Origin of the sequence: uncultured Nocardioides sp., assembly GCF_947488025.1 — a bacterium.
GTDB lineage: Bacteria > Actinomycetota > Actinomycetes > Propionibacteriales > Nocardioidaceae > Nocardioides.
In genome coordinates this window covers 1-55,289 of the sequence record NZ_CANKYS010000014.1, presented here as the reverse complement: position 1 = coordinate 55,289, position 55,289 = coordinate 1, and the positions used below count along the sequence as shown (strand labels likewise).

The following is a 55,289-nucleotide window of genomic DNA, read 5'->3' as shown; positions in this document are numbered from 1 at the left end:
AGGCGATGCGCCTGCTCACCTGGAAGGCGGCCTCGCGCGCCGCGCGCGGCCAGGACTTCGCCCGCGAGGTCGGCCTGGCCCGTCAGCTGTGCGCCGAGAAGGGCATGCGCATCGGGCTCGACGGCGTGCAGCTGCTCGGCGGCCACGGCTTCGTCAAGGAGCACCCGGTCGAGCGGTGGTACCGCGACCTGCGGGCCGTCGGCGTGATGGAAGGCGCGGTGATGATCTGATGGCGATCAACCTCGAGACCCCCAGGAAGCTCGTCGGGTTGATCGATCAGGCCCACCAGCTGGCGATGAACATGTTGCGCCCGATCTCGCGGACCTACGACCGGGCCGAGCACGCGTACCCCAAGGAGCTCGACATGCTCGCCGCGCTCATCGACGGCGTGTCCGAGACCGGGGCGACCGGCGGCGCCGGTGCGGGGGGCGTACGCCGTGACACCTCTGCCGACGGCGACAGCGGGACGGTCCGCAACGGCGCCAACCTCGCGTCCGTGCTCTCCGTCGCCGAGATGTGCTGGGGCGACACCGCGCTGCTGCTGTCGATGCCGCGCCAGGGACTCGGCAACTCCGCCATCGCGTCGGTCGCCGACGAGGAGCAGCTCGAGCGCTACCGGGGCACGTGGGCGGCGATGGCGATCACGGAACCGGGCACCGGGTCGGACTCGGCCAACATCACCACCACGGCGGTGAAGGACGGCGACGAGTACGTCATCAACGGCGAGAAGATCTACGTCACGTCCGGCCAGCGCGCCGACTCGGTGGTGGTGTGGGCGACCCTCGACAAGGACCTCGGCCGCGCGGCGATCAAGTCCTTCCTCGTCCGCAAGGACAACCCCGGCCTCACGGTCGAGCGGCTCGAGCACAAGCTCGGGATCCGCTCGTCCGACACCGCGGTCATCACCTTCACCGACTGCCGGGTGCCGGCCGAGGACCTGCTCGGCTCGCCGGAGATCGACACGAAGTCGGGCTTCGCGGGCGCGATGGCGACCTTCGACAACACCCGCCCGCTGGTCGCCGCGATGGCGGTCGGGTGCGCCCGCGCCTCGCTCGACCTGACCCGCGACCTGCTCGAGCAGGCGGGCGTGGTGATCGACTACGACCGTCCCGCCCAGGTGCAGTCCGCGGCGGCGGCGACGTTCCTGCGCCTCGAGGCCGACTGGGAGGGCGCGCGGCTGCTGATGATGCAGGCCGCGTGGATGGCCGACAACCGCAAGCCCAACTCGCTCGAGGCCTCGATGGCGAAGGCGAAGGCCGGACGCGTCGGCTCCGACGTCACGCTGACGTGCGTCCAGCTGTGCGGCACCCTCGGCTACAGCGAGGCCGAGCTGCTGGAGAAGTGGGCCCGCGACTCCAAGATCCTCGACATCTTCGAGGGCACCCAGCAGATCCAGCAGCTCATCGTGGCCCGCCGGGTGCTGGGGCTGAGCAGTTCCGAGCTGCGCTGACCGGCGCTTCCTTGCGCATGAACGCGCCGACCGGGCGCTTCCTGCCACAGGAAGCGCCCGGTCGGCGTGCGGATCAGGAGACGGACTTGAACGGGTCGTGGTCGGAGAGGATCTTGTCGACGCGGGCCTGGTCGATGCGGGAGACCACGTAGCTGTCCTCCTGGGCGTCACGGACGCACTTGGCGAGGGTGAAGCTCGACGTGGTGAGGAACATGGTCCCGAGGCCGAGGAAGGCGCGGATCCACGGGTCGACCGGCAGGTAGAAGATCGCGAAGATCATGGTCAGCAGCGCGACGGCGAAGGAGACGCCGGCCTGCAGGAAGAAGGCGTTGGTGTTCTTGGTGGGAGTCGAGGAGGCCATGGGTCAACCGTCGTCGTCCACGAGCGTCGCCGGAGCCGCAGGCCTACCCGATCCGGGCTGAGTACCCGCGCTCAACCGTTCCGAGTACGTTCTGCCCATGCCGGACCAGCCAGCCCACATGACGCCCGAGGAGTTCCGCCGCCACGGGCACGCCGCCATCGACTGGATCGCCGACTACTGGGCCTCGCTCGACGACCTGCCGGTCCGCGCGCAGGTCGCGCCCGGCGACGTACGACGCCTCCTGCCGGCGTCGGCGCCGGAGGACGGCGAGCCGTTCGACGCCCTGCTCGCCGACCTCGACCGGGTCGTCGTGCCCGGCCTCACCCACTGGCAGCACCCGCGGTTCTTCGCCTACTTCCCGGCCAACTCCTCACCCGCCGCGATCCTCGGCGACCTCCTCTCCAGCGGCATCGGCGCGCAGGGGATGATCTGGGCGACCAGCCCGGCCGTGACCGAGGTCGAGCAGGTGGTGCTGGACTGGTTCGCCGAGGCGCTCGGGCTGCCGGAGGCGTTCCGGAGCGACGGTCCGGGCGGCGGCGTCATCCAGGACACCGCGTCCACCGCGACCTTCACCGCGCTGCTGTCCGCGCTGCACCGCGCCAGCGCGGGCGACGTACGACGTCACGGCGTCGGCGACGCCGGCTGGCGCGTCTACGGCTCCACGCAGGCGCACTCGTCACTGGTGAAGGCGGCGATGATGGCGGGCCTCGGCGAGGACGCCGTCCGCACGATCGCCGTTGACCCGGTGACCCAGGCGATGGACGTCGAGGAGCTGCGCGCCGCGGTCGTCGACGACGTGGAGGCGGGGCTGCGTCCGGTGATGGTGCACGTCGCCGCCGGCACGACCTCGACGGGTGCGATGGACGACATCGCCGAGGTCGCGGAGGTGGTGCGCGAGTGGGGCGTGTGGCTGCACGTGGACGCCGCGTGGGCGGGCGTCGCTGCGGTGTGCCCCGAGCACCGCGACGTCCTGGCCGGCGTCGAGGCCGCGGACTCGTTCGTCACCAACCCCCACAAGTGGCTGCTGACGACCTTCGACTGCAGCACCTTCTGGGTGCGTGACCGGGCCGCCCTGACCGGGGCCCTGTCGATCCTCCCGGAGTACCTGCGCAACGCCGCCACGGAGTCGGGCGAGGTCGTCGACTACCGCGACTGGCACCCGCAGCTCGGACGCCGGTTCCGGGCGATCAAGCTGTGGGCGGTGCTGCGCACCTACGGGCTCGAGGGCCTGCGCGCGCACGTCCGCAGCGGCGTCGCGCTCGCCCGGCACGTCGCCGACCTGGTCGCGGCCGACGACCGCTTCGAGATGGTCACCCAGCCCTCGCTCTCGCTCGTGGTCTTCCGGCTCGCTGCCGGCGACGAGCAGACCTTGGCCGCGATGGAGGCCGTCAACGCCTCGGGGGAGGCCTACCTCTCGCACACCACGGTCGAGGGCCGGGCGGCCATCCGGCTGGCGGTGGGCAGCTGGCGCACGACGGAGGCGGACGTGGACCGCACGTGGCGGGCGCTGCAGCACGCGGCCGGCGCGCAGGGGTGACCCGGACCTGATCCGGACTGGCAGGGTGGCGTCATGAAGCTCTTCGCCGACACGCCGCTCCGCCGCACGCTGCAGGTGCTCGCCGACCTCCTGTTCGTCGCGTGGCTGGTGCTCTGGGTCTGGATCGGGATGGCCGTCCACGACGGCACGGCGCAGCTGGCCGAGCCCGCCCGCCAGACCGACTCGGCGGCCACGTCGATGGCCGAGCAGCTGCGCGACGCCGGGGGTCAGCTGGGGGAGGCGCCGCTGGTGGGTGACGAGCTGGCGGTGCCGTTCGACCGGGCGGCCGCCGCGTCCGACGGTCTCGCCGCCGCGGGCCGCGACACGGTCGAGGCGGTCGAGCAGCTGGCGCTGCTGCTCGGCCTGTCGGTGGCGCTGATCCCGATCCTCATCGTCTCGGCGATCCACCTGCCGCTCAGGTGGCGCTTCATCCGCGAGGCGACGGCCGGCGCGAGGTTCATCGACGCCTCGGAGGACCTCGACCTCTTCGCCCTCCGCGCGCTCGCCCACCAGCCGATGCACGTGCTGGCGAAGGTGAGTGACGACCCGGCCGGGGCGTGGCGCCAACGGGACCCCGACGTCGTACGACGTCTCGCGGCGCTCGAGCTGGCGGACGCCGGGCTGCGGCCGAAGCACCTGCCGGCCGCGTAGAGTCCAGACACGTGCAGTTCCTCGACGGCGCAGCGCCGCCCCACGACCTGACCTATGACGACGTCTTCATGGTCCCGCGCGCCTCCTCGGTCGCGAGCCGCTACGACGTCGACCTCGCCACCGACGACGGCACCGGCACGACCCTGCCGCTCGTCGTCGCGAACATGACCGCCATCGCCGGCAGGCGGATGGCCGAGACGGTCGCGCGGCGCGGGGGCATCACGGTGATCCCGCAGGACATCCCGATCCCCGTGGTCACCGACGTCGTCCGGTGGGTCAAGCAGCGACACCGGGTCTTCGACACCCCGATCGAGCTGCGACCCGACCAGACCGTCGCCGAGGCGCTCTCACTGATCCCGAAGCGGGCGCACAGGGCGGCCGTGGTGGTGCAGGACGGGCGACCGGTCGGGGTCGTCTCGGAGGCCGACTGCGCGGACGTCGACCGATTCGCCCAGGTGTCGAGGGTGATGAACCAGGACGTCGTGACGGTCCAGGCCGACGCCGACCCGCGCGAGGTCTACGACGCGATCGAGCGGGCCAAGGCGCCGCTCGCGGTCGCCGTGTCCGCCACGGGCGAGCTGGTCGGCGTGCTGACCCGGCTCGGCGCCCTCCGCGCCACGCTCTACACGCCGGCCGCCGATCCGTCCGGGGGGCTGCGGATCGCCGCCGCGGTCGGCGTCAACGGTGAGGTCGCCGACCGCGCCGCCATGCTGCTCGAGGCGGGCGTCGACTGCCTCGTCGTCGACACTGCCCACGGCCACCAGGACCGGATGGTGCAGGCGCTGCGGGCGGTCCGCGCCCTGTCGCCGACGGTTCCGGTCGCCGCCGGCAACGTCGTCTCGGCCGAGGGCACCCGCACCCTGATCGAGGCCGGCGCCGACATCGTCAAGGTCGGCGTCGGGCCCGGCGCCATGTGCACCACGAGGATGATGACCGGCGTCGGTCGGCCGCAGTTCTCCGCAGTCCTGGAGTGCGCCACCGCCGCCCGCGAGCTCGGCAAGCACGTGTGGGCCGACGGGGGAGTGCGCCACCCGCGCGACGTCGCCCTCGCGCTGGCCGCGGGCGCCTCGTCGGTGATGATCGGCTCCTGGTTCGCCGGCACGCACGAGTCGCCGGGCGACCTGATGCTCGACGCCGACGGCCGGCCGTTCAAGGTGTCCTTCGGGATGGCCTCGGCCCGGGCCGTGGCCAACCGCACCTCCGGCGAGTCGTCGTACGACCGCGCGCGCAAGGGCCTCTACGAGGAGGGCATCTCCTCCTCGCGGATGTACCTCGACCCCGACCGCCCCGGCGTCGAGGACCTCATCGACCAGATCTGCTCCGGCGTCCGGTCCGCCTGCACCTATGCCGGTGCGAGCGACCTCACGCAGCTCCACGAGCGCGCGCTCGTGGGCGTCCAGTCCGCCGCCGGCTTCCACGAGGGCCGCCCGCTCGAGAAGTCGTGGTGACGTGCGCGAGCTGGAGCACGTCTTCGTGATGACCTACGGCCGGTCGGGCTCGACGCTGCTGATGGGCATCCTCAACTCGATCCCGGGCTGGCTGCTGCGCGGGGAGAACCGCCACGCCATGCGGCACCTCTACGACTTCCACCGCAGCGGCCTGACCGAGCGGGCACGCGTCGACCCGGCCCGTGCGAGCCAGCCGACGCACCCGTGGTTCGGGATCGAGGCGTTCCCCGAGGCGGCGTCGCTGCAGCACATCCGTGCGCTGGCCGAGGCGACCCTGCTGCGGCCCGAGCACGACACGCGGGTCACCGGCTACAAGGAGATCCGCTGGTACGACGACGACCTGCCCGACTACGTCGACTTCCTGCGCCAGGTGTTCCCCGGCGCACGCTTCGTGGTCAACACCCGCAACCTCGAGGACGTCGCGGCCAGCAACTACTGGACGCACAAGGACGACCCGCTGGCGCAGGTGCGGGCGATCGAGGACAAGATCCTCGGCACGGTGGCCGGCCTGGGCGACGCCGCCTACCGCGTCCACTACGACGACTACGTGGCCGATCCCGAGGTGCTGCGCGGGCTCTTCGACTGGTTGGGCGAGGTCTACGACCAGGACCGCGTCGAGTCCGTGCTCGCCACCCCCCACTCGCGCCGGGGCAAGCACCGGGACTGACTGCGTCCGCCCTCGACTGGGCGTCGATGGTCGAGTCCTCCGCCTTCGCACACCGGCCTTCCTGGTCACCGGCAAGGGGCCCCGGTCCGGACGCGGCCCCGTACGCAGCGGGTTGTGCGAGGCTGAGCCCATGCTCATCAACCCCGGCAGCGACCGACCGCAGGGTCCGTGGGACCCGGACGAGAAGAAGAAGTGGATCGACACGCAGTACTTCTGGGTGCTCATGCCGCTCCTGCTGCTGATGGTCGGGACCATGGTGCTGGTGTCCGTCCTCGGCTCCTGACCGCGAGCTGGCGCCCGTGCGCCCTCACGGCTCCCGGCGGCGACTGACCGGTCCGCGACGCAGGGCGCGGAGGAGACCACCCGCGACACTGCGCGGCCGGAGGACCGGCGTACCCGACGAGGCGGTGTCCTGCATGCCGGCGAGGGTCTCGGCCAGGACCGACGTCGCGTCCGCCGACGGCGCCCACCCCAGCTCCGTCCGGGCCCGCATGGTGTCGAGGAGGGGCACGGCGAAGCCCATGTCGATCCAGCCCGGGTCGAGCGGCTGCACCCGCGCGTGCCAGCTGGCCGACACGGCAGCGCGCACCGCGCGGGACGGGACGTGGACGAGTCGAGCGCCGAGGACGTCGGCCACGTCCTGTGCGGTGACCGGCGGCTCGGCGGCCAGGTTGAACGCGCCCGCTGTGCGGGCCCCCAGCACCCGGGCCAACGCATCCGCGACGTCGTCGGCGTGGACCATCGGGATGACGAGGCCCTCGTCGATCGGCAGCACCGGCACGTGGCGCAGCAGCCCGGCAGGGACCAGGGCGGGCAGCCCGTAGCGCAGCAGGGCACTGCCGGCGCTGCGCTGGCCGATGATCCCGGGCCGCACCCGGGTGACGACCACGTCCGGCGCGTCGACCTCCAGGGCGTCGAGCAGCCGTTCGGCGGCGGCCTTGTGCCGGCTGTACATCGACGTCGGGACCCCGCCGGTGGGCCACGTCTCGTCGACCGGGGCGTCGTCCCGCTTGGGCGAGTAGGCGCCGACCGACGACATGTGCACCAGGTGCGGGACCCCGGTGGCCACCACTGCGTCGATGACGCGACCCGTGCCACCGACCCCGAGCTCGCGCAGGTGCTCCTCCCGGTGCGAGGGCTGGAACCCCCACGCGAGGTGCACGACTGCGTCGGCGCCCCGGCACGCGGCGCGCAGCGCGGGCGTGTCCGACTCGTCGGTCAGGTCGACGGCCACCCACTCCATCGCGGGCAGCACGTCGTCGTCCGGCGGTCGCCGGACGACGCCGACGAGCTCGTGCTCGCCGTCCTGGGCCAGCCGCCGGACGAGGGCCGAGCCGACGTTGCCGCTGGCTCCGGTGATGACGATGCGCATGCGCGACCTGTACCCCGTCCCGCGCCGCGCAGACCTCCGGCCCCGGGAACAGCCTCAGCGCGACGTGTTGGCCGTACGTCCCTTGGTCACGCCGACGAACGTCTGGGTGACCTCGTCGTCCCGGTCGATGCGCCAGACCAGCGCGATCGCGCTGGGCTCGAGGTCGGTCACGACACGCGTGACGACGTCCTTGCGCTGGTGGAGCCGGGCCACCGACATGGGTACGACGACGATGCCGGTGCCGGCGGCGACCGTCTCGATCGCCTCCCGCTCGGTCATCGGCGGCCAGTCGAGCTGGTCCGCCGCAGGTGTCCACCCGCTCGGGTGCGGGCGGACCAGCTGCTCGTCCACGAGGTCGGCCGTGGTGACCTCCTCGTCGGCTGCGGCGAGCACGTGGTCGCGGGAGGCCACGGCCACCTGCAGCTCGTCGTAGAGCCGGACGCAGTGCAGTCCGTCGCGGTCGACCGGGAGCCGGACGAGAGCCATGTCGAGGCTGCCGTCCCGCACCCCCTCCAGCTGGTCGGCCTCCGTCACCGGCACGAGCTCCAGCGGCTCGCGCCGGCGCTCGCGCCAGTGCCGGGCCCACTTGTCAGGAGTCGCGCCGGTGACGAAGCCGATGCGGAGCGGGTCGGTGGTCATGGGACGGAGCCTAGGCCTCGCTCTTCTCGACCGAGAGGACGAAGTCGTCGCCGTGCTCGGTGACACCGGTGATGACCGCGGCCTCGACGGCCTCGATGGCGTACTTGCGACGCACGACCAGCGGGTCCTGGGCGAGGTCCTTCACCAGGGCCACGGCCAGGCCGATCATGATGAGCACGAAGGGCAGCGCCGCGATCACCGTGATGGTCTGGAGCCCGCTGAGGGCGTCCTGGCCACCGACGAGCAGCATGACCGCCGCGACGGCACCGGTCGCGACGCCCCAGAAGATGACGGTCGGACGGCTCGGGTGGATCGTGCCGCGCTCGGAGAGCGAGCCCATCACGATCGAGGCGGCGTCCGCGCCGGAGACGAAGAAGATGCCGACCAGGACCATGACCACGATGCTCGAGACCGTGGCGAGGGGGTAGGCCTCGAGGGTGCTGAAGAGCTGGTTCTCCAGCCCACCCGCGCCCGCGATGTCGGTGCCCTTCTCCTGCAGGTCGATGGCCGCACCGCCGAAGATGCAGAACCACACGACGCTGATCATGCTGGGGACGAGGAGCACACCGGTCACGAACTGGCGGATGGTGCGACCACGGGAGATGCGGGCGATGAACATGCCGACGAACGGCGTCCACGACAGCCACCACGCCCAGTAGAAGACGGTCCACGTCGAGAGCCAGGTGCTGACCTCGTCGCCCTCGGCAGCGGTGCGCGCGGCCATCATCGGCAGGTCGGCGAAGTAGCTGCCGATCGAGGTGGGGACGAGGTTGAGGATGAAGACGGTGGGGCCGACGATGAACACGAACAGGGCGAGGGCCACGGCGAGGACCATGTTGATGTTGGACAGCCACTGGATGCCCTTGGCCACGCCGGAGACGGCGGAGAGCACGAAGGCTGCCGTGAGGACGGCGATGATGCCGACGAGGACGGCGTTGCCGGTGTCGCCGAGCCCGGCGACGATCTGCAGGCCGGACTCGATCTGGAGGGCGCCGAGACCGAGCGAGGTGGCGGAGCCGAAGAGGGTCGCGAAGATGGCGAACATGTCGATGGCCTTGCCGCCCAGTCCGTGGGCGTGGCGACCGAGGAGCGGCTCGAAGGCCGAGCTGATCAGCTGGAGGCGTCCCTTGCGGTAGACGCCGTACGCGACGGCGAGCCCGACGACCGCGTAGATCGCCCACGGGTGCAGGGTCCAGTGGAACATCGTGGTCGCCATCGCGTGCTGCGCGGCCGCGGCGTCCCCGGCCTCACCGGTGCCCGGCGGGGGCGTGACGAAGTGGCTGATCGGCTCGCTGACGCCGTAGAACATGAGCCCGATGCCCATGCCGGCGCTGAACATCATCGCCACCCACGAGATGGTCCGGAACTCCGGGTCCTCGTCGTCGCGGCCGAGCGGGATGTTGCCGAACTTGCCCAGCGCCAACCAGATCACGAAGACCACGAAGGCGCTCGAGGTGAGCACGAAGAGCCATCCCGCGTTCCTCATCGTCCAGCCGAGGCCGGTGCCCGAGGCGTCGGCGAGGCTGTCGGTGCTGAGGAAGCCCCAGACGAGGAAGGCGAGGCTGACGACAGCAGTGACGCCGAAGACGAGCTTGTCCACGCCCGTCTCGCGAGGCACGGTGGGCTCGATGGCCGCGTCCAGGGCGGGGTGCGGGTCGTCGACGAGGTCAGGTGTGGGCAGGTCTCGGGGATGCTCGATTCCGGTGGCCATCCGAGGACCAGACCAAAGAACGACGCGATGGCGCAAACCGGGAGTATGGGCCCCCGCTCACACTGAGACGAGGCCCACAGCGGAGCCGCGGTCGAGCGCCCTACGCACGTGAGGCCAGGGCCCGGCCCCACGCTCGCGCCCGCTCCAGCTCGCCGTCGACGAGCGGACCGGGGGCGTCCGCGACGTAGAAGGACTCGGTCGCCACCATCGTGCCGAGGCGGTGGCGCGACACGAACCGCCCGGCTGCGCGGGCCGCCGACCCGGGCAGCCGGCGCACCTGCTGGGCACGCGTGTCGAAGGTCGCGACGGCGCACGAGGTGTCGCCGGCGGGCAGGGTGGCCAGCCACTCGCGGATGCCGGGGCCCTCGTGCCCGGCCTCCGCGCCGCGGTCGTGCGCGTCGCGCCGGGTCGCGGGCCGGCTCATGGAGAAGGCGTGGGTCGGGCCGCCGAGCACGACGAGGTCGACGCCGTCGGGCAGCGGGGACGGCGCAGCCGCGACGTCGACGACCTGCACCGGTCCGCCGTCGCCGTCGGTGAGGCCGTCGGCGATCGCCTGCGCCACCTGACGGGTGTTGCCCCAGTGGGCCTCGTGGACCACCAGTGCGGTCATGGTGTGCTCCTCTCGGGTGCGGGGACGGGCCGTGGACCAGGTGGGAAGGACCGCAGCCACCGTGCCGTGAGCCACGCGCTCGCCGCGAGCAGCAGCAGGCTGGGCACCGCATCGGGTCCCAGGTGCACGTCGGCGTCGGTGACGAGGGCCAGGACGGGCCCGGCCCACAGCGCGGTGAAGAGCGTGAGGATCTTGAGGAGGGCGACCGTCGCCAGCGCACCCGCCACCGCCCGACGCCGCAGGAGGAGGACTCCCACGGCGGCGATCGCAGGCAGGACCGCCGCGAGGTCGAGGATGAAGACGGGGTACGGCGTGCCGCCGACGCCCTCGGGCTCGGGTCGGGGCCCGCCCAGTGCGTACGGCAGGAGCACCGAGAGCCACAGCCCGGCGAACAGCACCGCGGTGACGACCAGCACCCACCCGGTGGCGCGGGTCAGCCGGGGCGAGGCGGTCGAGGTCGGCGGCCGCTCGACGAGGCGGTGCAGTCCGCCGAGCAGGCCGGCGCCGGACAGAAAGACGATCACGACGTAGACGAGGAAGACGCGGTTCATCGGGACGCCGGTGACGTAGATCAGGTAGCTGTAGAGGAGGTAGGCGAGCAGCCCCAGCCGTGCGAGGTGGGATGCGTTGGACGACACCGTGGGGCGCACGAGGAGGACCAGGAGCGCGGCGACCACCATGCTGCAGGCGTCCTGGGCCCGCGCCGACACGACGGTCGCCTCGGGCAGCGACCGGTACGGCGTCTCGGCGAGGAGGCCGTAGAGCGATGCGCCGACCACCGCGGCGGCGAGCGCCCACGTCGACCAGCGCGTCACGGTGCTGGTCGGGCCTGGCGCAGCGTCTGCGGGCGGGGGAGGAGCCTCCCGGGCGGTGGGGGCGGAGGTCGCGGTCGTCTCGCCGGCCAGCGCGGGCCAGTCCGCGCGCGCGACCGGCACGAGCAGCAGCAGCGCGGGGACGCACCACAGCCAGAAGCCGAACCCGAACGACATCAGGAGGACGTGGAACGCGATCACGCCGGCCCAGCCGACCCGGGCCGCCGGCCCACCACGCAGCAGCAGGAGACCGAGCACGACCTCGCCCGCAGCCAGCGCCAGGATCCAGGCGACCGGGTGGGCCATCACCACGGACCGCCACGTGTCGGTGACGAAGGGCCAGAAGGACTCGTCGGCGAAGGTGCGGTAGGCCTCCGGGTCCGCCGCGACGATGCCGGCGTTGATGCCGCCCATCACGAGGTAGAAACCGCCCACGAAGCGGCGTACGACGGAGGCGCGCGTGCGGCCGCTCGGCACGACGGCGGGGCTCGTGCGGGGCTGCAGGATCGTGGTCTCCGGCACACCTCAAGGCTCCGCCTCGGTGTGGACGACGGTCAGGGGCGAAGGTCGGGGCGGGCGGGGACCTAGGTCCCCGGCTTGCCGGCGTCGGCGTAGGAACGGACGACCGCGATGGTGAGCGGGAAGTCGACCGGGTGCTCACGGAACAGCAGCCGGCCGGCGGTGGCCGCTGCCTCGGTCATCTCGGCGGCGACCGCGTCGGCGAGCTCGACCGGGGCGTGCACGACCACCTCGTCGTGGAGGAAGAGGACGAGGTGCGGCCGGGACTCGAGGCTGCCGTCGCCGAGCCGCCAGAGCCGGTTGCGGAGCTCGGCGACCCAGCAGAGCGCCCACTCGGCCCCGGTGCCCTGCACCACGAAGTTGCGGGTGAACCGGCCGAAGGAGCGACGATGACGGTCGAGGGTGGCGAGGTCCGCCGGAGGCGCCTCGGGCGACTCGTCCCACGACCCGCCGAGGGCCGGGCTGCCCCGCCCGAGCAGCGTCCGGACCGCCTGGCCGCGCTCGCCTGCGCGAGCCGCCTCCTCGAGCAGCCCGAAGGCCTGCGGGTAGCGCCGGGTCAGCTCGGCGACCATCCGTCCGCTCTCGCCGCTCGTCGCGCCGTACATCGCGCCGAGCAGACCGAGCTTGGCGTGCTGGCGCGTCGCGACGGCCCCGGCCTCGACCATCCCCTGGTAGAGGTCGGTGCCCCGCGCGGCGCCCGCCAGCGCGCGGTCGCCGCTCATCCCCGCGAGCACCCGCGGCTCGAGCTGGGCGACGTCGGCGACGACGAGCGCCCAGCCCTCGTCGGCCACGGCCGCCGACCGCACCTGCACCGGGAAGGACAGCGCGCCCCCACCGTTGGACGACCACCGACCCGTTGCCGAACCGGCGGGCTGGTAGACCGGGCGGAAGCGCCCGTCGCGCACCCACTCGTCGATCCAGGCCCAGCCGTTGGTCGAGAAGAGGTGTGCCAGCGACCGGTAGCGCAGGAGCGGCTCGACGGCCGGGTGGTCGACCGTGCGCAGCGTCGAGGCGCGTGTGTCGACGACCTCGATGCCGGCCCGGCGCAACGCGGCGAGCAGCTCAGGATGGGAGTCGGGGTTGAGGCCGGGAGCACCCAGCAGGGCGCGTACGTCGTCGGCGCACTCCGCGAGCAGCCGCGGTCGTGCCCCGCGGGGCGGGCGCGGACCCAGCCGGTCGGTCAGCAGCGCCTCGTGGACCTCGACGCTCCACGGCACCCCCGCGTGCGTCATCTCGGCGGCTGCGAGGGCGCCGGCCGACTCCGCGGCGACGAGGAGCCGGAGACGCGCGGCGTCGGGAGAGGCGTCGATCGCCGCCAGCTGGCGCGCGTCCTCGAGGTCGGCCCGCAGGTGGTCGACCGCGTCGTGCCCGCTGAACAGGACGGGCTCGGAGACGGTCGCCGGCCCGAGCTGGTCCCAGAGGTCGGCGTCCTCGCCGGCCAGGAGCGTGATGTCGACGGCGGGCGCGCGCGACAGCAGTCGACGGGACAGACGCAGGTCGTGGCACCGCGCCACCCGCACGCCGGCCGCCAGCAGCGAAGGCGCCCAGCGGGCGGTGTCGTCCCAGACCCATCGGGGACCGTCCGCCTCGCGCGCGGCCACGTAGGCCGGCAGGTCGGCGAGCGCGACCTCGTGGCTCGTGCGGCCATCGGCCACCAGGGCGCGCTCGCCCGGCAGGCGGGACAGGTGCACGCGCGTCATGGGGGACAGCCTCCCCGACGCGGGTCAGTCCAGCTCGAGCACCTCCGACACGGGCCGGCGCGGGGTACGGGCCGGCAGGGGTCGCCCGGTCGAGCGCCACCCGACCCGGACGAGCAGGAGCGGGTGGGCCAGGCTGCCGAGCACCTCGGCCTGGAAGGCGGTCCGGGTCTCGGGCACCTCGATCACCTGGCTCAGCGGCACGAGTGCGAGGCCCGCCGTCGTGGCGGCGAGCCACATGGCGCCGAGGCCCTCACCCGCACGCAGCCAGGCAGGCGCGTCGTCGTAGGTGTCGAAGAAGACGAGGAGTCCGTCGGACGTCTCCAGGTCAGGGGCTGCGCGGTCCTCCCACGCCCCCTGGAAGCGGTGGGGGTGAGCGCCGGCGAGGTCGTCCGCGCCGGGCAGGGCGCCCGCAGGCACGCCGTCGTCGGAGCCGCGGCGCTGCCAGCTCGCCTGCTCCGCCCGCGCTGCCGGGTTCACCCACTGCAGCTGGTGGGCCCTCCGCACCAGCCGTTCGGCGATGAAGCGCTCCGACTCGTCGGTCAGGGCGACGGCCCTCGCTCCCCAGTGGTTCGCGAGGCGGGCGAGGTGCGCCTGCCGCTCCTCGGGCACCGGCCAGGCGGTGAAGCGTCGCCGGTCGGTGCAGCGCCGGTCGAGGGCCGTGAGCGTCTCCTCCGCCGTCGCGGGCAGGTGGCCGGGGGTGAGGTCGAGGAAGGCCAGGAGGTCGGGCTGCGCCGGGTCGGGGTGACGGGCGACCCGGGTCTCCCAGCCCAGCGCACCGGCCGCGACCTGGGCGTGGTGCAGGGCCACCCCGCAGCTCAGCGTGAGGTTGCGGCCGTCGGGGTCGGTCTCGCGCAGCTGGCGCGAGGTGTCGGCGTACAGCTCGAGGGTGTGCGCGCCGCCGCGCCACCGCCACGGCTGGGTGTTGTGCACGCTGGGCGCTCGCGACGCGACCTCCACGATCCGGTGCAGCGTCTCCACGGGGACGAGGCGGGTGCTGGTCATGGCCGGCTCCTTGCAGGTGTGGTTCCTGCTCCGAGGGTGCTCGCCCGCGACGTCGTACGTCAGTGCCGTTGGTCCCGCACGGCTGGGCCGTCGGGCTCTGCCGGTGCGGACCGCCGGCTCCTAGCGTCGGGTCATGAGGACCGAGCACGACCCCACCTCCACCGCCGCCCTCACGTTCCTGGGCGCAGTGGACACCGTCACGGGCAGCAGGTTCCTGCTGGAGACCGGCGGCGTGCGGGTGCTCGTCGACGCCGGTCTCTACCAGGGGCTGGCCACCCACCGTCGACGCAACTGGGAGACATTCCCGGTCGATCCCGCGGGCATCGACCACGTCGTGCTGACGCACGCCCACCTCGACCACACCGGCTACCTCCCGCGCCTGGTCAAGGACGGCTTCCGTGGCCGCGTGACGTGCACCCTGGAGACCGCCGAGCTGGCGGCCATCGTGCTGCGCGACAGCGCGCACCTGCAGCAGGAGGACGCGCGCTACGCCAACGACGCGGGCTTCTCCAAGCACCACCCCGCGCTCCCGCTCTACGACGACCACGACGTGGAGGCGGCGCTGCAGCTGATCGAGCCGGTCGACCTCGAGCACCCGCTCGCGCTGGGCCCCGGCGTCAGCGTCACCCTCCGCTCGGCCGGGCACATCCTCGGCTCCGCCACGGCGGCGGTGCGGGCGGGGGAGCACCGGGTGGCCTTCAGCGGCGACCTCGGCCGTCCGCACCACCCCCTCCTGCGTCCCCCGGCCGACCCCCCCGAGGCGGACACCCTCGTGGTCGAGTCGACGTACGGCGACCGGCAGCACCCGCCGCCGGACCCGATGCGGCTGGCCGAGGCCGTCCGGCGCACGGTCGCCCGTGGCGGGAGCGTGCTGGTGCCGGCCTTCGCCGTCGACCGCACGGAGCTGGTCCTCCTCGAGCTGCGCCGGTTGATGGAGCGGGGCGACATCCCCGACGTGCCCATCTTCGTCGACAGCCCGATGGCCCTCGCCACGCTGGACTGCTACCGGCGGGCCGCCTCGCGGGGTGGGCCGCAGGTCCGACCCGAGGCACGCGATCTGCTCGCCGACCTCGACGGTCCGGACGTGCGGTCCGTCCACGACGTGGAGGGGTCGATGCGGCTCAACAGGCCGCGCACCCCCAGCATCATCATCTCCGCCTCGGGGATGGCGACCGGTGGTCGCGTCGTGCACCACCTGGCCCACCAGCTGCCCGACCGCCGCAACTGTGTCGTGCTCACGGGGTACCAGGCCGAGGGCACGCGCGGGCGCCAGCTCGCCGAGGGCGCTCGCCAGGTGAAGATCCACGGACACTACGTGCCGGTGCGTGCGGAGGTCGTCACGGTCACCGACTTCTCCGTCCACGCCGACGCGCACGAGACGATCGACTGGCTCAGCCGGGCCCCGGTGCCGCCGCGCACCGTCTACGTCGTGCACGGTGAGCCCCGCTCGGCGGTCGCGCTCGCCCGGCGGGTGTCGGAGGAGCTGGGCTGGACCGCCGTGGTGCCGTCCTACCGCGAGCGGGTGCTGGTGGACTGAGATGAGCACCCTGCGCCCCACCCCCGCGGCGGCCGGCCCGAACAAGGCCGTCGGCCCCGCCACGCGTGCGGCGCCGGTCTGGGTCGTCGCGGCCGACCTGCTCGCGAAGACCCTGCTGTTCCTCGCGGTCACCCGCGTGGCGGTCGATCCCGGTTGGGGCAATCTCGAGGGCAAGGCGCCGGGCACACGTGCCCTGACCTACCCCATGCTGGCCCTGCTGGTGCCGGCCCTGCACCTCGCATCCAGACGCGGCCGTCCCTATCCCTGGGGCGCGGACCTGTTGGTCACCGTGCCCGCCTTCTCCGACGTGCTGGGCAACCGCTTCGACCTCTACGACCGGGTGGTGTGGTTCGACGACGCCATGCACCTCGTCTCCACGGCCGCGCTCAGCGCAGCGGTGCTCGTGCTGACCGGCACGGACCGGGCGCCGTTGCGCCAGCGGCTGCAGCTCTCCGTGGCGGCCGGGGTGACCCTGTCGCTCGCCTGGGAGCTGTGGGAGTTCTACGCGTTCGTGACGCGCTCGGGCGAGGCATCGACGGCGTACGCCGACACGCTCGGCGACCTGGTGCTCGGCTGGCTGGGCGCGGTGCTGGCCGCCGTGCTCGTCGGAGCGGCCGGTGGGGGTGGGCGGGTTCGCCAGGAGGGGACTCGTGCGCCCGGTCGGAGGGACCTCTGACCCTGCCCCGCGACGCCGCCGGGGAGCACGGTGGAGGTGGAGGCACGGGGGAGGGAAACAGGAGGCACACGATGGACACCAGCACCACAGGGGCCGTCGTCGTCGGCGTCACGGGACGTGGACGAGAGACGTCGGCGCTGCGCTTCGCCGCCGAGCACGCGCGCCGGGAGGGAGCCCGCATCGTGCTGGTGCACGTGGGCCGGGTGTCGCTGCCGACCGTGCCCGGTCTCGTGATCACACCCGCCGAGGCCATCGCGGTGTCGGCCCGGATCGTCGCCGAGGTGGCCGAGGAGCTCGAGGAGCTCGTCGGCGGCCCTGTCGCCCACGACACCGTGGCGGTCGCCGGAGTCCCGGCGCAGGTGCTGGTCGAGCTCAGCCGCGACGCCCGGCTGGTCGTCGTGCAGCACCGGTCGTCGTCCTCCTTGGAGCGCCTCTTCGTCGGCTCCACCAGCAACGGGGCCGCTGCCCGGTGCCACTGCCCGCTGGCGTCGGTGCCCGCGGGCTGGGAGCCAGCTCCGGGCGGCCCGGCCGAGGTGGTGGTCGGGGTCCACGAGGCCGGCGTGCCGCGGCAGGTGCTCGAGGCGGCCTTCACCTGGGCCGACCGCACCGGCGCCCCGCTCCGCGTCGTCCACGCGTGGCGGCTCGACGCGGCCTACGACGAGATCATCACCCGCCGGGTGGACGCGGGGTGGCGGGAGAAGCAGAAGCGGTTGCTGGCCGCCGCCGTCGCCGACCGCCGCGACGCCTGGCCCACCGTCCCGGTGGAGGTCGAGGTACGGCACCAGTGGCCGGCCGACGTGCTGGTCGACGACTCGCGCAACGCCTCCCTCGTCGTCATCGGACGACGCGGTGCCCGCGGCTGGATCCCCGAGCACCTCGGCTCTCTCGCACGGGCGGTCCTGCGGTCGTCGCTGTGCCCGGTCATGGTGGTGCCGGTCGACACGGACGCTGCGGACGTCGACGACTGGGAGCTCAGCGCCGACGAGGTGGCGCCGCAGACGTGAGGGACGCGTCCTGCGTCACGACCCCGGGGCGACGTCGACGGTGCTCCCGAAGGCGGTGAGGAGCTGCAGCCGCTCGTGGCTCGGGCTCCCGGGTGTCGCCGTGTGCACCAGCAGCGCGTGTGACTGGAACGGGTCGTGGAGGACCTGGCAGCTCAGCTCGAGCAGCCCGACGGCAGGGTGCACGTAGCGCTTCAGCTCCGCCGGTCGGATGCCGACCTCGTGCTCGGCCCACCAGTGCGTGAACTCCTCGCTCCGGGCGGTCAGCAGCTCGGCCAGGTGCGCCGCCCGCGAGCCCGGCCCGCGCACGGCGAGCACGCCGCGCAGCCCGGCGGCGTACATCCGCGAGTAGTGCTCGTGGTCCTCGGGCGGGTGCAGGCGTCGGGCGGCGGGGTCGGTGAACCAGCGGTAGCCGATGCTGCGGGCCGGACCCCTGAACCGGGTGTTGTCGCCCACCAGAGCGGCGCTCAGTGGCGTCTGGCGCAGGGTCTCGCCGAGCTCGGTGACGATCTCGGCGCACGTGTCGGTCAGGCGGTCGAAGATGCGCAGCATCCCCGGCCCGACGTGGTCGCCTGCCGCCTCCCGCACCGGCGGATGGTGGCCGGCGAGACGGAAGAGGTGGTCCCGCTCGTCGAGGGACAGGTGGAGGCCCTGGGCGATCGAGGCGACCATCTGCTCCGACGGCTGCGGACCTCGCTCGCGCTCCAGCCGGGAGTAGAAGTCGGTCGACATGTGGCTGAGGGCCGCGACCTCCTCGCGCCGCAACCCCGGCGTACGGCGCCGCGCACCCCGGGGCAGCCCCACGTCCTCGGGCTGCAGCGCCTCCCGACGACGGCGCAGGAAGTCCGCCAGTCCGACGCGATCGATCATGCGGCCATCCTGACGGGTCGCCCCAGCCGTAGCCACGGATCGTCAGGCCGTGGATGGGACCGGCCGCGGCGGGCAGCCTCGAGGTACACCGACCCCGAGCCGAGGAGCACCCGTGCCCCGCAAGACCTACGACCTTCCCCTTCCCGACCTCGACGGCACGCGTGCCGTCGTCACCGGCGCGAGCGACGGGATGGGCCTCGGCATGGCCGCCGCCCTCGCCGGTGCCGGCGCCGAGGTCCTGATGCCGGTCCGCAACCGGACCAAGGGCGACGCGGCAGCCGAGCGCATCCGCTCCCAGGTCCCCGGGGCGAGAGTGGTGCTGCACGACCTCGACCTCTCCTCGCTGGCCTCCGTCGCGGAGCTGGGCGGGCGGCTGGTCGCCGAGGGCGAGCCGATCCACCTCCTCATCAACAACGCCGGCGTGATGACCCCGCCCGAGCGACAGGTGACCACCGACGGCTTCGAGCTGCAGCTGGGAACCAACCACCTCGGCCACTTCGCCCTCACCGGTCACCTGCTGCCGCTGCTGCGGGCCGGTCGCGGGCGGGTCACGTCGCAGGTCAGCATCGCCGCCCGGCGCGGCGGGATGAACTGGGACGACCTCGGCTGGGAGAGGTCGTACGACGGCATGGCCGCCTACCGCCAGTCGAAGATCGCCTGCGGCCTGTTCGGGCTCGAGCTCTCCCGCCGCAGCGCGGCGGCGGGCTGGGGCGTGACGAGCAACCTCTCCCACCCGGGCGTCGCACCGACCAGCCTGCTCGCCGCCCGGCCCGAGGTAGGACGCAGCGCGGACACCACCAGCGTGAAGGTGATCCGCTGGCTGTCCGCGCGCGGACTGGTCGCCGGGACGGTCGAGAGCGCGCGGCTGCCCGCCCTCCTCGCGGCCACGGCCGGTGAGGACGGCGGCTTCTACGGGCCGCAGTGGCCCGGCAACGCCGGCGGCCCTCCGGGGCCGCAGCAGCTGTGGCCACCGATGCGGCGCGACGCCGACGCGGCCCGCCTCTGGGAGGTCTCGGAGGAGCTCACCGGCGTCAGGTTCGCGTGAGGCCCTCAGGGTGAGCACTGGATGATGGCGCCGTGCTGCACCGCCACCCGTTCCTCAGCCTGCTGACCCTGCTCTACCTCGGCTTCGTCGGGCTGGTGACGCTGACCCCGGGCAACGAGCAGCCCGACTACGCGGGCCTGGCCGGACGCGTCCTGGCCCGGCTGGAGCGCTACCCCGACCTGGAGCCGCTGACCAGCCGGCTGAGCGTCGAGCGCATCGAGTTCCTCGCCAACATCGGGCTCTTCGTCCCGCTCGGGGTGTTCCTGCTGCTCCTCGTCGGCACCCGGCTGTGGTTCGTCGCGTTGGCGGCCGGGATCGTGCTGACCTCGATGATCGAGCGCGTCCAGAGCGAGATCCCCGGGCGGGTGCCCGACCCCCGCGACGTCGCCGCCAACTCGATCGGGATGTTCCTGGGCATTGCCGTGGCGATGGTGCTCACGCTCCCGGCCACCCTGCGCCGGCGGCGCGAACGGGCGCAACGCGCCTGATCGGATCCACCCCGACAACGACTGAGCCCCAGGTCGATGACCTGGGGCTCGCTCGTGTCCTTCTGTGTCCGAGGGGGGACTTGAACCCCCACGCCCTAATACGGGCACTAGCACCTCAAGCTAGCGCGTCTGCCAATTCCGCCACCCGGACGAGTGCTGGAGAAATGTAGCAAAGCCCCACCGTGGCAACGAATCGGGGCCGGTGCTCGCTCGTGGGGCAGGATGGGTGGCATGGACCAGGCGCCCCAGGACAGCTCGCAGGACCGTTCCGACGACCGCTCCTACGACCCCGCCGCGGAGGTCGTGCAGCTGTGCCAGGACCTCATCGGGATCGACACCTCCAACTACGGCACCCACGACGGGCCGGGGGAGCGCAAGGCGGCCGAGCACGTCGCCGCGCTGCTCGACGAGGTCGGGATCGGCGCCGAGATCATCGAGGGCCGGCCCGGACGGGCCAACGTGGTGGCGCGCTGGGGTGGTGGCGACGGCCGGCCTCCGCTGCTGCTCCACGGCCACCTCGACGTCGTACCCGCCGAGGCATCGGACTGGCAGGTCGACCCCTTCGCAGGGGAGATCAAGGACGGCCAGGTCTGGGGCCGCGGCGCGGTCGACATGAAGGACTTCGACGCGATGCTGCTCAGCGTCGTGCGCGCCCGCGCGGCCGCCGGCGCGGCCCCCGACCGTGAGGTGGTGCTCTGCTTCACCGCCGACGAGGAGGCGGGTGGCCACCACGGCGCCGGGATCCTCGTCGACCAGCACGCCGACTGGTTCGCCGACTGCACCGAGGCCGTCGGCGAGGTCGGCGGCTTCTCCGCGACCGTGCGTGGTCGCCGCGTCTACCTCATCGAGGCGGCCGAGAAGGGCATGGCCTGGATGCGCCTCACCGCGCGGGGCCGGGCCGGGCACGGCTCGATGATCAACGACGACAACGCCGTCACCCGGCTCGCCGGTGCGGTCGCCCGCATCGGCGCCCACCGCTGGCCCGTGCGGCTCACCCCGACGATGGAGGTACTGCTCGCCACGGTGGGAGAGCTCGCCGGCACGGAGGCCACGCCCGACAACGCCGAGGCGCTGGTCGAGGAGTTCGGTGACGCCGCCCGCATGCTCGGCGCGGTCATCCGCAACACCGCCAACCCGACGATGCTCCGCGCCGGCTACAAGACCAACGTCATCCCCACCGACGCGCAGGCCACCGTCGACGGGCGCTTCCTGCCCGGCTACGAGGACGAGTTCTTCGCGACCCTGCGCGAGCTCGCGGGAGACGGCATCGAGATCGACTTCGAGTCCCACCAGCAGCCCTGGGAGACGCCGTACGACGGCGACCTGGTCGACGCGATGACGCGCAGCCTGATCGCCGAGGACCCCGACGCGCTCGTGGCGCCCTACACGATGAGCGGCGGCACCGACGCCAAGCACTTCCGCAAGCTCGGGATGCGCTCGTACGGCTTCGCGCCGCTGCGGCTGCCCGCCGACCTCGACTTCACCGCGCTGTTCCACGGCGTCGACGAGCGGGTGCCGGTCGACGCGCTCGAGTTCGGTGCACGGGTCTTCGACCGGTTCCTCGACCAGGTCTGACCCACCAGGTCCGGTCCTCGACGGACGGACGGACGGACGGACGGACGGACCGCGGCGCGGGAATGGACCGCGCTGTGGCAGAGTTGCCACCACGTAGAGCTTGCGTGCTCTGGGGGCGGTGGAACTCCGCACCGGCGGTCACAGTCCGCGACCCGACCACAGCCAGTGGCCGGTTGACCAGGTGGAACTCCTGGACCGACGGTCACAGTCCGGATGAGAAGTGCACGCTGACGGTTCGCACGCCACCCCTCGCGTCCTGCGGGGGAGTGCCCCGTCGCCCGCCCCCCTGAGTCCCACCCGGACCGGAGGCGGAGATGACGACCAGCAAGGCAGAGCGCCGCGCCATGCAGCGCGCGCTGCAGCTCGCCGCGACGCCGGGCGTCCCCCTCGGGCCCAACCCGCGCGTCGGCTGCGTGCTGCTGGCCCCCGACGGCACCACGGTCGCGGAGGGCTTCCACCGCGGGGCGGGGTCGCCGCACGCCGAGGTCGACGCACTCACCGCCGCCGGTGACGCAGCCCGAGGCACCACCGCTGTCGTCACGCTCGAGCCCTGCAACCACACCGGGCGAACCGGTCCGTGCAGCGAGGCACTCCTCGCCGCGGGCGTACGACGAGTCGTCCACGCGCAGGCCGACCCCAACCCGGTCGCCCGGGGCGGCGCCGACCGCCTGCGGGAGGCCGGCGTCGAGGTCGTGGGCGGGCTGCTCGCCGACGAGGCCGCCGCGGTCAACCGGGTCTGGAGCTTCGCCATGGAGCACCGCCGACCCTTCGTCACCTGGAAGTTCGCGGCCACCCTCGACGGGCGCAGCGCCGCGGCCGACGGCACCAGCCGCTGGGTCTCCAGCCGGGCCGCCCGCCTCGACACCCACCGTCTCCGCGGCCTGTGCGACACGATGCTCGTCGGCACCCACACCGTCGAGGTCGACGACCCCGAGCTCACCGTGCGCGACGAGCTGGACCAGCCCCTCCCGGTCCAGCCGCTCCGCGCGGTGATGGGACTGCGCGAGCTGGGCAGTGACCGCCGCGTGCTCAACGAGCGTGCCGAGACCGTGCGCCTGCGCACCCGCGAGCCGGGGGAGGCGTTGGAGCAGCTGTTCGCGATGGACCGCCAGCACGTGTTCCTGGAGGGCGGTCCCACGCTCGCCCGGGCCTTCCTCGACGCCGGACTCGTCGACGAGGTCGTGGCCTACGTCGCCCCGATGCTGCTCGGCGCCGGCACCAGCGCAGTAGCCGACCTGGGCATCACCACCATCGCCGACGCCCGGCACCTGCACGTCGACGACGTGCACGTGCTGCAGGGCCACGACGGCGAGGACACCAACGTCCGCCTCACCATGACCCCCCGCACGACCACCCCTCTCCCCAGCAGGAGGAACTGAATGTTCACCGGGATCGTCGAGGAGCTCGGCACGATCGCCGAGGTCCTCGACCAGGGTGACGCCATCCGGCTCACCGTCCAGGCCGAGACCGTGCTCGAGGGCACCGGGCTCGGCGACTCCATCTCCGTCAACGGGTGCTGCCTCACGGTGTCCGAGCTCGGTGAGGACCGGTGGACCGCCGACCTCATGCAGGAGACGCTCGACAAGACGTCGCTGCGCGGCGTCGAGCCCGGCGACCGGGTGAACCTCGAGCGCGCCGTCACCGTCGACAAGCGGCTCGGCGGGCACATCGTCCAGGGCCACGTGGACGGTGTGGGCGAGGTCCTCTCCCGCACCCCCAGCGAGCACTGGGACGTCGTCGAGATCTCGCTGCCCGGCGACCTCGACCGCTACCTCGTCGACAAGGGCTCGATCACCGTCGACGGCGTCAGCCTCACGGTCGTCGAGGTCCGCGAGGACAGCTTCACCGTCAGCCTCATCCCCGAGACCCTGGCCCGTACGACGCTCGGCAGCCGCCGCGTCGGCGACCTGGTCAACCTCGAGGCCGACGTCATCGCCAAGCACGTCGAGAAGCTGCTCGGCGCCTACGCCCCGAACCCCACACCCACCAGCACCCACACCCCCGACAGCGACGAGGAAGAATGATGGACCTGCTCCAGTGGCTCATCCACGGCACGATCCCGGTACCGGGCGGAGAGCTCGGTGCCCGCGAGGTGGTCGGCAACCTGTTCGGCCTCGCCAGCGCGATCCTCGGGATGAAGCGGCTCGTGTGGGCCTGGCCGATCGGCCTGGTCGGCAACGTCCTGCTCTTCACCGTCTTCGCGACCGGTGAGCTCTCCGGCCAGATCGACGAGCCCCTCTGGGGGCAGGCGGGCCGGCAGGTCTTCTTCGCCGCGGTGTCCGTCTACGGCTGGTGGCGCTGGACGCACGTGCAACGCTCGGGCGGCGCGTCCGACGGAGGCGCCATCGCGCCGCGCTGGGCGACGGGTGCCGAGCGCGTCCAGCTGCTCGTCCTGGGCGTCGTCGGCTACGCAGCGGCGTACGTCCTGCTGACCCAGGTGCTCGGCTCGTGGGGCCCGACCACCGAGGCGTGGATCCTCACCGGATCGATGCTCGCGACGTACGGCATGGCCCGTGGCTGGGTGGAGTTCTGGCTCATCTGGATCCTCGTCGACATCGTCGGCGTGACCACGCTGGTGCAGGCCGGCTACTACCCGACGGCTGGGATGTACCTGTTCTACGCCGTCTTCGTGGTGATCGGCTTCGTGGTCTGGCTGCGCGCCAGCCGCACCGTCGTCGACACCACCGATGCCGGACGGACCACCGAGGCGGTGTCCGCGTGAGTGCCGAGCACCGGGTGCGGCTCGACTCCGTCGAGCGGGCCGTCGCCGACATCGCCGCCGGCAAGGCGGTCGTGGTCGTCGACGACGAGGACCGCGAGAACGAGGGCGACATCATCTTCGCCGCCGCGAAGGCGACCCCCGAGCTGATGGCCTTCACCATCCGGCACTCCAGCGGCGTCATCTGCGTGCCGATGCCGGGCGACATGCTCGAGCGGCTCGAGATCCCGCTGATGACCCCGCACAACAAGGACAAGCTGCGCACGGCCTACACCATCTCCGTCGACGCCCGCGACGGCGTGAGCACCGGCATCAGCGCCGCCGACCGGGCCCGCACGGCGCGGACGCTGGCCGACTCCGCGACCGAGCCGTGGGAGCTCACCCGCCCCGGTCACGTGTTCCCGCTGCGCTACCGCGAGGGCGGCGTGCTCGTACGTCGCGGACACACCGAGGCGGCCGTCGACCTCGCCCGGCTGGCGGGGCTGACGCCCGCCGGAGTGCTGGTCGAGGTGGTCAACGACGACGGCACGATGAAGCGGGCACCCGAGCTTCGGGCGTTCGCCGACGAGCACGGCCTCGCGATGATCTCGATCGAGGACCTCGTCCGCTACCGCCGGCGCCACGAACGCCACGTCGAGCGCGTCGCCGAGACGCGGCTGCCCACCCGGCACGGCGACTTCACCGCCTACGGCTACCGCATCACCATCGACGACAGCGAGCACGTCGCGCTGGCCTACGGCGACATCGGCGCAGCCGTCGAGTCGGGCGAGCCGGTACTCACCCGCGTGCACAGCGAGTGCCTGACCGGCGACGTCTTCGGCAGCGAGCGCTGCGACTGCGGCCCCCAGCTCGACGAGGCGCTGAGGGCGATCGTCGCCGAGGGCAGGGGAGTGGTCGTCTACCTCCGCGGCCACGAGGGCCGCGGCATCGGCCTCGTCGCCAAGCTGCAGGCCTACCAGCTCCAGGACGGCGGCCGCGACACCGTGGACGCCAACCTCGACCTCGGCCTGCCCGCCGACGCCCGTCACTACGGCACGGCGACCCAGGTGCTGCGCGACCTCGGCATCTCCTCGGTGCGCCTGATGACCAACAACCCGGACAAGACGGCCAGCCTCGAGGACTTCGGCATCCACGTGGCCGAGCGGGTCCCGCTCAGCATTCGTCCGACCGAGCACAACCAGGCCTACCTCCGCACCAAGGCGGAGCGGATGGGCCACCACCTGCCCTCGGTCGACCTGCCCGACGTGGCGATCGACCACCAGGCCGAGCACCCCGACCAGCACCCCGAGCACGAAGGAGAGACCGCATGAGCGGCGCCGGAGCACCCACCTCGCAGCCCTACGACGCCAGCGACCTGCGGATCGCCGTCGTCGCCGCGAGCTGGCACACCCAGGTGATGGACGGCCTGGTCGGCGGTGCCGAGCGCGCGCTGGCGGCGTACGGCATCACCGAGCCCGAGGTGATCCGGGTGCCCGGCACCTTCGAGCTCCCGGTGGTCGCGGCAGCGCTCGCCCGCGAGGGGTACGACGCCGTGGTGGCGCTCGGCGTCGTCATCCGGGGCGGTACGCCGCACTTCGACTACGTCTGCTCCGCCGCCACCGACGGCCTCACCCAGGTCAGCGTCGACCACGCCGTGCCGGTCGGCTTCGGCGTCCTCACCTGCGACACCGAGGAGCAGGCGCTCGACCGTGCCGGCCTCGACGGCTCGGCCGAGGACAAGGGGTGGGAGGCGACCGCAGCCGCGCTCGACACCGCCCGCGTGGTGCGGGCGGTGCGGGCGGGCTAGCTCGTGCGGTCGCTCGCCGACTGCAGCCGGTCGATGTGCTCGGAGGCCTCTGCCTTGGTCAGGTCGGCGGGCAGCTGCTCACCGGCCTCGCGGGCCAGGGTGTCGAGGTAGCTGCGCTGGGCGCCGGTCATCGGCTCGTCGCCGGTGACCCACTCCTCGGGGTCCTTGCGCGTGCTGTCGCCCTGGGGTCCGCCGAGGACCTCCTGCTGCGGGTCGCCGGGTGCGGTGTCGGTGGTCCGGTCGATGGTCGGGTCCGTGGTCGGGTCGGAGTTCGAAGAGATGTTCGATTCGCTCATGCTGCGACTGTAGCCCGCGGCGCCGACAGCGCCACCACTCCGACGGGTGGTCCGCGCCCGGGCCCCGTGGACGGCGCCACGGGTGCCAGCGCCTAGGCTTGCTCCTCGTGAAGACGTTCGAGGACCTGTGGGCGGAGCTCTCCGCCAAGGCTGAGGAGCGCCCCGAGGGCTCCGGCACCGTGCAGCAGCTCGACGCCGGCATCCATGCCATCGGCAAGAAGCTGCTCGAGGAGGCCGCCGAGTCCTGGATGGCCGCCGAGCACGAGGGCAAGGACGCGACGGCGCTGGAGATCAGCCAGCTGCTCTACCACGCGCAGGTGCTCATGCTCGCCTCCGGCCTGACCCTCGACGACGTCTACGCCCACCTGTGACCCCAGCGACTGTGACCCAGTGAGCCAGCCATGACCCTCCGTATCGCCGTCCCCAACAAGGGGTCGCTGTCCCAGGCCGCCACCGACATCCTCCGCGAGTCGGGCTACCGCCAGCGCAGCGACTCCAAGGAGCTCGCGCTCGTCGACTCCGAGAACGACGTCGAGTTCTTCTACCTCCGCCCCCGCGACATCGCGCTCTACGTCGGCGAGGGCACCCTCGACGTCGGCATCACCGGCCGCGACCTGCTCCTCGACTCCGGAGCCAAGGCCGAGGAGGTGATGAACCTCGGTTTCGGCCGCTCGCGGTTCCACTTCGCCGGCCCCGCCGGGCGCTACTCCTCGCTGGAGGACCTCCACGGCCTGCGCGTCGCGACGTCGTACGTCGGCGTCGTCGAGGACTACCTCTTCCGCCACGGCGTCGACGCGACGGTCACCCGCCTCGACGGGGCGGTCGAGACCAGCATCCAGCTCGGCGTCGCCGACGTCATCGCCGACGTCGTGGAGACCGGGTCGACGCTGCGGGCCGCCGGCCTGGAGACCTTCGGCGAGGTGATCCTCGACTCCCAGGCGGTGCTCATCACCCGCGGCGGCGAGGTGTCCGAGGACTTCGAGGTCTTCCGGCGCCGGATCGAGGGCGTGCTCGTGGCGCGCAGCTTCGTGATGATGGACTACGACATCGAGGAGCGGCACCTCGACCGCGCGACCGAGCTGGCCCCGGGTCGTGAGGGTCCGACCATCTCCCCGCTCGGGAAGCCCGGATGGGTGGCCGTACGTGTCATGGTGCCGCGCGCCGGGTCACAGCGCCTGATGGACGACCTCTGGTCGATCGGCGCCCGCGCCATCCTCCTCACCGACATCCATGCCTGCCGCCTCTGAGCGCGCCGCGCCGGCGCTGCCCCACACCTGGCGACCGGTGGGCGTGCGGTTCGCGGTGATCGGGTTCGGGCTCATGCTGCTCGTCGTCTGCGCGGCTGCCTGGTTCGGCTTCGACGACGAGACGCGGGCCAAGTTCAACATCCTGCAGCGGCTCACCCTGCTCGTGATGGGAGCCGGGTCCGCCGTCATCGGCTGGGCCCTCGGCCGGGCGCGCGTGACCGCCGAGCAGGCCGCCCTCGTGGTCGTCAACGGGTTCCGCACCCGTCGTCTGGAGTGGGAGCAGGTGCTCGGCGTGCACCTGCCTGCCGGTGCGCCGTGGGCCACGCTCGACCTCGCCGACGGCACCACCATCCCCGCGATGGCGTTCCAGGGCTCCGACGGCAAGGTCGCCCGCGACGGCGTACGCCAGCTGCGCGCCCTCATCGACCGCGGCGGATCCGGCAACCGCTAGCCACCCTGCCGTCGGTCGCCCGTCGCCGGCTCGTCACCCACGGCGGCTTGGCTCGGCACATGACCCTCGGACACCGCGCCTCGGCGCTCGCGGCACTCCTCGCCGCCACCACGCTCGTCCCGGCCCTCGCCCCCGCAGCCGCCCACGGCGGGAAGCCCGGCCGCCCGGCCGGCCCCGACGTCCCGGTGCTGGCCGCCTGGTCCGTCCTGCCCGCCACGACGTACGTGCCCAGCAGCGAGCCCAGCGGCCACTGGACCACCGGCAACGCGGCGGTCCCCGCGCCCTACCCGGGCCAGCCGGTCCAGGGCTTCTCCGGGACGCACGCGCTCGCCGACGGCTCCTTCCTCGTCCTGTCCGACAACGGGTTCGGCGCCAAGGCGAACAGCGCGGACTTCCTGCTCGCGATGCATCGCATCACCCCGGAGACCGATGACGTCGACGGCTCCGGCGAGACGTCGTACGACAGCACGGTGCTGACGTTCAGCGACCCCGACCGCCTGATCCCGTGGACGACGTGGCGCGACGGCGGGTGCGCGTCGGCGGCGTCGCTGCCGCCCGGCTACACCTGTCCGACTCCCGACCGGAAGCTGACCGGCTGGGACTTCGACCCCGAGTCGCTCCAGGTCGCCCCCGACGGCACGCTCTGGGTGGGTGAGGAGTTCGGTCCGTACGTGCTGCACTTCGACGCCGGCGGCCGCCTGCTCGAGCCGCCGATCCCCACGCCGGGAGTACGGAGCCCGTCGAACCCGACCCTGGGCGACGCGACCCCCAACCTGCCGAGCTCGAAGGGCTTCGAGGGCATGACGATCAGCCCGAACGGCAAGGTGCTGCGCCCGATGCTCGAGGGAGCGACCGACGAGGACCGGGCCGCGGGCATGGCGGACGCCCTCCGGATCTACACCGTCCGCAGGGGGGCCTTCAAGGACGGCTTCCTCCGCTACCGCATGGACAGCCCGGCGCACGCGCTCGGTGACGTCATCCAGGTCAACCAGCACCAGGCCATCGTGATCGAGCGCGACAACGGCCAGGGCGACACTGCGGTGTTCAAGCGACTCTTCCTCGTCGACCTGCGCGACCGCGACGACGACGGATGGGTGGAGAAGGAGCTGCTCGTCGACCTGATGGACCTCGCCAACCCGGCCGGCCTGTCACCGCACGGCGACCCGTTCACCTTCCCGTTCTTCACCATCGAGGACGTCGAGGTCCTCGACGCCCGCACCCTGGCGGTGATGAACGACAACAACTTCCCGGCGGCGGGGGGCCGCTCGGCCTCGACCCCCGACCAGAACGAGTACATCGAGATCACCCTCCCCGAGCCGCTACGCGTCGATCGCAAGCTGCTGCCTCGGGGCTGACCGCCGCGGAGGTCCGTCAGAGCGCGTGGATGCCCCACTGCGCGGACAGCTCGTCGCCGGCGGTGCCGGCCGGGGCGAGAGTCGTGAGGTCCGTGCCGGAGTTGAACGCATCGGCCGGCGCCGTCATCGGCTCGACCGCGAGGGCGGGACGTCGTCCGTCGGCAGGCGGCGTGAACACCTGCAGCCACGGGTGGTGCTCGTCGACCCAGAGTGCGACGCCCCGTCCGCCCGACGGGTCGACGAGCGTCACCCGGGCCCGTCCCTCGACGTGCTGCAGGTCGCCGAAGCCGTGGTCCAGCGCCCGGTCGCCGATGCGGCGCCCGGAGGTGAAGTCGAGGTCGTCGGGGACGGGCTCGACGCCGGTCGGGAGCTGGCGCTCGTCGAGCACCAGGCGGGCCCGGGCCGGCAGCGTCAGCTCGAGGTCCTCGATCGAGTCGCCGACGCACAGGTAGGGATGCGCCCCGCTGGCGTAGGGCGCGGGATCCGCCGCGAGGTTGGTGGCGGTCTGGGTGACGACGAGGCCGTCCGCCGACAGGTCGTAGAGCACGTGGAGGTCCAGCGCCCACGGGTAGCCGGTCTGCGCCATCAGGCGGTGGACCAGCGACACCGAGGTCGCGGTGTGCTCCTCCACGGTCCACGGCGCCCAGCGCGCGAGTCCGTGCGAGGCGTTCCCGGTGCGCGGGTCGGTGAGGCCGAGCTGGAGGTCCTGCCCGCCGAAGGAGTAGCGACCGTCGCGGATCCGGTTGGGCCACGGCATCAGCAGCTGGCCCCTCCCGCCGGTGGACATCCCGGTCTCCGCGAAGCCGTGCACCAGGTCGCGTCCGTGGTGCCGGAGGACGCGCAGCGCCGCCCCGCCCTCGGTGACGACCGCGGTGTATCCCGCCGCCGAGATCTCGTACTGGTCGCCGCTGGGAAACACCATGGCGGCCACCCTAGACATCGCCCGCCGCGTCAGCCGGTGACGACCACCCTGTCGGCGCGTGAGCGGGTCCCGAGCCGGGCGAACAGCGCGTCCTCGTCGATCCGCCACTGCTCCCACTGCGGGCGCATCTGCTCGCCGTCGCGCGCCATGCCGCGTCGCAGTCGGAGCGACGACTCGGCCTCGACCCAGACCAGGACGCCGACGAGGGGCGCGATCGCCGGTGACCAGCAGCCCACGCCCTCCAGCACGAGCAGGCCGCCCGGCTCGACGGGGTGCGTCTCGGCCCAGTCGTCGGCGGCCCAGTCCCAGCGCCTCCACCGGCCCCGCTCGCCGCGGGACAGCGGCTCGAGCAGCTCCTGGACCGTGCGGGCGAGGCCGGGCAGCCCGCGCCAGCCGTGCAGCAGCTCGTCGCAGTGGACGACATGGGCCCCAGGAGCGAAGGCGGCGAGGGCAGCCGCGAACGTGGTCTTCCCCGAACCGGCGGGGCCGTCGACGCACACCAGCCGGCCGCTGCCGAGCGTCGGCGGAGCGGCCAGCACCCGCTCGGCGACCTCGCCGGCGACGGCGCAGGTGTCTGCGTGGGGGTCGGGGAGGGCCTCAGAAGGCACGGTCGCAGCCGCGGTAGGACGGCACGACCTCGGTGACGGTCTCCCCGCGCACGAGGTGCACGTCGCGGACGTGCTCGAAGAGCTCACCCGACTTGGCGTGGCGGAACCACGCGAGGTCGCCGATCCTCAACAGTGCTGCCGGGTGCCCGGTCAGCGGGGTCTGCACCTCACCGGCGCCCTCGAGGCCCGTCAGGTGCAACCCGGGTGGTGCCCACGGGACGGGGGAGCGGTCCGCGCCGGTGGCGCCGCTCGCGATGAGGCCGCCGCCGTGGACGGTGGCCATCTCCGGGGTCGGCTTGCGCGTCACCCGCAGCCCGAAGTACGCCGCCGGGCGGGGCTCGAACGACGCGTAGTGGTCGAAGATGCCCGGCACCAGCAGGCCCGAGCCGGCGGCGATCTCGGTGACCGCGGCATCGGCGGCCGTGGCCTCGACCGATCCTGACCCGCCACCGTTCCAGAACTCGAGCGACACGACCTCGGCGAGCGCCTCGGCGATCTCGCGGCGACGCACCGCGAGCTGGGACATCGACGCCTTCTTGAGACGTCGTACGACGCGGGAGCGGGCGCGCTGGTCGGGCACCGAGTCCTGGACGCCGGCGACCTGGCCCTCGTACGTCATCACGCCGACGAGCCGGAAGCCGTCACGGTCCACGACCCGCCGCGCGGTCGCGAGGACGTCGGCGGTGTCGAAGAGCGGCGAGCGCTTGGGTCCCACGTGCTGCCCGCCGAACCGGAGCCCGGCGTCGACGTCGAGCGCGACCCGGACCGGCACCACGGGCGAGGAGCGCGTCGAGTCCACGACGTCGAGGTGGGCCGGGTCGTCCACCATGAGCGTGATCGCGGCCGCTGCCGAGGGTGACGAGGTGAGACGTCGCAGGGCCGCCACGTCGACCGTGGGGTAGGCCACGACGATGTCGTCGCTGATGCCGGTCTCGTGCAGCCACAGCGCCTCGGCGAGGGTGTAGGCCAGCACGCCGGCGAACCCGTCGTGCGCCAGCGCCCGCTCGAGCAGCGCCGGCACCCGCAGGGACTTGGACGCGACGCGGATCGGCTTGCCCCCTGCGCGGCGCACGAGGTCGTCGGCGTTGGCGTCGAAGGCGTCGAGGTCGACGACCGCGATCGGTGTCGACGGCGGTTCGGGCAGGCCGGCCACGGCGGCGTCGAGGCGCGACCACAGGCGGTTGCGGTCGACGAGCCGGTCGCTCACTCGATGCCTCGTCTGCGCAGCAGCGCCTCGATGTCGGCCATCTCGTCGTCCACGGCTGCGCGCGAGGTCGGACCGGTCCGGGTGGAGGAGGCCTCCGGCAGCGCGTCACGCTCGCCCGACGTGCCGGCCTGGCCCGTGGCCTGGGCGCGGGCGAGCTGGCGGTCCCGGATGATGCCGCTGACGAACCACAGCACGACGGCCAGCCCGGCGAGCCCGACGCCCACCCACGTGCGTACGTCGAACACGAGGGTGGTCGCCCAGTCGGTGACGGAGCCTGCGATCTCGGTGACCATCTCCAACGTCCCGGTCAGCCACGCCGCTGCCGGGAGCAGCGTGAAGCCCATGGCGCGGAGGCCGTTGGCCGCTCCTCGACGGCGGAACGCGATCCACGTCCAGATGGCGCCCGCCACGGTGAGCGCTGCGGTCAGTGCTGCCCAGGTAGTCCCTTCCACGTCCCCAGACTCCCACAGCGCACCACGCCCGGGAGAGGATGGAGCCGTGGCCCACGACGATGATTCCCACGAGCGCACCATCCCCGACCCGGGGTTCGCCGACGACGCGGGGGACGCCGATCCGCGGCTCGCCCACGCGCTGGCCGCCCACGCGACGGGTGCCACGACCTCCGGTGCGGTGCTCACGCTCCTGCAGGACGCGCGCCTGCTGGTGCCGGTGGTCGCGGTGCTGGGTGAGGTGGAGGTCGACGAGCACGGCCTCGCCCATGACAAGACCTCCGACATGGCGGCCGTCCTGGTGCAGGCCGCCGACGGCAGCAAGGGCCTCCTCGCTTTCACCTCGACCGCCTCGATGGCCCGGTGGGACCCCGAGGCGCGCCCGGTCCCCGTTCCTGCGGCGACGGCGGCCACCGCGGCCATCCAGGACGGCGCCGAGGCGCTGCTGGTCGACCTGGCGGGCCCCGAGACGTACGTCGTCGACGGTGACGACCTCACGCGGCTCGCTGCCGGCTGGCGGCTGGTGGCGATCGGCGACGGCTCGGGCGGCCACGGCTGGATTGGCCCCTCGGCGGAATGATCCGCTAACCTTCTGTGTTGACCGATCAGTGACACCACGCTTCACGGTGCCACTGATCCCGCCAAGCGGAGGCACGCACCACCCGTCTCCCACCCGCACCGATCGCCCAGCACCACAGATCGTCGGGTCCCGGTCCAGAGCCACCACCGTCGCAGGACGGAGGTGGACACCTCAGTTTCCCCGAGAGGGGAGACGTGTCGTGACTGGCTCCCGCTTGGCAACAGCGGGAGCCTTCGTCCATTTCCGGCCGTGCATGAGTCGGTGCGACAGGGACTCCCACCCACCCGAACCACTGGAGGACCCATCAGCACCGAGCTGCGCATCAACGACCGGATCCGCGTACCCGAGGTCCGGCTCGTAGGACCCAACGGCGAGACCGTTGGCATCGTGCCGACCGACCAGGCACTCAAGCTGGCCGTGGAGGCCGACCTCGACCTCGTCGAGATCGCTCCCCAGGGACGCCCCCCGGTCTGCAAGCTCATGGACTACGGCAAGTTCAAGTACGAGAACGCCCAGAAGGCCCGCGAGTCGCGCCGCAACCAGACGAACGTGATCATCAAGGAGATGAAGCTTCGTCCCAAGATCGACAAGCACGACTACGAGACCAAGAAGGGTCACGTCGTGCGGTTCCTGGGTGCCGGCGACAAGGTCAAGATCACGATCATGTTCCGCGGTCGCGAGCAGCACCGCCCCGAGCTGGGCTTCCGGCTGCTGCAGAAGCTGGCCGAGGACGTCCAGGAGCTCGGCTTCGTCGAGTCCTCGCCCAAGCAGGACGGGCGCAACATGACCATGGTCCTCGGCCCGCACAAGAAGAAGGCCGACGCCAAGATCGACGCCGACGCCGCCCGCGCCACCAAGGAGCAGGCACGTGCGGACCGCAAGGCCGAGGAGGACGCCGAGCGCGAGGCGGCCCACGCCGCCGGCCCGGTTGCCCAGAAGAAGGAGCGCCGCCGCTCCGAGAACCTCGATCCTGAGATCGAGGCCTGAGCGAAGCGAAGGGCTCGATCGAGCACGTCGCGGCGAAGCCGTGAGAACGACCCGAGCACGCTCGTTCAACCAGAAGCACCAGCACCACCCCCCGAACCATCACGCACAAGGAAGTTGAGGCAGACACATGCCGAAGAACAAGACCCACTCGGGCGCGAAGAAGCGCTTCAAGGTGACCGGCTCGGGCAAGATCATGCGTCTGCAGGCGGGCCGCAAGTCCGGCGCTGCGTTCGCGTCCGCGCCGACCACCGGCAGCCGCAAGAAGCACCGCCGCAACGCCGGCATGGTCGAGCTCGAGAAGGGCGACGTCGCACGCGCCAAGAAGATGCTCGGCATCTGAGCCTCACCCACCGCACCACCCCGGTGGCTCAGCCGCCGTCCGTCTGACTTTCCCCTGCAACAAGGAGTAGCACCATGGCACGCGTCAAGCGCGCAGTGAACGCCCAGAAGAAGCGTCGTACCACCCTCGAGCGCGCCAGCGGTTACCGCGGCCAGCGCTCGCGCCTCTACCGCAAGGCCAAGGAGCAGGTCACCCACTCCCTGGTCTACAGCTACAACGACCGGCGCAAGAACAAGGGCAACTTCCGCAAGCTCTGGATCCAGCGCATCAACGCTGCGGCCCGCGCCAACGGGATGACCTACAACCGCTTCATCCAGGGCCTCGGCCTGGCCGGCATCGAGGTCGACCGCAAGATCCTCGCCGAGCTCGCCGTCAACGACGCGCCGGCCTTCGCCGCGCTCGTCGAGGCCGCCAAGGCCGCGCTGCCCGAGGACGTCAACGCGCCCAAGGTCTCCGCCTGAACGACGTGATGCCCCTCGCCGCGAGCAACGCTCGCGTCAAGGAGGCTCGCAAGTTGAGCCGCCGTTCGGTACGCACCGAGCGGCGGCTCTTCCTCGCTGACGGCCCGAAGGCCGTCGAGGGGGCGCTGTCCGTCGCCGGGTGCGTCGTGGAGGTCTTCGCGACACCGCTCGCGGTCGAGCAGCACGCCGACCTGTTCGCCACGGTGCCGGTCACCCTGGTCGACGACCGGGCGCTCGCCTCGCTGTCGGACTCGGTCTCGCCGGCCGGCGTGGTCGCCGTGTGCCGGCACCTCGACGCGCCGCTCGAGCACGTCCTGCGGGCCTCGGCCCGGTTGGTGGCGATCTGCGCCGACGTCCGGGACCCCGGCAACGCCGGCACCGTGATCCGTACGGCGGACGCGGCCGGCGCCGACGCGGTCGTGCTGGCCGGCCAGTCGGTCGACGCCTACAACCCGAAGACCGTGCGCGCGACCGTCGGGAGCCTCTTCCACCTGCCCGTCGCGGTGGAGCCCGACCCGGTTGCGGCCGTGCGGGCCGCCCAGGCGCGTGGCCTGACGGTCCTGGCCGCCGACGGGGCCGGCGAGGTGGACCTGTTCGACGCCGACCTCGGCGGGCCGACGGCCTGGCTCTTCGGCAACGAGGCCTGGGGTCTGCCCGAGGAGCTGGCCGCCCTGGCCGACCACCGCGTCGCCATCCCGATCCACGGCCGGGCCGAGAGCCTCAACCTGTCCACGGCCGCCGCGGTGTGCCTCTACGCCAGCGCGCGCGCCCAGCGGTCCCGGACATGATCCTCATCGACCCGCCCGCCGTGCCGCGCTGGGACCGGCTGTGGTCGCACCTGGCCAGCGACACGTCCTACGACGAGGTGCACGCGTTCGCCGCCGCCCACGGCATTCCTGCTCGCGGCTGGGACCGCGACCACTACGACGTCCCCGCGGACGCGTACGACGCCCTGGTGGCCGCCGGCGCCCTCCCGGTCTCGTCGCGCGAGCTCGTCGTGGCGCTGCGCGAGGCGGGCCTGCGCCGGCCCAAGGCGGCGGCGCGGGACCGGTCGGAGCGGTAGGCGCGACGACTAGGGTTCGGGGCGTGTCAGACGACGACTACGCCCCGCGCCACCGGGTGGACTCCGCCCGTCCGAGCCGGCTGCGTACCCTCGCCGACTTCTACCCCGACGGCATCCTGGGTGCCAGCCGCGAGGGCGTGGTGACGATCCTCAACGCCCAGGGCGCGGCGCTGCTGGGCGTCGACGCCGAGCAGGCGCTCGGCCTGCCCCTGCCCGACGTGCTGCGGCTGCTCGACCAGGACGGTCGCACCTGGCTCGACGTGAACCGCCCCTTCGACGCCATCTCGATCACGCGCGGTGCGCCGGAGCAGGCGTGGCTCAACGCCTCCGGCGACGAGGTCCTCACCACGGCGCGGTTGGTGCGCGAGGAGCCCTTCGGCCGGATCGTCGGCATCGCGATCGGCCTGCGGAGCGGTCGCGGCCGGGCACGGCTCGACCGCGAGCGCTCCGACCTCGTCGCCACCGTCGCGCACGAGCTGCGCTCGCCCCTGACGGGCGTCAAGGGCTTCGTGCAGGCGCTGCTCAACCGCTGGGACAAGCTGAGCGACGACCAGCGCAAGCTGATGCTCACCACGGTCAACGCCGACGCCGACCGGCTCTCCCGGCTGATCGCCGAGCTCCTCGACGTGGCGCGGATCGACACCGGCCGGCTCCAGCTGTACCCGCGCGAGGTCTCGGCGGAGGTGCTCGTGCGCCGGGTCGTCGACTCCATCGAGGCCGGGACCGCGCGCGGCATCAGCCTCGAGGTCGAGCCCGACCTGCCCGAGGTCTTCGCCGATCCCGACAAGTTCACCCAGGTCGTCACCAACCTCGTCGAGAACGCCGTCCGCCACGGCCTGGGCCAGGTCCGGGTCCGGCTCGCCCGGTCCGAGGACCTCGACGGCGTCCGCATCACGGTGGACGACGAGGGGGACGGCATCCCGGTCGAGCTGCGCCGGCGGGTCTTCACGAAGTTCTGGACCACCGGCGACTCCGGCGGCAGCGGTCTCGGCATGTACATCGTCGGAGGCCTGTCTCGGGCGCACGGCGGCTGGGTGACCATCGACGACGCCCCCGGTGGTGGCGCGCGCGTCATGGTCGACTGGCCGCGCGAGGACCTGCGCCCGGAGTGAGCGGGCGCCGACCTCCACACAACCTTCACGAGTCGTCCCCGCCCCCGACCCACCTGCGCTCCTAGGGTCGTGGCATGACCTCCCGCACGAGCCCCGCGTCCCGGCAGAGGACCGCCCTGGTGGTGGAGGACGAGCGCACCATCAATGACGCCCTCGCCCAGCGGCTGCGCGCCGAGGGCTACACCGTCGAGCAGGCCTTCGACGGGCCCTCCGCGGTCGAGGCGGCGGCAGCGGTGAGGCCGGACGTCGTGCTGCTGGACGTGATGCTGCCGGGGTTCGACGGCCTCGAGGTGTGTCGCCGGATCCAGGCCGCGCGGCCCGTGCCGGTGCTGATGCTCACCGCACGCGACGACGAGGCCGACGTGCTCGTGGGCCTGGGCGTCGGCGCCGACGACTACCTCACCAAGCCGTTCTCGATGCGCGAGGTGGTCGCCCGGGTCTCCGCGCTGCTGCGACGCGTCGAGCGGGCGGCGGCGCTGGCAGACGAGCGGCCCGCCACCATCGAGGTGGGCGGCGTGCGCATCGACCCCGGCTCCCGGCGTACGACGGTCGCCGGGGAGGCCGTGCACCTGACCCCCACCGAGTTCGACCTGCTGCTGTGCCTGGCCCGGACGCCCGGTCAGGTCCTCAGCCGCGAGCGGCTGCTGCGCGAGGTCTGGGACTGGGGCGACGCCTGGGCGAGCGCCAGCGCGACCCGCACCGTGGACAGCCACGTCAAGGCCCTGCGCAGCAAGGTGGGGGCCGCGCGCATCCGCACGGTCCACGGCGTCGGCTACGCCCTCGAGGACCTCGGATGAAGACCCCACGCCGTTCTTCTCCGCCGCTGCGCTCCCCCGAACAACGCCGCGGGGGCCCCGAGTGAGCGCCTGGCTCGACTCCGTCTCCAGCCTGAAGGCCAAGCTCGGGCTGCTGGTGGTCGCCTCGGTCGTCACCGCGGTCCTGCTCACGCTCCTCGGCTCGGCCGCGGACGTCCCGGCCCTGCTGGTGCTGCCGGTGAGCGTCGCGCTGGCGCTCGGGGTCACCCAGCTGCTCGCCGCCGGCATGGTCGCCCCGCTGCGTCGGATGACGGAGGTGTCGCGGGCCATGGCGCGCGGCGACTACACCGGACGGGTGCGCACGTCCGCGACCGACGAGGTCGGTCAGCTGGCCACCGCCTTCAACCGGATGGCCGACGACCTCGCGACGGTCGACCGCGAGCGCCGCGACCTCATCGCCACGGTCTCCCACGAGCTGCGTACGCCGCTCACGGCCATGACCGCGCTGCTCGAGAACCTCGCCGACGAGGTGGTGCCGGCCGACCCCCAGCACCTCGCCGCCGCGCTCGAGGAGGCGGAGCGCCTGGGTCGGTTGGTCGAGGACCTGCTCCAGCTCTCCCGGCTCGAGGCCGGCGTGGTCGACCTCGATCGGCAGGACGTGGCGCTGGGCGCGCTCGTCGAGGACTCCGTCGCCCAGGTGCGCGCCACCGGCAGGGCCACCGACGTCGCGGTCGAGATCGACGAGGACCTCGTGGTGGCCGGCGACCCGGCCAGGCTGCGCCAGCTGCTCGTCAACGTGGTGGACAACGCCGCGCGCCACGCACCCGCCGAGACGCCCGTGCGCATCACCGCTGGGAGTGCCGCCGGGAGCGCCGACGGCGCGTGGTGGCTCGAGGTCGTCGACGCCGGCGTGGGAGTGGCGCCCGAGGACCGCGAGCGCGTCTTCGAGCGCTTCGGCACCGACGGTGCCGGCGGCACGGGCCTCGGCCTCGCCGTCGCGCGGTGGGTGGCGCAGCTCCACGGGGGGACGCTCCGCTTCCTCGACCCCGAGGCCGGGAACGGCGCCCGCCTCCGCCTCGAGGTCCCCGCGACGCCGACGCCCGCCACCTCCGAGGAGCGTGAGATGCCCACGACCACCGCGCCCGTCCCGCAGCCCGGGGGCGCCACGGCGTCCGTGGCACCCGGCGGCCAGCAGCCCGGGCTGGACGGCCTGTTCGGCCGGTTCTGGCCGGACCGGGGCGGCCCGCACGGGCTCCGGACCGTGGCTGCCGCGGCGGCAGCCGGGATCGTCGCCGGGATCGCCCTGTCGTTCACCGCTGTCGGGATCACGTGGACGCTCGTCGCGCTGACCTGCGGAGCGGCCGCCCTGGCGACCGCCCGCCGGCGCCGCGAGCGCTGGACGCTGCTGTGTGCCGGGCTGGCTGTGCTGCTCGTCCTTCCGATGACCCTGCTCGACGCCTGGTGGGTGCAGATGCTCGGCCTCGTCGTCGCGGGAGCAGTGTTCCTCTGCGGCGTCACCGGCGCCCGCACGATGCCCGGCATCCTGCTGTCCGGGGTGGCGTGGCCGCTCGCGTCGCTGCGTGGCCTGCCGTGGTTCGGCCGGTCCCTGCGGATCGCCGGGACCGGCTCGCGCACCCCGGCCGTGGTGCGTACGACGGGGTGGTCGCTGCTCGGCCTCGCGGTCTTCGGCACGATCTTCGCCAGCGCCAATCCCGTCTTCGGGTCCTGGGTCGACCAGCTCGTGCCCAACCTGACCTTCAACGACCTCGTTGGCCGCGCGTTCGTGGCGTGCTTCGTCTTCGCCGCGACCCTGGGCGCCGCCTACCTCGCGCTCAACCCGGCCGACGTCGAGGTGCTGGGCGGGCGGCGCCCGACCGCACTCGCCAACCGCTTCGAGTGGCTGGTGCCGGTGCTGGTCGTCGACGCCGTGTTCGTCGCCTTCATCGCCGCCCAGGCGCGCGCGCTGGTCGGCGGCCGCGACTACATCGAGGCCACGACGGGCCTCACCTATGCCGACTACGTCCACCAGGGTTTCGGCCAGCTCACCCTCGCCACCGCGCTCACGGTGCTGGTCGTGTGGATCGCGGCGCGCCGGGCCGGGGACGATGCAGGAGACCGTCGCTGGCTCTTCGGCTCGCTCGGCCTGCTCTGCACCCTCACGCTGCTGGTGGTCGCGTCCGCGCTGCGTGGGATGTCGGTCTACCAGGACGCCTACGGCTTCACCACGCTGCGCCTGTTCGTCGACGTCTTCGAGGGCTGGCTCGGCTTCGTCGTGCTGGCGATCATGGCCGCGGGTGCACTGGGCCGCGGTCGCTGGCTGCCGCGCGTCGCGCTCGCCTCGGGTGCGGTGGCGCTCATCGGGCTCGCTGCGATCAATCCCGATGCCTGGGTCGCGGAACGGAACCTCGACCGCTACGAGGCGACCGGCGACCTCGATCTTCGCTACCTGCAGACCCTGTCCGCCGACGCGGCGCCCGTGATCGTCGAGCGGCTCCCGCAGGACGTCGCGGCCTGCGTGCTGCAGGACCTGCCCTCCAACTCGCTGGCTCCAAAGGTGCTCGAGGACGCCCGGGCGTGGAACCTGGGCCGTTCGCGGGCGAGCGACGCCGTGACCGACCTCGACCTCGACGCGGTGCGCCCCGGTCCGGCCGACGAGTGCGCGGACGTCTGGGCGGCGTACGGGGAGTAACATCCTCACCGTGGACACGAGCCTGCGATTTCTGCGCCCCGGACCTGGTCTGTCGGGCAGCTGACGTCACCGGGTCCGGGGAGTCCCCGTCCGACCCGACGCTCATCCACTTCTAGACTGCGGCGAACTGCTGTCGCCGCGCGAGAGAGAGCCATGTCCGGCCCCAACACCGACTACGACCCCGTCGAAGTGACCCCGCTCAAGGCCGACCAGGTCGAGGCGATGCGTGAGGCGGCCCTCGCCGCGATCGCCGCCGCCGCCGACCTCGACGCCCTCAAGCAGGTCAGGCTCGACCACGCCGGCGACCGTTCGCCGCTCGCCCTCGCCAACCGCGAGATCGGAGCACTGCCTCCGCAGGCCCGCAAGGAGGCCGGCCAGCGCGTCGGCCAGGCCCGCGGCGCGGTCAACCGGGCGATCGCCGCCCGGCAGACCGTGCTCGAGGCCGAGCACGAGGAGCGGATGCTGGCCGAGGAGACGGTCGACGTCTCCCTGCCCACGACCCGCCGCCGCCGCGGTGGACGGCACCCCCTCACGCTGCAGTCCGAGCTGATCGCCGACCTGTTCGTCGCCATGGGCTACGAGATCGCCGAGGGCCCGGTCGTCGAGGCCGAGTGGCTCAACTTCGACGCCCTCAACCTCGGTCCCGATCACCCCGCCCGCACCATGCAGGACACCTTCTGGACCGAGCCGGCCGAGGACCACGTCGTGCTGCGCACCCAGACCTCGCCCGTCCAGGCCCGCACCATGCTCACCCGCACGCCACCGATCTACGTCGTGTGCCCGGGACGCGTGTTCCGCACCGACGAGTACGACGCGACGCACTCGCCGATGTTCCACCAGGTCGAGGGCCTCGTGGTCGACAAGGGCATCACCATGGCCCACCTCAAGGGCACCCTCGACCACTTCGCGTCGCAGCTCTTCGGTGACGACATCACGACGCGGTTCCGGCCGTCCTACTTCCCGTTCACCGAGCCGTCGGCCGAGGTCGACGTGAAGTGCTTCGTATGCCGCAACATCGAGCCGCAGTCCTGCCGCACCTGCCGTGGCGAGGGCTGGATCGAGTGGGGCGGCTGCGGCGTGGTCAACCCCCGCGTCCTGGTGGCCTGCGGCGTCGACCCGGAGGTCTACAGCGGCTTCGCCTTCGGCATGGGCATCGACCGTTCGTTCATGTTCCGCCACGACCTGGAGGACCTGCGTCCGCTCTTCGAGGGCGACGTCCGGTTCAGCAGCGCGTTCGGCACCGAGATCTGAGAGGGGAGAACGACCGATGAAGGCACCCCTGTCCTGGATCCTGGACCTCGTCGACGTACCCGCGGGCACCACCACCGAGGAGATCACCGACCGGCTCACGCTGACCGGCCTCAAGCTCGAGGCGATCGTCAGCCCCGGCCGCGAGATCACCGGTCCGCTGGTGATCGGCCGCGTCCTCACGATGGAGCCGGAGCCGCAGAAGAACGGCAAGACCATCAACTGGTGCACCGTCGACGTCGGTGCTGAGCTGAATGCTGCCCACGGCACCGGCGAGCAGTCTGGTGGGGTGGGCATCGTCTGCGGGGCCCACAACTTCGCACCCGGCGACCTCGTCGTCACGGTGCTGCCCGGCGGCGTGCTCCCCGGCGGCTTCGAGATCGGCGCCCGCAAGACCTACGGCCACCTCTCCGCCGGCATGATCTGCTCGGCCCGCGAGCTCGGCCTCGGTGAGGACCACGACGGCATCATCGTGCTGCCGCCCGACGCCGGCGAGCCCGGCCAGGACGTCCGTCCCGTGCTCGGGCTCGACGAGGAGACCATCGAGTTCGAGGTCAACCCCGACCGGGCCTACGCGTTGTCCTTGCGCGGCATCGCCCGCGAGGTGCTCGTCTCGGTCGAGGGGGCGAGCGGCTTCCGTGACCCGACCCTGCGCGACACCCCGGCGGCCAACGACGAGGGCCACCCCGTGGTCGTCGAGGACGCCGAGGGATGCCCGGTGTTCGTGGCCCGGCGGGTCGACGGGTTCGACCCCGCGGCCGCGACGCCGGACTTCATGGTCCAGCGCATCACCGCGGCCGGGATGCGGCCCATCTCGCTCGCCGTCGACGTCACCAACTACGTGATGCTCGAGACCGGCCGCCCGATCCACGGCTACGACGCCGACACGTTGCAGGGCGCGATCGTCGTACGTCGGGCGCGCGAGGGCGAGAAGCTCACCACCCTCGACGGCACGGCCCGCACGCTCGACCCGGGCGACCTCGTCGTGACGGACGACTCCGGGATCATCGGGCTCGGCGGCGTGATGGGCGGCGAGACGACCGAGATCTCCGGCACCACCACGTCGATCCTCGTCGAGTCGGCCCACTGGGACGCGGTGTCGATGTACCGCACCGGACGCCGGCACAAGATCACCTCCGAGGCCGGCAAGCGCAACGAGCGCGGGGTCGACCCGACGATCTGCGAGGCCGCGGCCGACCGGGTCGTCGAGCTCCTCGTCGAGCACGGCGGCGGCACCGCCCACCCCGGCGTCACGGTCGTCGGCACCCCGCCGGCCATGCCGGTCGTCGAGGTCGCGGGCGACCTGGCCGCCCGGGTGTCGGGCATGCCGATCACCGAGGAGCAGTCCGTCGAGTGCCTGCGCGCGGTCGGCTGCGACGTCAGCGGCTCGGGGACGCTGTCGGTGACCCCGCCCCCCTGGCGTCCCGACCTCACCGACGCCCAGGACTTCTCCGAGGAGGTCGTCCGCCTCGTCGGCTACGACAAGGTGCCGTCGGTCCTTCCCACGCCGCCGTCCGGGCGCGGCCTGACCCGCTCGCAGCAGCTGCGGCGCCGCGTCGGGCGCACGCTCGCAGGCGAGGGCTACGTCGAGGTGGTGAGCTTCCCGTTCGTGGGTGAGGCCGACCTCGACGCGCTGGGGCTCGCAGCCGACGACCCGCGCCGCGACCTGCTCCGGCTGTCCAACCCGCTCAACACCGAGGCCGGGTTCATGACCTCGACGCTCCTGCCGGGCATCCTGCGCGCGGCCGGCAAGAACGTCGGTCACGGCACGACCGACGTCGCGATCTTCGAGACCGGCACCGTCACACTGCCCCGCCACGCCGGGCCGGCGGCGATCCTGCCGGTCGACCGGCGTCCCACCGACGCCGAGCTCGAGGCGCTCGACGCCGCCCTGCCCGCCCAGCCGCTGCACCTCGCCGTCGTCGCCGCAGGCGACGCGGTCGCGGGCGGCTGGTGGGGCGAGGCGCGTCCGGTCTCCTGGTCCGACGCGGTCGACGCGGTCCGCTCGGTCGCCGACGCGCTCGGTCTCGAGGTCACCGCCTCCGCGGTCGAGCTGGCCCCCTGGCACCCCGGCCGCTGTGCCGAGCTGTCGGTCGCCGGCGAGGTGGTCGGGCACGCCGGCGAGGTGCACCCCACCGTGTGCCAGGCCTTCGGCCTGCCGAAGCGCACCGTCGCCGCGGAGGTCGACCTCGACCTCCTGATCGCGCGGGCGGTGCACCTGCGCACGGCGCCGACCTTCTCGTCCTACCCGGTCGCGAAGGAGGACGTCGCGCTGGTCGTCGATGCCTCGGTGCCGGCCGCGGACGTCGAGACCGCGCTGCGCGAGGGTGCCGGTGAGCTGCTGGAGTCGATCCGGCTCTTCGACGTCTACACCGGCGACCAGGTCGGCGAGGGCAAGAAGTCCCTCGCCTACGCCCTGCGGTTCCGCGCGGCGGACCGCACGCTCAAGGAGGGTGAGGCGGCGGCGGCCCGCGACGCTGCGGTCGCCCGCGCGGCCGAGCGCACCGGCGCCGTCCAGCGCGCCTGAGCAGTCAGCTCCGCGCGACGGTGGAGCGTACGGCCCGACCTACCGGCCGCACGCTCCACCGTCCACGGGTCGCTGCGCGTCGCGCCCCTCAGTCGATCGGCGACGCCACGATCGCGGTGAACCGATCGAGGACGCCCCGGTCCCCGGCGACGGCGATGTCCTCGTCGCCCGCGCGGTTCCACAGCCACAGGTCGAGGGCCGCCGCCGGCCCGTCGACCACCACGTCCGGCTCGACCTCGGTGTCGTCGGGTGCCGGCACGACGTGGAAGTCCTCCTCGTCGGCGTACGACGTTCCGCTGTCGGGGCTGGTGCCGGAGAAGGTGCCGAACTGCAGCCAGAACGAGACACCGGTGTCGGTGATGTCGACCCGCACCAGACCCTCGCCGGGCTCCCACACGCCCCACGGCGGCATCCCGCCGTACATCACGTCGAGGCACTCGTGCACCCCGTCCGCGGCCAGCCGCGCGTCGACCTCGCTCGCCACGCCGGCGGCCTGCTCGGCGTCGACGCGGTGGACGAGCGCCTCGTGGGCCTGCCGGCGCAGGATGAACCCGACGGTGTGGTCGTCGGACCAGTTCCACGCCTCCTCCTGCGGGTCCGCGCCCTCGAGGGCAGCGGCCAGGCCGGCCGACCAGTCGTCGTAGGTGCGCAGCAGGTCGTCGTACGCCTCGGGCCGGGGTGGTTCGATCTCCTCGGGGTGGCCGGGCCGGGCCGCCAGCACCTCGGTCCACCACCGCTGCACGGTGGCGAGGTGCCACAGCAGGTCGGCGGCGTCCCAGTCGGGGCAGGCCGGCACCCGGGCTGCCGGGTCGCAGGCGGCGAGCACGTCACGGAATCGGGCGGACTCGGCGCGCAGGTGCTCGAGGTGGACATCGGGTGCCAGACGGGTGTGGAGTGAGGTCACCCGTGCACCGTAGGGGAGACGACCGACGCTCCGCCTCGCATTGTCGGACCCGAGTCGTCGCATACATGCAGTCCTATGTATAGTCATGCACATGACCGCATCAGTCGCCGTCGCCGGAGCCAGTGGGTACGCCGGGGGTGAGGTCCTGCGCCTGCTCCTGGGCCACCCGGGCGTCGAGATCGGCACGCTCACCGCCGGCTCCAACGCCGGGGAGCGGCTCGGCTCCCTCCAGCCGCACCTGCTGCCGCTGGCCGACCGGGTGCTGGCGGACACGACCGTGGAGACGCTCGCCGGCCACGACGTCGTGGTCCTCGGCCTGCCGCACGGCCAGTCGGCCGCCATCGCCCGGGGCCTCGGCGACGACACCGTGGTCATCGACTGCGGAGCCGACTTCCGGCTGACCGACCCGGGGGAGTGGGAGGCGTTCTACGGCGGCGACCACGCCGGCTCGTGGCCCTACGGCCTGCCCGAGCTGCCGGGACAGCGCGAGCTGCTGCGCGGCGCGCGGCGCATCGCCGTCCCCGGCTGCTACCCCACCGTCTCCACCCTGGCGATCGTCCCCGCCCTCGCGGCAGGCCTTGTCGAGCCCGACGTCACCGTCGTCGCCGCCTCCGGCACCAGCGGCGCGGGCAAGGCCGCCAAGCCGCACCTGCTCGGCAGCGAGGTCATGGGCAACGCCAGCGCCTACGGCGTCGGCGGCGCGCACCGGCACACCCCGGAGATCGTCCAGAACCTCGGCGGCGTCCACGGCGCGCCGGTGCGGGTGGGTTTCACGCCGCTCCTCGTGCCGATGTCGCGCGGCATCCTCGCCACCGTCCAGGCGCCCCTGCTCGACGGGGTCACCCCCGCCCAGGTCCGCGACGCCTACGCGACGGCGTACGACCCCGAGCCGTTCGTGCACCTGCTGCCCGAGGGGCAGTGGCCGCAGACGCAGTCCGTCCTCGGCTCCAACGCGGTGCAGGTGCAGGTCACGATCGACGAGCGCGTACGACGACTCGTGGCGGTGGCCGTGGTCGACAACCTCGCCAAGGGCACCGCCGGCGCCGCCGTCCAGTGCATGAACCTCGCCCTGGGCCTCGACGAGGCCGCCGGGCTCACCACGATCGGAATCGCACCATGAGCGTCACCCACCCCAGCGGCTTCACCGCCTCCGGTGTCGAAGCCGGGCTCAAGACGAGCGGCGGCAAGGACCTCGCCCTCGTCGTCAACCAGGGCCCCACCTTCGACTCCGCCACCGTCTTCACCGCCAACCGTTGCAAGGCCAACCCGATCCTGTGGAGCCAGGAGGTCGTCAAGGACGGCGTCGTGCGCGCGGTGGTCCTCAACTCGGGCGGCGCCAACTGCTACACCGGTCCGGAGGGCTTCCAGACGACCCACGCCGTGGCCGAGAAGGTCGCCGAAGGCCTGGGCATCGGCGCGATCGACGTCGTGGTGTGCTCCACCGGGCTCATCGGCCTCGCCAACGACCGCGACGACCTGCTCGCGGGCGTCGAGGCTGCGACCGCTGCGCTGTCCGCCGACGGTGGCCAGAGCGCCGCCGAGGCGATCATGACCACCGACTCGGTCAGCAAGAGCACCGTCGTCGAGGGCGCGGGCTGGTCGATCGGCGGGATGGCCAAGGGCGCCGGCATGCTCGCGCCGCAGCTCGCCACCATGCTCGTCGTGCTGACCACCGACGCCGTCGTGCCCGCCGCCGAGCTCGACGCCGCGCTCCGGGCCGCGACCCGGGTCAGCTTCGACCGGCTCGACTCCGACGGCTGCATGTCCACCAACGACACCGTCACCGTGATGGCGAGCGGGGCGAGCGGGATCACCCCGACGCCGGAGGACTTCACCGCCGCGCTCACCCAGGCCTGCACCGACCTCGCCATGCAGCTGCTCAAGGACGCCGAGGGCGCCGACCACGAGATCGCCATCACGACGCTGCACGCAGCGACGGAGGACGAGGCGGTCGAGGTGAGCCGCAGCGTGGCCCGCAGCAACCTGTTCAAGGCCGCTGTCTTCGGCAACGACCCCAATTGGGGACGGGTGCTCGCCTCCATCGGCACCACCCAGGCCCAGTTCGACCCGGCCGACCTCGACGTCGCGATGAACGGCGTCTGGGTGTGCCGGCAGTCCACCCCCGCCGAGGACCCGGCGTCCGTCGACCTCACGGGCCGCGAGGTCAGCGTCACCATCGACCTCAAGTCCGGCGACGCCCGCGCAACCGTCTGGACCAACGACCTCACCCACGCCTACGTCCACGAGAACAGCGCCTACAGCTCATGAGTGACGAGATGACGAACCAGAACCCCCGCCGCCCCGACCCCGCCAAGGCCCGCACCCTCGCCGCCGCGCTGCCCTGGCTCAAGCGCTACCACGGGCGCACGATCGTGGTGAAGTACGGCGGCAACGCGATGACCGACGAGTCCCTCAAGGTCGCCTTCGCCGAGGACATCGCCTTCCTCCGCTTCGCCGGGTTCAAGCCCGTCGTCGTCCACGGCGGCGGCCCGCAGATCTCCCGGATGCTCGACAAGCTCGGCATCGAGTCGGAGTTCCGCGGCGGGCTGCGCGTGACCACGCCCGAGGCGATGGACGTCGTCCGGATGGTGCTCGTCGGCCAGGTGCAGCGCGAGCTCGTCGGCCTCATCAACCAGCACGGTGCCCTGGCCGTCGGCCTGTCGGGCGAGGACGCGGGCCTGTTCCGGGCCGTGCCCACCAGCACCATCGTCGACGGCGCCGAGGTCGACCTCGGCCTGGTGGGCGAGGTCGCCGAGGTCCGCCCCGAGGCCGTCCTCGACCTCATCGAGGCCGGTCGGGTGCCGGTGGTCAGCTCGGTGGCGCCCGACGTCGACGGCGTGGTCCACAACGTCAACGCCGACACCGCTGCCGCGGCGCTCGCGGTCGCGCTGGGTGCCGAGAAGCTGCTGGTCCTCACCGACGTCGAGGGCCTCTACCGCGACTACGGCAACTCCGACGACCTCATCCAGGAGATCAGCCCCGAGGCGCTGGGGGAGCTGCTGCCCAGCCTCGACGCCGGCATGGTCCCGAAGATGCGGGCCTGCTACGAGGCGGTCACCGGGGGAGTCCCGCGCGCGACGGTCGTCGACGGACGCGAACCGCACTCCGTGCTGCTCGAGATCTTCACCGACGAGGGCGTCGGCACGCAGGTGCTGCCGGGCGTCGCGACCCGGATGCGCAAGCCCTACGGCAGCGAGGACCAGGCATGAGCATCCAGGAGCGCTATGCCGGTGCGGTGATGAACACCTTCGGCCCGCCCGCCCTCGCCCTCGCCCGCGGCGAGGGAGCACACGTGTGGGACACCGACGGCAAGGAGTACGTCGACCTGCTCGGCGGGATCGCCGTCAACGCCCTCGGCCACGCGCACCCAGCCCTCGTCGAGGCCGTGACCCACCAGCTGAGGACGCTCGGCCACGTCTCCAACTTCTTCGCCACCGAGCCGCAGGTCGCCCTCGCCGAACGGCTGGTCGGCCTCCTCGGCTGGTCCGACGACGCCCGCGTGTTCTTCAGCAACTCCGGTGCCGAGGCCAACGAGGCGGCGCTCAAGCTCACCCGCCGCACCGGCCGCACCCGGCTCGTCGCGGCCGAGGGGTCCTTCCACGGCCGCACGATGGGGGCCCTCGCGCTGACCTCCAAGGCCGGCTACCGCGAGCCCTTCGAGCCCCTGCCCGGTGACGTCACCTTCGTGCCGTACGACGACGTGGCCGCGCTCGAGGCCGCTGTCGACGACACCGTCGCCGCGATCGTCCTGGAGCCGATGCAGGGCGAGGCCGGCGTCGTCGTGCCGTCGGCCGACTACCTCGCCGCCGCCCAGCGGATCGCCCACGACCACGGCGCGCTGCTGTGGCTCGACGAGGTGCAGACGGGCATCGCCCGCACCGGTGCGTGGTTCGCCCACCAGCTGGTCGACGGGGTGCGCCCCGACGTCGTCACCCTGGCCAAGGGACTCGGCGGCGGCATCCCCATCGGCGCCACGGTCGCGCGGGGAGCGGCGGCGGCGCTGCTGCAGCCGGGCAACCACGGCACCACCTTCGGCGGCAACCCGGTCGCGACGGCAGCCGCCCTGGCCGTCCTCGACACGATCGAGGCCGACGGCCTCATCGCGGCAGCGGTCGACCGAGGCGCCCAGCTCGAGGCGCTGCTGCGCAAGCAGCCCGGCGTCCTCGAGGTGACGGGTGCCGGGCTCATGCGGGGCGCCGAGCTCGACGGTCCCTACGCCACCCAGGCCGTGGCAGCCGGACGCGAGGCGGGCTTCATCCTCAATGCCACCGGTCCCACCCGGCTGCGGTTCGTGCCACCGCTGGTGATCACGGCCGCCGACCTCGACGCCCTCGACGCCGCCCTGCCCGTCATCCTCGACACCGCCCGCGCCGCCGCACAGGAGGTCAACCCATGAGCACCCCACGACGTTCTTCTCCCCCGCTCCGCTCCTCCGAACAACGCCCCGGGGACCCCGCATGACCCGCCACTTCCTCCGCGACGACGACCTGTCGCCCGCCGAGCTGGTCGAGGTCCTCGACCTGGCCGACCGGATGAAGGCCGAGCCCTTCGACCACAAGCCGCTCGCGGGTCCCCGGACCGTCGCCCTGGTCTTCGACCGCCCGACGCTGCGCACGCAGGTGTCCTTCGCCGCCGGGATCGCCGAGCTCGGTGGCAACCCGATGACCGTCGACGGCGGGCTCGCCGCGATGGGGTCGCGCGAGGGCGTCGAGGACGTCGCACGCATCCTGGGCCGCCAGGCCGCAGCGGTCGTGTGGCGCACCGCCCACCAGGCCGACGTGGTCACCATGGCGGCGTACGCCGGTGTCCCGGTGCTCAACGCGCTCACCGACGAGTTCCACCCGTGCCAGCTCCTGGCGGACCTCCAGACGGTGCGCGAGCACAAGGGCACGCTGGCCGGCCTCCGGGTCGCGTTCGTCGGCGACGGGGCCTGCAACATGGGCAACTCGTGGGTGCTCGCCGGCGCGTCCGCGGGGCTGCACGTCGTCGTCGGCGCGCCCCAGGGGTTCACGCCCGACGCCCACGTGGTCGCCAGGGCCCGCGAGATCGCCCAGGACACCGGCGGCTCGATCGACCTGACGACCGACCCGCTCGAGGCGGCCGCCGGGGCCGACGTGGTGGTCACCGACTCCTGGGTGAGCATGGGCCGCGAGGAGGAGTCGGAGGAGCGGCTGCGGATCTTCCCGCCCTACGGCGTCACCGACGACCTGCTCTCCCACGCGGCGCCCGACGCGATCGTGCTGCACTGCCTGCCGGCCTACCGCGGGAAGGAGATCTCCGAGGAGGTCATCGAGGGACCGCACTCGGTCGTCTGGGACGAGGCCGAGAACCGCCGGCACGCGCAGAAGGCGGTGCTGACCTGGCTGCTGGAGCACTCCGCATGAGCGCCATGACCCCGCTGACCAAGAGCGCGCGCCACCAGCGGATCATCGACATCGTGACGGCCCACCCGGTGCGCTCCCAGACCGAGCTGGCCGACCTCCTCGGCGACCACGGCGTCCGCGTCACCCAGGCCACGCTGAGCCGCGACCTCGTCGAGCTCGACGCCGTCAAGGTGCGCAGCGCCGACGGCGCCCTGGTCTACGCCGTGCCGGGGGAGGGCGGCGACCGCAGCGTCTCCGCGCCGCGCGAGAGCGGCGCCGGCCGCGACCGCCTGGCCCGCCTCTGCGCCGAGCTGCTCGTGAGCGCCGAGGCGAGCGCCAACCTCGTCGTCCTCCGGACCCCGCCCGGCGCCGCCCAGTTCCTCGCCAGCGCCTTCGACAAGGCCGACCTCGGTGACATCCTCGGCACGATCGCCGGGGACGACACGCTCCTCGTCATCGGCCGCGACCCCGCCGGCGGCGACGCCCTCGCCCAGCGGTTCCTCGACCTGGCCAACGACGTCAGGCACACCCCCACCCCTTCCCCGAACACCACCACTGCAAAGGACTCCCAGTGAGCAAGGTCCTCACCTCCCTCCCGGTCGGCGAGCGCGTCGGCATCGCGTTCTCCGGCGGCCTCGACACCTCGGTGGCGGTCGCCTGGATGCGCGACAAGGGCGCGGTCCCGTGCACCTACACCGCCGACATCGGGCAGTACGACGAGCCCGACATCTCCGGCGTGCCCTCACGTGCCCTGCAGTACGGCGCCGAGCTCGCCCGCGCGGTCGACTGCAAGACGCAGCTGGTCGAGGAGGGCCTCGCCGCCCTGGCGTGCGGCGCCTTCCACATCCGCTCCGGCGGCCGGGTCTACTTCAACACCACGCCGCTCGGGCGAGCCGTCACCGGCACCATGCTGGTGCGCGCCATGCACGAGGACGGCGTCAACATCTGGGGCGACGGGTCGACCTTCAAGGGCAACGACATCGAGCGGTTCTACCGCTACGGCCTGCTCGCCAACCCCGACCTGCGCATCTACAAGCCCTGGCTCGACGCCGACTTCGTGCACGAGCTCGGCGGTCGCCACGAGATGAGCGCCTGGCTGACCGAGCACGGCCTGCCCTACCGGGACAGCCAGGAGACGGCCTACTCGACCGACGCCAACATCTGGGGCGCCACCCACGAGGCCAAGACCCTCGAGCACCTCGACGTCTCCCTCGAGACCGTGGACCCGATCATGGGCGTGAAGTTCTGGGACCCCTCGGTCGCCATCGAGGCCGAGGACGTCACCGTCCGCTTCGACCAGGGCCGGCCGGTCGCCATCAACGGCACGCAGTACGACGACCCGGTCGCGCTGGTCCACGAGGCCAACGCGATCGGCGGTCGCCACGGGCTGGGCATGTCCGACCAGATCGAGAACCGGATCATCGAGGCGAAGTCCCGCGGCATCTACGAGGCGCCGGCGATGGCGCTGCTGTTCAGCGCCTACGAGCGGCTCGTCAACGCCATCCACAACGAGGACACCGTCGCGCAGTACCACAACGAGGGCCGCAAGCTCGGTCGGCTGCTCTACGAGGGCCGCTGGCTCGACCCCCAGGCGCTGATGATCCGCGAGTCGATCCAGCGTTGGATCGCCTCGCTCGTCACCGGCGAGGTGACGCTGCGGCTCCGGCGCGGCGAGGACTACTCGGTGCTGCGCACCGACGGTCCGGCGTTCTCCTACCACCCCGACAAGCTCTCGATGGAGCGCACCGACAACGCCGCCTTCGGCCCCACGGACCGGATCGGCCAGCTCACCATGCGCAACCTCGACATCGCCGACTCGCGGGCCAAGCTCGAGCTCTACGCCGCCCAGCCGCTCGACCAGGGCCAGGTGCTCGTCGAGAACGGCACGCTCTACGGTGCCATCGAGGCCGGCGGCTACGACAAGATCACCGACAACCCGGCCGCCGCGACGGCCGACGAGTCCGCACTGGAGCACGCAGCGATGGAGTTCGGGACCGACTGATGGCTGACCTGACCGGCACACCGACGGGCGGCGGCAGCACCAACGAGGGCTCGCTGTGGGGCGGACGCTTCGCGAGCGGGCCCTCGCCCGAGCTGCAGGAGCTGTCGCGCTCGACCCACTTCGACTGGCAGCTGACGCCCTACGACCTCGCCGGTTCCCGCGCCCACGCCAACGCGCTGCACCGCGCCGGCCTGCTGACCGACACCGACCACGCCGAGCTGCTACGCGGACTGACGGTGCTGGGGGAGAGGTACGACGCCGGCGACCTGCTCCCGGCGCCCACCGACGAGGACGTCCACGGCGCCCTCGAGCGCCTGCTGCTGGACGAGGTCGGACCCGAGGTCGGTGGCCGGCTCCGCGCCGGACGCTCGCGCAACGACCAGGTGGCGACCCTCTTCCGGGCCTACCTGCGCGACCACGCGCGCACGATCGCCGGCCAGGTGCTCGACCTGGTCGACGTGCTCGCCGGGCAGGCGGGGGAGCACCTCGTCCCGGGTGCGGAGACCGTGATGCCGGGGCGTACGCACCTCCAGCACGCCCAGCCCGTGCTCCTGGCGCACCACCTGCTGGCGCACGCGTGGCCGCTGCTGCGCGACGTCGACCGGCTGCGCGACTGGGACGCACGCGTGGCCGGCGACTCGCCGTACGGCTCCGGTGCCCTGGCCGGCCAGACGCTCGGCCTCGACCCGGAGGCGGTCGCCGCGGAGCTCGGGTTCACCGGGTCGTCGGCCAACTCCATCGACGGCACGTCCTCGCGCGACTTCGCGGCCGAGTTCGCCTTCGTGACCGCCCAGGTGGGCGTCGACCTCTCGCGGCTGGCCGAGGAGGTCATCCTCTGGACGACCCGGGAGTTCGGCTTCGCGACGCTGCACGACTCCTGGTCGACCGGGTCGAGCATCATGCCGCAGAAGAAGAACCCCGACATCGCCGAGCTCGCACGCGGCAAGTCGGGCCGGCTGATCGGCAACCTCTCGGGACTGATGGCGACCCTCAAGGGTCTCCCGCTGGCCTACAACCGCGACCTGCAGGAGGACAAGGAGCCGGTCTTCGACTCGGTGCGCACCCTCGAGGTCCTGCTGCCGGCGATGACGGGCATGGTCGCGACGCTGACCTTCGACAGCGCGCGGATGGCCGAGCTCGCGCCGCAGGGCTTCTCGCTCGCGACCGACGTGGCCGAGTGGCTGGTGCGCGAGGGCGTCCCCTTCCGTGACGCCCACGAGGTCGCCGGTGCCTGCGTACGCCGCTGCGAGCAGCTCGGCTGCGACCTCCCCGACCTCACCGACGAGCAGCTGGCCGCCATCTCGCCGGCCCTGACGCCCGACGTGCGTGCCGTCCTCACCGTGGAGGGGTCGGTCGCATCCCGGTCCGGCCGAGGCGGCACCGCGCCCGAGCGCGTGCGCGTCCAGCTCGACGAGGTGCGCGACGCCACCACCGGGCACCGTGACCGACTGGGCTGAGGGAGACCCGCTCGAGGTCGCGCCCCGCCTGCTCGGCGCGGTCCTCACGCACGGCGGGGTCTCGGTCCGGCTCACCGAGGTCGAGGCGTACGCCGGCCCGCTCGACCCGGGCTCCCACGCGCACCGGGGGCAGACGGCGCGCAACGCGGTGATGTTCGGTCCCCCCGGACACCTGTACGTCTACTTCGTCTACGGGATGCATTTCTGCGCCAACCTGGTCACCGGTCCCGAGGGAGACCCGGGGGCGGTCCTGCTCCGAGCGGGCGAGGTGGTGGCCGGCCTCGACGTCGCCCGCGAGCGCCGTCCCGCGAGCACGGACCGCGACCTTGCCCGCGGTCCCGCGCGGCTGTGCCGCGTGCTCGGCATCGACCTCTCGCACAACGGGATGCGCCCCGAGCTCGTCGCGGGGGAGCCTGTGACGGCCCTGAGCACCGGTCCGCGGGTCGGTCTGCGGCTCGCAGCCGACCGTCCGTGGCGCTTCTGGATCACCGACGACCCGACGGTCAGCACCTACCGGCCGGCCGCGCCGCGACGCCGCGCAGGCCGCTGACCTGCACGTATGCGTTGAGGGCACCCCCGGTTTTGCATGGTCCGGGAGGAAGGTCTAATGTTCTTCCTGTCGCCGCAAGCGGCGCCGCTCCTGGCCAGAAGGCCAGACGGAGCGGAGACCAGCTGCGACCACCGAAGCACGAAGTTCCGCCGAGTTTGACGCGGGATGGAGCGCCCGGTAAGTTTCTGCAGGTTGCCCCGCGACCGAACCGGCTCAACCGGCGAGGATCGGGTGCGTCTGATTCTTGAGAACTCAACAGTGTGTTTGATTAGTCGACGAATTAGTTTGTTATGCCCCGTTGACATCATGTTTGCTCGCCGGCTCTTTTGGGGTTGGTGGGTGTGGTGTCGCGGTTTCTTTGACAATGATTCTGGCTGATGCCCTGGCCTTTGGGTTGGGGTGTCTTTCGCTAGTTTTGTTCAGTCATGGATGTGGCTCTTGTTGATTGTCGCTTCTGCTGCTCTTTGGGGTGGTGGGGGTTGATGTTTTTCGATGGAGAGTTTGATCCTGGCTCAGGACGAACGCTGGCGGCGTGCTTAA

At 72.8% G+C, this 55,289-nt stretch carries 57 protein-coding genes, 1 tRNA gene and 1 riboswitch (1 of these 59 running past the window's edge); of the genes, 42 read left to right on the top strand and 16 right to left on the bottom strand.

What is annotated here, in order from left to right; translation table 11 throughout:
* Together Q1B24_RS19005 and Q1B24_RS19000 are read left to right on the top strand one after the other, a co-directional pair.
* Positions 1 to 230: the end of an acyl-CoA dehydrogenase family protein gene (locus Q1B24_RS19005; protein ID WP_299931598.1), read on the top strand. It extends 1,144 nt beyond the left edge of the window; only the last 230 of its 1,374 coding nucleotides appear in the window; the start codon falls outside the window, past its left edge; its stop codon occupies positions 228 to 230.
* Positions 230 to 1,450 carry an acyl-CoA dehydrogenase family protein gene (locus Q1B24_RS19000; RefSeq protein WP_299931596.1) on the top strand — a complete coding sequence of 407 codons (1,221 nt, stop codon included), beginning with the start codon at positions 230 to 232 and terminating at the stop codon, positions 1,448 to 1,450. Before Q1B24_RS19005 ends, Q1B24_RS19000 begins: the two co-directional genes overlap by 1 nt.
* Before the next feature lie 73 nt (positions 1,451 to 1,523).
* On the opposite strand, the gene Q1B24_RS18995 is transcribed toward Q1B24_RS19000, so the two are convergent.
* Positions 1,524 to 1,811, bottom strand: a complete 288-nt coding sequence (locus Q1B24_RS18995; RefSeq protein ID WP_299931594.1) for a YiaA/YiaB family inner membrane protein — start codon at positions 1,809 to 1,811, stop codon at positions 1,524 to 1,526.
* A gap of 97 nt (positions 1,812 to 1,908) precedes the next feature.
* On the opposite strand from Q1B24_RS18995, the gene Q1B24_RS18990 reads away from it, so the two are divergent.
* The 5 genes from Q1B24_RS18990 (at position 1,909) to Q1B24_RS18970 (ending at position 6,397) form a co-directional block, all read left to right on the top strand.
* A complete protein-coding gene (locus Q1B24_RS18990; protein WP_299931592.1) occupies positions 1,909 to 3,348 on the top strand; it encodes a pyridoxal-dependent decarboxylase in 1,440 nt (479 codons plus the stop codon).
* 33 nt (positions 3,349 to 3,381) lie between these two features.
* Positions 3,382 to 3,999, top strand: a complete 618-nt coding sequence (locus tag Q1B24_RS18985; RefSeq protein WP_299931590.1) for a hypothetical protein — start codon at positions 3,382 to 3,384, stop codon at positions 3,997 to 3,999.
* An 11-nt stretch (positions 4,000 to 4,010) separates the two neighbouring features.
* Entirely contained in the window at positions 4,011 to 5,447 is a 1,437-nt protein-coding gene (locus Q1B24_RS18980) for a GuaB1 family IMP dehydrogenase-related protein (protein ID WP_299931588.1), read from the top strand.
* A gap of 1 nt (position 5,448) precedes the next feature.
* Positions 5,449 to 6,114 (top strand): sulfotransferase, encoded by a 666-nt coding sequence (locus Q1B24_RS18975; RefSeq protein WP_299931586.1) that lies wholly within the window; start codon positions 5,449 to 5,451, stop codon positions 6,112 to 6,114.
* A gap of 130 nt (positions 6,115 to 6,244) precedes the next feature.
* Positions 6,245 to 6,397, top strand: a complete 153-nt coding sequence (locus Q1B24_RS18970; protein ID WP_299931584.1) for a hypothetical protein — start codon at positions 6,245 to 6,247, stop codon at positions 6,395 to 6,397.
* 24 nt (positions 6,398 to 6,421) lie between these two features.
* Here the strand turns inward: Q1B24_RS18970 and Q1B24_RS18965 are convergent, their stop codons facing one another.
* From Q1B24_RS18965 to Q1B24_RS18935, 7 genes are all read right to left on the bottom strand, one after another.
* Complete coding sequence (locus Q1B24_RS18965) at positions 6,422 to 7,486, bottom strand: NAD-dependent epimerase/dehydratase family protein (protein WP_299931582.1); 1,065 nt, start codon at positions 7,484 to 7,486, stop codon at positions 6,422 to 6,424.
* A 54-nt stretch (positions 7,487 to 7,540) separates the two neighbouring features.
* Positions 7,541 to 8,125: a LysR family substrate-binding domain-containing protein gene (locus Q1B24_RS18960; RefSeq protein ID WP_299931580.1), complete on the bottom strand. Its 585-nt coding sequence runs from the start codon at positions 8,123 to 8,125 to the stop codon at positions 7,541 to 7,543.
* A gap of 10 nt (positions 8,126 to 8,135) precedes the next feature.
* Complete coding sequence (locus tag Q1B24_RS18955) at positions 8,136 to 9,836, bottom strand: BCCT family transporter (protein WP_299931578.1); 1,701 nt, start codon at positions 9,834 to 9,836, stop codon at positions 8,136 to 8,138.
* Positions 9,837 to 9,936: 100 nt separating this feature from the next.
* Positions 9,937 to 10,446 carry a hypothetical protein gene (locus Q1B24_RS18950; RefSeq protein WP_299931577.1) on the bottom strand — a complete coding sequence of 170 codons (510 nt, stop codon included), beginning with the start codon at positions 10,444 to 10,446 and terminating at the stop codon, positions 9,937 to 9,939.
* Positions 10,443 to 11,780, bottom strand: a complete 1,338-nt coding sequence (locus tag Q1B24_RS18945) for a hypothetical protein (RefSeq protein WP_299931576.1) — start codon at positions 11,778 to 11,780, stop codon at positions 10,443 to 10,445. The genes Q1B24_RS18950 and Q1B24_RS18945 overlap by 4 nt, the downstream gene beginning before the upstream one ends.
* Before the next feature lie 62 nt (positions 11,781 to 11,842).
* On the bottom strand, positions 11,843 to 13,477 hold the full coding sequence (locus Q1B24_RS18940) for a bifunctional 3'-5' exonuclease/DNA polymerase (RefSeq protein ID WP_299931575.1): 1,635 nt from the start codon (positions 13,475 to 13,477) through the stop codon (positions 11,843 to 11,845).
* Between the two features lie 24 nt (positions 13,478 to 13,501).
* Positions 13,502 to 14,479 (bottom strand): nitroreductase family protein, encoded by a 978-nt coding sequence (locus Q1B24_RS18935; protein WP_299931574.1) that lies wholly within the window; start codon positions 14,477 to 14,479, stop codon positions 13,502 to 13,504.
* 133 nt (positions 14,480 to 14,612) lie between these two features.
* Here Q1B24_RS18935 and Q1B24_RS18930 point away from each other — a divergent pair, with 133 nt between their 5' ends.
* From Q1B24_RS18930 to Q1B24_RS18920, 3 genes are all read left to right on the top strand, one after another.
* On the top strand, positions 14,613 to 16,016 hold the full coding sequence (locus tag Q1B24_RS18930) for an MBL fold metallo-hydrolase (RefSeq protein ID WP_299931573.1): 1,404 nt from the start codon (positions 14,613 to 14,615) through the stop codon (positions 16,014 to 16,016).
* Between the two features lies 1 nt (position 16,017).
* Complete coding sequence (locus Q1B24_RS18925) at positions 16,018 to 16,692, top strand: hypothetical protein (RefSeq protein ID WP_299931572.1); 675 nt, start codon at positions 16,018 to 16,020, stop codon at positions 16,690 to 16,692.
* Positions 16,693 to 16,763: 71 nt separating this feature from the next.
* Complete coding sequence (locus Q1B24_RS18920) at positions 16,764 to 17,696, top strand: universal stress protein (protein WP_299931571.1); 933 nt, start codon at positions 16,764 to 16,766, stop codon at positions 17,694 to 17,696.
* A gap of 15 nt (positions 17,697 to 17,711) precedes the next feature.
* On the opposite strand, the gene Q1B24_RS18915 is transcribed toward Q1B24_RS18920, so the two are convergent.
* Complete coding sequence (locus Q1B24_RS18915) at positions 17,712 to 18,563, bottom strand: helix-turn-helix transcriptional regulator (protein ID WP_299931570.1); 852 nt, start codon at positions 18,561 to 18,563, stop codon at positions 17,712 to 17,714.
* A gap of 112 nt (positions 18,564 to 18,675) precedes the next feature.
* On the opposite strand from Q1B24_RS18915, the gene Q1B24_RS18910 reads away from it, so the two are divergent.
* Positions 18,676 to 19,608 carry an SDR family oxidoreductase gene (locus Q1B24_RS18910; RefSeq protein WP_299931569.1) on the top strand — a complete coding sequence of 311 codons (933 nt, stop codon included), beginning with the start codon at positions 18,676 to 18,678 and terminating at the stop codon, positions 19,606 to 19,608.
* A gap of 32 nt (positions 19,609 to 19,640) precedes the next feature.
* Positions 19,641 to 20,096 carry a VanZ family protein gene (locus tag Q1B24_RS18905; RefSeq protein ID WP_299931568.1) on the top strand — a complete coding sequence of 152 codons (456 nt, stop codon included), beginning with the start codon at positions 19,641 to 19,643 and terminating at the stop codon, positions 20,094 to 20,096.
* Between the two features lie 65 nt (positions 20,097 to 20,161).
* On the opposite strand, the gene Q1B24_RS18900 is transcribed toward Q1B24_RS18905, so the two are convergent.
* A tRNA-Leu gene (locus Q1B24_RS18900) sits at positions 20,162 to 20,247 on the bottom strand.
* An 80-nt stretch (positions 20,248 to 20,327) separates the two neighbouring features.
* Here Q1B24_RS18900 and Q1B24_RS18895 point away from each other — a divergent pair.
* The 6 genes from Q1B24_RS18895 (at position 20,328) to ribH (ending at position 26,176) form a co-directional block, all read left to right on the top strand.
* A complete protein-coding gene (locus Q1B24_RS18895; protein ID WP_299931567.1) occupies positions 20,328 to 21,671 on the top strand; it encodes a M20/M25/M40 family metallo-hydrolase in 1,344 nt (447 codons plus the stop codon).
* Positions 21,672 to 21,771: 100 nt separating this feature from the next.
* Positions 21,772 to 21,901: riboswitch (FMN riboswitch) on the top strand.
* An 84-nt stretch (positions 21,902 to 21,985) separates the two neighbouring features.
* Positions 21,986 to 23,050 (top strand): bifunctional diaminohydroxyphosphoribosylaminopyrimidine deaminase/5-amino-6-(5-phosphoribosylamino)uracil reductase RibD, encoded by a 1,065-nt coding sequence (ribD, locus tag Q1B24_RS18890; protein ID WP_299931566.1) that lies wholly within the window; start codon positions 21,986 to 21,988, stop codon positions 23,048 to 23,050.
* Positions 23,051 to 23,695 (top strand): riboflavin synthase, encoded by a 645-nt coding sequence (locus Q1B24_RS18885; protein ID WP_299931565.1) that lies wholly within the window; start codon positions 23,051 to 23,053, stop codon positions 23,693 to 23,695. It begins immediately after the preceding gene.
* Entirely contained in the window at positions 23,692 to 24,393 is a 702-nt protein-coding gene (pnuC, locus tag Q1B24_RS18880; RefSeq protein ID WP_299931564.1) for a nicotinamide riboside transporter PnuC, read from the top strand. Before Q1B24_RS18885 ends, pnuC begins: the two co-directional genes overlap by 4 nt.
* On the top strand, positions 24,390 to 25,700 hold the full coding sequence (locus Q1B24_RS18875; RefSeq protein WP_299931563.1) for a bifunctional 3,4-dihydroxy-2-butanone-4-phosphate synthase/GTP cyclohydrolase II: 1,311 nt from the start codon (positions 24,390 to 24,392) through the stop codon (positions 25,698 to 25,700). Before pnuC ends, Q1B24_RS18875 begins: the two co-directional genes overlap by 4 nt.
* On the top strand, positions 25,697 to 26,176 hold the full coding sequence (ribH, locus tag Q1B24_RS18870) for a 6,7-dimethyl-8-ribityllumazine synthase (protein WP_299931562.1): 480 nt from the start codon (positions 25,697 to 25,699) through the stop codon (positions 26,174 to 26,176). The genes Q1B24_RS18875 and ribH overlap by 4 nt, the downstream gene beginning before the upstream one ends.
* On the opposite strand, the gene Q1B24_RS18865 is transcribed toward ribH, so the two are convergent.
* Entirely contained in the window at positions 26,173 to 26,472 is a 300-nt protein-coding gene (locus tag Q1B24_RS18865; protein WP_299931561.1) for a DUF3072 domain-containing protein, read from the bottom strand. The genes ribH and Q1B24_RS18865 overlap by 4 nt on opposite strands.
* Before the next feature lie 107 nt (positions 26,473 to 26,579).
* On the opposite strand from Q1B24_RS18865, the gene Q1B24_RS18860 reads away from it, so the two are divergent.
* Genes Q1B24_RS18860 through Q1B24_RS18845 form a run of 4 tightly spaced genes read left to right on the top strand, consistent with a single transcriptional unit; the run spans position 26,580 to position 29,525 of the window.
* Positions 26,580 to 26,843: a phosphoribosyl-ATP diphosphatase gene (locus tag Q1B24_RS18860; protein WP_299931560.1), complete on the top strand. Its 264-nt coding sequence runs from the start codon at positions 26,580 to 26,582 to the stop codon at positions 26,841 to 26,843.
* Positions 26,844 to 26,873: 30 nt separating this feature from the next.
* Positions 26,874 to 27,719 carry an ATP phosphoribosyltransferase gene (gene hisG, locus Q1B24_RS18855; protein ID WP_299931559.1) on the top strand — a complete coding sequence of 282 codons (846 nt, stop codon included), beginning with the start codon at positions 26,874 to 26,876 and terminating at the stop codon, positions 27,717 to 27,719.
* Complete coding sequence (locus Q1B24_RS18850) at positions 27,703 to 28,170, top strand: PH domain-containing protein (RefSeq protein ID WP_299931558.1); 468 nt, start codon at positions 27,703 to 27,705, stop codon at positions 28,168 to 28,170. The genes hisG and Q1B24_RS18850 overlap by 17 nt, the downstream gene beginning before the upstream one ends.
* 59 nt (positions 28,171 to 28,229) lie before the next feature.
* A complete protein-coding gene (locus tag Q1B24_RS18845) occupies positions 28,230 to 29,525 on the top strand; it encodes an esterase-like activity of phytase family protein (RefSeq protein ID WP_299931557.1) in 1,296 nt (431 codons plus the stop codon).
* Positions 29,526 to 29,541: 16 nt separating this feature from the next.
* Here the strand turns inward: Q1B24_RS18845 and Q1B24_RS18840 are convergent, their stop codons facing one another.
* Genes Q1B24_RS18840 through Q1B24_RS18825 form a run of 4 tightly spaced genes read right to left on the bottom strand, consistent with a single transcriptional unit; the run spans position 29,542 to position 32,714 of the window.
* Positions 29,542 to 30,447, bottom strand: coding sequence for an aldose 1-epimerase family protein (locus tag Q1B24_RS18840; protein WP_299931556.1), 906 nt, complete (start codon positions 30,445 to 30,447; stop codon positions 29,542 to 29,544).
* A 29-nt stretch (positions 30,448 to 30,476) separates the two neighbouring features.
* Complete coding sequence (locus Q1B24_RS18835; protein ID WP_299931555.1) at positions 30,477 to 31,055, bottom strand: 4-amino-4-deoxy-L-arabinose transferase; 579 nt, start codon at positions 31,053 to 31,055, stop codon at positions 30,477 to 30,479.
* Entirely contained in the window at positions 31,045 to 32,262 is a 1,218-nt protein-coding gene (locus Q1B24_RS18830; protein ID WP_299931554.1) for an amino acid deaminase/aldolase, read from the bottom strand. Before Q1B24_RS18830 ends, Q1B24_RS18835 begins: the two co-directional genes overlap by 11 nt.
* The gene (locus Q1B24_RS18825; protein WP_299931553.1) at positions 32,259 to 32,714 is read right to left on the bottom strand and encodes a hypothetical protein; all 456 of its coding nucleotides are present in this window, start codon (positions 32,712 to 32,714) and stop codon (positions 32,259 to 32,261) included. The genes Q1B24_RS18830 and Q1B24_RS18825 overlap by 4 nt, the downstream gene beginning before the upstream one ends.
* 46 nt (positions 32,715 to 32,760) lie before the next feature.
* On the opposite strand from Q1B24_RS18825, the gene Q1B24_RS18820 reads away from it, so the two are divergent.
* From Q1B24_RS18820 to pheT, 11 genes are all read left to right on the top strand, one after another.
* Complete coding sequence (locus tag Q1B24_RS18820) at positions 32,761 to 33,291, top strand: SseB family protein (RefSeq protein WP_299931552.1); 531 nt, start codon at positions 32,761 to 32,763, stop codon at positions 33,289 to 33,291.
* Positions 33,292 to 33,540: 249 nt separating this feature from the next.
* Positions 33,541 to 34,278, top strand: coding sequence for a translation initiation factor IF-3 (infC, locus tag Q1B24_RS18815; protein ID WP_366916551.1), 738 nt, complete (start codon positions 33,541 to 33,543; stop codon positions 34,276 to 34,278).
* A gap of 127 nt (positions 34,279 to 34,405) precedes the next feature.
* Positions 34,406 to 34,618 (top strand): 50S ribosomal protein L35, encoded by a 213-nt coding sequence (locus Q1B24_RS18810; protein WP_090971167.1) that lies wholly within the window; start codon positions 34,406 to 34,408, stop codon positions 34,616 to 34,618.
* 74 nt (positions 34,619 to 34,692) lie between these two features.
* Positions 34,693 to 35,079: a 50S ribosomal protein L20 gene (rplT, locus tag Q1B24_RS18805; protein WP_090971165.1), complete on the top strand. Its 387-nt coding sequence runs from the start codon at positions 34,693 to 34,695 to the stop codon at positions 35,077 to 35,079.
* A gap of 53 nt (positions 35,080 to 35,132) precedes the next feature.
* A complete protein-coding gene (locus Q1B24_RS18800) occupies positions 35,133 to 35,867 on the top strand; it encodes an RNA methyltransferase (RefSeq protein WP_299931550.1) in 735 nt (244 codons plus the stop codon).
* Positions 35,864 to 36,142 carry a DUF4031 domain-containing protein gene (locus Q1B24_RS18795; RefSeq protein WP_299931549.1) on the top strand — a complete coding sequence of 93 codons (279 nt, stop codon included), beginning with the start codon at positions 35,864 to 35,866 and terminating at the stop codon, positions 36,140 to 36,142. Before Q1B24_RS18800 ends, Q1B24_RS18795 begins: the two co-directional genes overlap by 4 nt.
* Before the next feature lie 23 nt (positions 36,143 to 36,165).
* Complete coding sequence (locus Q1B24_RS18790; protein ID WP_299931548.1) at positions 36,166 to 37,254, top strand: ATP-binding protein; 1,089 nt, start codon at positions 36,166 to 36,168, stop codon at positions 37,252 to 37,254.
* A gap of 74 nt (positions 37,255 to 37,328) precedes the next feature.
* Entirely contained in the window at positions 37,329 to 38,051 is a 723-nt protein-coding gene (locus Q1B24_RS18785; RefSeq protein WP_299931547.1) for a response regulator transcription factor, read from the top strand.
* Positions 38,052 to 38,112: 61 nt separating this feature from the next.
* Positions 38,113 to 40,698, top strand: coding sequence for a DUF4153 domain-containing protein (locus Q1B24_RS18780; RefSeq protein ID WP_299931546.1), 2,586 nt, complete (start codon positions 38,113 to 38,115; stop codon positions 40,696 to 40,698).
* Positions 40,699 to 40,851: 153 nt separating this feature from the next.
* Positions 40,852 to 41,949 (top strand): phenylalanine--tRNA ligase subunit alpha, encoded by a 1,098-nt coding sequence (gene pheS / locus Q1B24_RS18775; protein ID WP_299931545.1) that lies wholly within the window; start codon positions 40,852 to 40,854, stop codon positions 41,947 to 41,949.
* Positions 41,950 to 41,965: 16 nt separating this feature from the next.
* Complete coding sequence (gene pheT / locus Q1B24_RS18770) at positions 41,966 to 44,473, top strand: phenylalanine--tRNA ligase subunit beta (RefSeq protein ID WP_299931544.1); 2,508 nt, start codon at positions 41,966 to 41,968, stop codon at positions 44,471 to 44,473.
* A gap of 88 nt (positions 44,474 to 44,561) precedes the next feature.
* On the opposite strand, the gene Q1B24_RS18765 is transcribed toward pheT, so the two are convergent.
* Complete coding sequence (locus Q1B24_RS18765) at positions 44,562 to 45,377, bottom strand: maleylpyruvate isomerase family mycothiol-dependent enzyme (RefSeq protein WP_299931543.1); 816 nt, start codon at positions 45,375 to 45,377, stop codon at positions 44,562 to 44,564.
* 91 nt (positions 45,378 to 45,468) lie between these two features.
* Between Q1B24_RS18765 and argC the strand changes: the two genes are divergently transcribed.
* The 9 genes from argC (at position 45,469) to Q1B24_RS18720 (ending at position 54,749) form a co-directional block, all read left to right on the top strand.
* Entirely contained in the window at positions 45,469 to 46,497 is a 1,029-nt protein-coding gene (gene argC / locus Q1B24_RS18760; protein WP_299931542.1) for an N-acetyl-gamma-glutamyl-phosphate reductase, read from the top strand.
* Positions 46,494 to 47,645 (top strand): bifunctional glutamate N-acetyltransferase/amino-acid acetyltransferase ArgJ, encoded by a 1,152-nt coding sequence (gene argJ / locus Q1B24_RS18755; protein WP_299931541.1) that lies wholly within the window; start codon positions 46,494 to 46,496, stop codon positions 47,643 to 47,645. The genes argC and argJ overlap by 4 nt, the downstream gene beginning before the upstream one ends.
* Positions 47,646 to 47,653: 8 nt before the next feature.
* Entirely contained in the window at positions 47,654 to 48,586 is a 933-nt protein-coding gene (gene argB, locus Q1B24_RS18750) for an acetylglutamate kinase (protein ID WP_299931540.1), read from the top strand.
* Positions 48,583 to 49,773 carry an acetylornithine transaminase gene (locus Q1B24_RS18745; protein ID WP_299931539.1) on the top strand — a complete coding sequence of 397 codons (1,191 nt, stop codon included), beginning with the start codon at positions 48,583 to 48,585 and terminating at the stop codon, positions 49,771 to 49,773. The genes argB and Q1B24_RS18745 overlap by 4 nt, the downstream gene beginning before the upstream one ends.
* A gap of 61 nt (positions 49,774 to 49,834) precedes the next feature.
* Positions 49,835 to 50,761: an ornithine carbamoyltransferase gene (gene argF / locus Q1B24_RS18740; protein WP_299931538.1), complete on the top strand. Its 927-nt coding sequence runs from the start codon at positions 49,835 to 49,837 to the stop codon at positions 50,759 to 50,761.
* Positions 50,758 to 51,315 (top strand): arginine repressor, encoded by a 558-nt coding sequence (locus Q1B24_RS18735; protein ID WP_299931537.1) that lies wholly within the window; start codon positions 50,758 to 50,760, stop codon positions 51,313 to 51,315. The genes argF and Q1B24_RS18735 overlap by 4 nt, the downstream gene beginning before the upstream one ends.
* A complete protein-coding gene (argG, locus tag Q1B24_RS18730; protein WP_299931536.1) occupies positions 51,312 to 52,742 on the top strand; it encodes an argininosuccinate synthase in 1,431 nt (476 codons plus the stop codon). Before Q1B24_RS18735 ends, argG begins: the two co-directional genes overlap by 4 nt.
* Positions 52,742 to 54,199 (top strand): argininosuccinate lyase, encoded by a 1,458-nt coding sequence (argH, locus tag Q1B24_RS18725; protein WP_299931535.1) that lies wholly within the window; start codon positions 52,742 to 52,744, stop codon positions 54,197 to 54,199. The genes argG and argH overlap by 1 nt, the downstream gene beginning before the upstream one ends.
* Entirely contained in the window at positions 54,183 to 54,749 is a 567-nt protein-coding gene (locus Q1B24_RS18720) for a DNA-3-methyladenine glycosylase (protein ID WP_299931534.1), read from the top strand. Before argH ends, Q1B24_RS18720 begins: the two co-directional genes overlap by 17 nt.
* Positions 54,750 to 55,289: the final 540 nt, after the last annotated feature.

Excerpts from the sequence above, each read along its gene's own strand:
- Q1B24_RS19000 (WP_299931596.1), top strand. The coding sequence starts at position 230 with ATGGCGATCAACCTCGAGACCCCCAGGAAGCTCGTCGGGTTGATCGAT.
- Q1B24_RS18995 (WP_299931594.1), bottom strand. The coding sequence starts at position 1,811 with ATGGCCTCCTCGACTCCCACCAAGAACACCAACGCCTTCTTCCTGCAG.
- Q1B24_RS18990 (WP_299931592.1), top strand. The coding sequence starts at position 1,909 with ATGCCGGACCAGCCAGCCCACATGACGCCCGAGGAGTTCCGCCGCCAC.
- Q1B24_RS18985 (WP_299931590.1), top strand. The coding sequence starts at position 3,382 with ATGAAGCTCTTCGCCGACACGCCGCTCCGCCGCACGCTGCAGGTGCTC.
- Q1B24_RS18970 (WP_299931584.1), top strand. The coding sequence starts at position 6,245 with ATGCTCATCAACCCCGGCAGCGACCGACCGCAGGGTCCGTGGGACCCG.
- Q1B24_RS18965 (WP_299931582.1), bottom strand. The coding sequence starts at position 7,486 with ATGCGCATCGTCATCACCGGAGCCAGCGGCAACGTCGGCTCGGCCCTC.
- Q1B24_RS18960 (WP_299931580.1), bottom strand. The coding sequence starts at position 8,125 with ATGACCACCGACCCGCTCCGCATCGGCTTCGTCACCGGCGCGACTCCT.
- Q1B24_RS18955 (WP_299931578.1), bottom strand. The coding sequence starts at position 9,836 with ATGGCCACCGGAATCGAGCATCCCCGAGACCTGCCCACACCTGACCTC.
- Q1B24_RS18950 (WP_299931577.1), bottom strand. The coding sequence starts at position 10,446 with ATGACCGCACTGGTGGTCCACGAGGCCCACTGGGGCAACACCCGTCAG.
- Q1B24_RS18940 (WP_299931575.1), bottom strand. The coding sequence starts at position 13,477 with ATGACGCGCGTGCACCTGTCCCGCCTGCCGGGCGAGCGCGCCCTGGTG.
- Q1B24_RS18935 (WP_299931574.1), bottom strand. The coding sequence starts at position 14,479 with ATGACCAGCACCCGCCTCGTCCCCGTGGAGACGCTGCACCGGATCGTG.
- Q1B24_RS18930 (WP_299931573.1), top strand. The coding sequence starts at position 14,613 with ATGAGGACCGAGCACGACCCCACCTCCACCGCCGCCCTCACGTTCCTG.
- Q1B24_RS18925 (WP_299931572.1), top strand. The coding sequence starts at position 16,018 with ATGAGCACCCTGCGCCCCACCCCCGCGGCGGCCGGCCCGAACAAGGCC.
- Q1B24_RS18920 (WP_299931571.1), top strand. The coding sequence starts at position 16,764 with ATGGACACCAGCACCACAGGGGCCGTCGTCGTCGGCGTCACGGGACGT.
- Q1B24_RS18915 (WP_299931570.1), bottom strand. The coding sequence starts at position 18,563 with ATGATCGATCGCGTCGGACTGGCGGACTTCCTGCGCCGTCGTCGGGAG.
- Q1B24_RS18895 (WP_299931567.1), top strand. The coding sequence starts at position 20,328 with ATGGACCAGGCGCCCCAGGACAGCTCGCAGGACCGTTCCGACGACCGC.
- ribD (WP_299931566.1), top strand. The coding sequence starts at position 21,986 with ATGACGACCAGCAAGGCAGAGCGCCGCGCCATGCAGCGCGCGCTGCAG.
- Q1B24_RS18885 (WP_299931565.1), top strand. The coding sequence starts at position 23,051 with ATGTTCACCGGGATCGTCGAGGAGCTCGGCACGATCGCCGAGGTCCTC.
- pnuC (WP_299931564.1), top strand. The coding sequence starts at position 23,692 with ATGATGGACCTGCTCCAGTGGCTCATCCACGGCACGATCCCGGTACCG.
- ribH (WP_299931562.1), top strand. The coding sequence starts at position 25,697 with ATGAGCGGCGCCGGAGCACCCACCTCGCAGCCCTACGACGCCAGCGAC.
- Q1B24_RS18865 (WP_299931561.1), bottom strand. The coding sequence starts at position 26,472 with ATGAGCGAATCGAACATCTCTTCGAACTCCGACCCGACCACGGACCCG.
- hisG (WP_299931559.1), top strand. The coding sequence starts at position 26,874 with ATGACCCTCCGTATCGCCGTCCCCAACAAGGGGTCGCTGTCCCAGGCC.
- Q1B24_RS18850 (WP_299931558.1), top strand. The coding sequence starts at position 27,703 with ATGCCTGCCGCCTCTGAGCGCGCCGCGCCGGCGCTGCCCCACACCTGG.
- Q1B24_RS18845 (WP_299931557.1), top strand. The coding sequence starts at position 28,230 with ATGACCCTCGGACACCGCGCCTCGGCGCTCGCGGCACTCCTCGCCGCC.
- Q1B24_RS18840 (WP_299931556.1), bottom strand. The coding sequence starts at position 30,447 with ATGGTGTTTCCCAGCGGCGACCAGTACGAGATCTCGGCGGCGGGATAC.
- Q1B24_RS18810 (WP_090971167.1), top strand. The coding sequence starts at position 34,406 with ATGCCGAAGAACAAGACCCACTCGGGCGCGAAGAAGCGCTTCAAGGTG.
- rplT (WP_090971165.1), top strand. The coding sequence starts at position 34,693 with ATGGCACGCGTCAAGCGCGCAGTGAACGCCCAGAAGAAGCGTCGTACC.
- Q1B24_RS18795 (WP_299931549.1), top strand. The coding sequence starts at position 35,864 with ATGATCCTCATCGACCCGCCCGCCGTGCCGCGCTGGGACCGGCTGTGG.
- Q1B24_RS18785 (WP_299931547.1), top strand. The coding sequence starts at position 37,329 with ATGACCTCCCGCACGAGCCCCGCGTCCCGGCAGAGGACCGCCCTGGTG.
- pheS (WP_299931545.1), top strand. The coding sequence starts at position 40,852 with ATGTCCGGCCCCAACACCGACTACGACCCCGTCGAAGTGACCCCGCTC.
- pheT (WP_299931544.1), top strand. The coding sequence starts at position 41,966 with ATGAAGGCACCCCTGTCCTGGATCCTGGACCTCGTCGACGTACCCGCG.
- argC (WP_299931542.1), top strand. The coding sequence starts at position 45,469 with ATGACCGCATCAGTCGCCGTCGCCGGAGCCAGTGGGTACGCCGGGGGT.
- argJ (WP_299931541.1), top strand. The coding sequence starts at position 46,494 with ATGAGCGTCACCCACCCCAGCGGCTTCACCGCCTCCGGTGTCGAAGCC.
- argB (WP_299931540.1), top strand. The coding sequence starts at position 47,654 with ATGACGAACCAGAACCCCCGCCGCCCCGACCCCGCCAAGGCCCGCACC.
- Q1B24_RS18745 (WP_299931539.1), top strand. The coding sequence starts at position 48,583 with ATGAGCATCCAGGAGCGCTATGCCGGTGCGGTGATGAACACCTTCGGC.
- argF (WP_299931538.1), top strand. The coding sequence starts at position 49,835 with ATGACCCGCCACTTCCTCCGCGACGACGACCTGTCGCCCGCCGAGCTG.
- Q1B24_RS18735 (WP_299931537.1), top strand. The coding sequence starts at position 50,758 with ATGAGCGCCATGACCCCGCTGACCAAGAGCGCGCGCCACCAGCGGATC.
- argH (WP_299931535.1), top strand. The coding sequence starts at position 52,742 with ATGGCTGACCTGACCGGCACACCGACGGGCGGCGGCAGCACCAACGAG.